General features: G+C 76.0%; 50 protein-coding genes and 1 tRNA gene (2 of these 51 only partly in view). 27 read left to right on the forward strand and 24 right to left on the reverse strand.

Translation table 11 applies throughout. From position 1 onward, the window contains the following. The 4 genes in view from eda to manD are tightly spaced (each overlapping or abutting the next) and all read right to left on the reverse strand, a layout consistent with a single transcriptional unit that may run on beyond the window. Nucleotides 1-298 carry the 5' portion of a bifunctional 4-hydroxy-2-oxoglutarate aldolase/2-dehydro-3-deoxy-phosphogluconate aldolase gene (gene eda / locus Q0848_RS11385; protein WP_299037622.1) on the reverse strand. It extends 368 nt beyond the left edge of the window, so the window shows 298 of its 666 coding nt (coding positions 1-298); it begins with the start codon at nt 296-298; the stop codon falls past the left edge of the window. After that, nucleotides 285-1760, reverse strand: a complete 1476-nt coding sequence (locus tag Q0848_RS11390; protein ID WP_299037624.1) for a mannitol dehydrogenase family protein — start codon at nt 1758-1760, stop codon at nt 285-287. The genes eda and Q0848_RS11390 overlap by 14 nt, the downstream gene beginning before the upstream one ends. Continuing rightward, nucleotides 1757-2713: a PfkB family carbohydrate kinase gene (locus Q0848_RS11395; protein WP_299037626.1), complete on the reverse strand. Its 957-nt coding sequence runs from the start codon at nt 2711-2713 to the stop codon at nt 1757-1759. Before Q0848_RS11395 ends, Q0848_RS11390 begins: the two co-directional genes overlap by 4 nt. Further along, nucleotides 2710-3918, reverse strand: a complete 1209-nt coding sequence (gene manD / locus Q0848_RS11400; RefSeq protein ID WP_299037628.1) for a D-mannonate dehydratase ManD — start codon at nt 3916-3918, stop codon at nt 2710-2712. The genes Q0848_RS11395 and manD overlap by 4 nt, the downstream gene beginning before the upstream one ends. Nucleotides 3919-4107: 189 nt before the next feature. On the opposite strand from manD, the gene Q0848_RS11405 reads away from it, so the two are divergent. From Q0848_RS11405 to ggt, 5 genes are all read left to right on the forward strand, one after another. Continuing rightward, nucleotides 4108-4764, forward strand: coding sequence for a hypothetical protein (locus Q0848_RS11405; RefSeq protein WP_299037629.1), 657 nt, complete (start codon nt 4108-4110; stop codon nt 4762-4764). Between the two features lie 17 nt (nt 4765-4781). After that, nucleotides 4782-5141, forward strand: a complete 360-nt coding sequence (locus Q0848_RS11410; protein ID WP_366146567.1) for a transcriptional regulator — start codon at nt 4782-4784, stop codon at nt 5139-5141. After that, entirely contained in the window at nt 5138-6100 is a 963-nt protein-coding gene (locus Q0848_RS11415) for an ABC transporter ATP-binding protein (protein WP_299037634.1), read from the forward strand. Before Q0848_RS11410 ends, Q0848_RS11415 begins: the two co-directional genes overlap by 4 nt. Beyond that, complete coding sequence (locus Q0848_RS11420; RefSeq protein WP_299037636.1) at nt 6097-6924, forward strand: ABC transporter permease; 828 nt, start codon at nt 6097-6099, stop codon at nt 6922-6924. Before Q0848_RS11415 ends, Q0848_RS11420 begins: the two co-directional genes overlap by 4 nt. Before the next feature lie 272 nt (nt 6925-7196). Continuing rightward, nucleotides 7197-8915, forward strand: coding sequence for a gamma-glutamyltransferase (gene ggt, locus Q0848_RS11425; RefSeq protein ID WP_366146568.1), 1719 nt, complete (start codon nt 7197-7199; stop codon nt 8913-8915). A gap of 52 nt (nt 8916-8967) precedes the next feature. On the opposite strand, the gene Q0848_RS11430 is transcribed toward ggt, so the two are convergent. Beyond that, nucleotides 8968-9177: a hypothetical protein gene (locus Q0848_RS11430; RefSeq protein ID WP_299037640.1), complete on the reverse strand. Its 210-nt coding sequence runs from the start codon at nt 9175-9177 to the stop codon at nt 8968-8970. A gap of 116 nt (nt 9178-9293) precedes the next feature. On the opposite strand from Q0848_RS11430, the gene Q0848_RS11435 reads away from it, so the two are divergent. Then, the gene (locus Q0848_RS11435; RefSeq protein ID WP_299037642.1) at nt 9294-9926 is read left to right on the forward strand and encodes a Pr6Pr family membrane protein; all 633 of its coding nucleotides are present in this window, start codon (nt 9294-9296) and stop codon (nt 9924-9926) included. 29 nt (nt 9927-9955) lie between these two features. On the opposite strand, the gene Q0848_RS11440 is transcribed toward Q0848_RS11435, so the two are convergent. From Q0848_RS11440 to Q0848_RS11455, 4 genes are all read right to left on the reverse strand, one after another. Continuing rightward, the gene (locus Q0848_RS11440) at nt 9956-10726 is read right to left on the reverse strand and encodes a carbohydrate ABC transporter permease (protein WP_366146569.1); all 771 of its coding nucleotides are present in this window, start codon (nt 10724-10726) and stop codon (nt 9956-9958) included. Between the two features lie 116 nt (nt 10727-10842). Then, entirely contained in the window at nt 10843-11718 is an 876-nt protein-coding gene (locus tag Q0848_RS11445) for a carbohydrate ABC transporter permease (protein WP_299037646.1), read from the reverse strand. A 37-nt stretch (nt 11719-11755) separates the two neighbouring features. Next, complete coding sequence (locus Q0848_RS11450; RefSeq protein WP_299037648.1) at nt 11756-13141, reverse strand: ABC transporter substrate-binding protein; 1386 nt, start codon at nt 13139-13141, stop codon at nt 11756-11758. An 83-nt stretch (nt 13142-13224) separates the two neighbouring features. Continuing rightward, nucleotides 13225-14451: a PfkB family carbohydrate kinase gene (locus Q0848_RS11455; protein ID WP_299037650.1), complete on the reverse strand. Its 1227-nt coding sequence runs from the start codon at nt 14449-14451 to the stop codon at nt 13225-13227. A 129-nt stretch (nt 14452-14580) separates the two neighbouring features. On the opposite strand from Q0848_RS11455, the gene Q0848_RS11460 reads away from it, so the two are divergent. Beyond that, nucleotides 14581-15369 (forward strand): DeoR/GlpR family DNA-binding transcription regulator, encoded by a 789-nt coding sequence (locus Q0848_RS11460; RefSeq protein WP_299037652.1) that lies wholly within the window; start codon nt 14581-14583, stop codon nt 15367-15369. Next, nucleotides 15366-16766, forward strand: a complete 1401-nt coding sequence (locus Q0848_RS11465; RefSeq protein WP_299037654.1) for a 6-phospho-beta-glucosidase — start codon at nt 15366-15368, stop codon at nt 16764-16766. Before Q0848_RS11460 ends, Q0848_RS11465 begins: the two co-directional genes overlap by 4 nt. Nucleotides 16767-16849: 83 nt before the next feature. Here Q0848_RS11465 and Q0848_RS11470 read toward each other — a convergent pair whose 3' ends face one another. Then, nucleotides 16850-19696: a sugar-binding protein gene (locus tag Q0848_RS11470; protein WP_299037655.1), complete on the reverse strand. Its 2847-nt coding sequence runs from the start codon at nt 19694-19696 to the stop codon at nt 16850-16852. A 249-nt stretch (nt 19697-19945) separates the two neighbouring features. On the opposite strand from Q0848_RS11470, the gene Q0848_RS11475 reads away from it, so the two are divergent. The 3 genes from Q0848_RS11475 (at nt 19946) to mprF (ending at nt 25202) form a co-directional block, all read left to right on the forward strand. Further along, nucleotides 19946-20018, forward strand: a tRNA-Lys gene (locus tag Q0848_RS11475). A 316-nt stretch (nt 20019-20334) separates the two neighbouring features. Beyond that, complete coding sequence (locus Q0848_RS11480) at nt 20335-22245, forward strand: BCCT family transporter (protein ID WP_366146570.1); 1911 nt, start codon at nt 20335-20337, stop codon at nt 22243-22245. Nucleotides 22246-22538: 293 nt separating this feature from the next. Next, complete coding sequence (gene mprF, locus Q0848_RS11485; RefSeq protein ID WP_299037659.1) at nt 22539-25202, forward strand: bifunctional lysylphosphatidylglycerol flippase/synthetase MprF; 2664 nt, start codon at nt 22539-22541, stop codon at nt 25200-25202. Nucleotides 25203-25357: 155 nt separating this feature from the next. Here the strand turns inward: mprF and egtD are convergent, their stop codons facing one another. From egtD to egtA, 4 genes are read right to left on the reverse strand one after another with little or no spacing between them, the layout of a single operon-like run. After that, nucleotides 25358-26398 (reverse strand): L-histidine N(alpha)-methyltransferase, encoded by a 1041-nt coding sequence (gene egtD / locus Q0848_RS11490; RefSeq protein ID WP_299037661.1) that lies wholly within the window; start codon nt 26396-26398, stop codon nt 25358-25360. Continuing rightward, nucleotides 26395-27165 (reverse strand): ergothioneine biosynthesis protein EgtC, encoded by a 771-nt coding sequence (gene egtC, locus Q0848_RS11495; protein ID WP_299037663.1) that lies wholly within the window; start codon nt 27163-27165, stop codon nt 26395-26397. The genes egtD and egtC overlap by 4 nt, the downstream gene beginning before the upstream one ends. After that, nucleotides 27166-28626, reverse strand: a complete 1461-nt coding sequence (gene egtB / locus Q0848_RS11500) for an ergothioneine biosynthesis protein EgtB (protein ID WP_299037665.1) — start codon at nt 28624-28626, stop codon at nt 27166-27168. Next, entirely contained in the window at nt 28623-29996 is a 1374-nt protein-coding gene (egtA, locus tag Q0848_RS11505) for an ergothioneine biosynthesis glutamate--cysteine ligase EgtA (RefSeq protein ID WP_299037667.1), read from the reverse strand. Before egtA ends, egtB begins: the two co-directional genes overlap by 4 nt. 317 nt (nt 29997-30313) lie before the next feature. Between egtA and Q0848_RS11510 the strand changes: the two genes are divergently transcribed. Next, nucleotides 30314-31633: a lactate racemase domain-containing protein gene (locus Q0848_RS11510; protein ID WP_299037669.1), complete on the forward strand. Its 1320-nt coding sequence runs from the start codon at nt 30314-30316 to the stop codon at nt 31631-31633. Between the two features lie 99 nt (nt 31634-31732). Here the strand turns inward: Q0848_RS11510 and Q0848_RS11515 are convergent, their stop codons facing one another. From Q0848_RS11515 to Q0848_RS11525, 3 genes are all read right to left on the reverse strand, one after another. Continuing rightward, entirely contained in the window at nt 31733-32629 is an 897-nt protein-coding gene (locus Q0848_RS11515) for a sugar phosphate isomerase/epimerase (protein ID WP_299037671.1), read from the reverse strand. After that, the gene (locus Q0848_RS11520) at nt 32626-33732 is read right to left on the reverse strand and encodes a Gfo/Idh/MocA family protein (protein ID WP_299037673.1); all 1107 of its coding nucleotides are present in this window, start codon (nt 33730-33732) and stop codon (nt 32626-32628) included. The genes Q0848_RS11515 and Q0848_RS11520 overlap by 4 nt, the downstream gene beginning before the upstream one ends. Nucleotides 33733-33837: 105 nt before the next feature. Next, a complete protein-coding gene (locus tag Q0848_RS11525; protein WP_299037674.1) occupies nt 33838-34920 on the reverse strand; it encodes a Gfo/Idh/MocA family protein in 1083 nt (360 codons plus the stop codon). 276 nt (nt 34921-35196) lie between these two features. On the opposite strand from Q0848_RS11525, the gene Q0848_RS11530 reads away from it, so the two are divergent. After that, entirely contained in the window at nt 35197-35577 is a 381-nt protein-coding gene (locus Q0848_RS11530; protein ID WP_299037675.1) for a hypothetical protein, read from the forward strand. A gap of 131 nt (nt 35578-35708) precedes the next feature. Further along, nucleotides 35709-36428 carry a class F sortase gene (locus Q0848_RS11535; protein ID WP_299037676.1) on the forward strand — a complete coding sequence of 240 codons (720 nt, stop codon included), beginning with the start codon at nt 35709-35711 and terminating at the stop codon, nt 36426-36428. Nucleotides 36429-36560: 132 nt separating this feature from the next. On the opposite strand, the gene Q0848_RS11540 is transcribed toward Q0848_RS11535, so the two are convergent. Both Q0848_RS11540 and Q0848_RS11545 read right to left on the reverse strand, forming a co-directional pair. Next, a complete protein-coding gene (locus Q0848_RS11540; protein ID WP_299037677.1) occupies nt 36561-37550 on the reverse strand; it encodes an LLM class flavin-dependent oxidoreductase in 990 nt (329 codons plus the stop codon). 103 nt (nt 37551-37653) lie between these two features. Continuing rightward, the gene (locus Q0848_RS11545; protein WP_299037679.1) at nt 37654-38922 is read right to left on the reverse strand and encodes a threonine synthase; all 1269 of its coding nucleotides are present in this window, start codon (nt 38920-38922) and stop codon (nt 37654-37656) included. Nucleotides 38923-39039: 117 nt separating this feature from the next. On the opposite strand from Q0848_RS11545, the gene Q0848_RS11550 reads away from it, so the two are divergent. Then, entirely contained in the window at nt 39040-40284 is a 1245-nt protein-coding gene (locus tag Q0848_RS11550; RefSeq protein WP_299037681.1) for a CynX/NimT family MFS transporter, read from the forward strand. A gap of 244 nt (nt 40285-40528) precedes the next feature. Here Q0848_RS11550 and Q0848_RS11555 read toward each other — a convergent pair whose 3' ends face one another. The 4 genes from Q0848_RS11555 to Q0848_RS11570 form a co-directional block, all read right to left on the reverse strand. Continuing rightward, a complete protein-coding gene (locus Q0848_RS11555; RefSeq protein ID WP_299037682.1) occupies nt 40529-41050 on the reverse strand; it encodes a GNAT family N-acetyltransferase in 522 nt (173 codons plus the stop codon). Between the two features lie 124 nt (nt 41051-41174). Then, a complete protein-coding gene (locus tag Q0848_RS11560) occupies nt 41175-42827 on the reverse strand; it encodes a catalase (RefSeq protein ID WP_299037684.1) in 1653 nt (550 codons plus the stop codon). Between the two features lie 205 nt (nt 42828-43032). Next, a complete protein-coding gene (locus Q0848_RS11565; protein ID WP_299037686.1) occupies nt 43033-43536 on the reverse strand; it encodes an ankyrin repeat domain-containing protein in 504 nt (167 codons plus the stop codon). A gap of 143 nt (nt 43537-43679) precedes the next feature. Then, nucleotides 43680-45722 (reverse strand): PhoX family phosphatase, encoded by a 2043-nt coding sequence (locus Q0848_RS11570; protein WP_299037688.1) that lies wholly within the window; start codon nt 45720-45722, stop codon nt 43680-43682. Between the two features lie 189 nt (nt 45723-45911). On the opposite strand from Q0848_RS11570, the gene Q0848_RS11575 reads away from it, so the two are divergent. After that, complete coding sequence (locus tag Q0848_RS11575; protein ID WP_299037690.1) at nt 45912-46325, forward strand: hypothetical protein; 414 nt, start codon at nt 45912-45914, stop codon at nt 46323-46325. Nucleotides 46326-46376: 51 nt separating this feature from the next. Here Q0848_RS11575 and Q0848_RS11580 read toward each other — a convergent pair whose 3' ends face one another. Beyond that, nucleotides 46377-47372 carry an SDR family oxidoreductase gene (locus Q0848_RS11580; protein ID WP_299037691.1) on the reverse strand — a complete coding sequence of 332 codons (996 nt, stop codon included), beginning with the start codon at nt 47370-47372 and terminating at the stop codon, nt 46377-46379. Between the two features lie 194 nt (nt 47373-47566). On the opposite strand from Q0848_RS11580, the gene Q0848_RS11585 reads away from it, so the two are divergent. The 11 genes from Q0848_RS11585 to Q0848_RS11635 form a co-directional block, all read left to right on the forward strand. Continuing rightward, nucleotides 47567-48709 (forward strand): glutamate--cysteine ligase, encoded by a 1143-nt coding sequence (locus Q0848_RS11585; protein ID WP_299037693.1) that lies wholly within the window; start codon nt 47567-47569, stop codon nt 48707-48709. 325 nt (nt 48710-49034) lie between these two features. After that, a complete protein-coding gene (locus Q0848_RS11590; protein ID WP_299037695.1) occupies nt 49035-49631 on the forward strand; it encodes a hypothetical protein in 597 nt (198 codons plus the stop codon). A 216-nt stretch (nt 49632-49847) separates the two neighbouring features. Beyond that, nucleotides 49848-50624 carry a hypothetical protein gene (locus Q0848_RS11595; protein WP_299037697.1) on the forward strand — a complete coding sequence of 259 codons (777 nt, stop codon included), beginning with the start codon at nt 49848-49850 and terminating at the stop codon, nt 50622-50624. A gap of 117 nt (nt 50625-50741) precedes the next feature. Continuing rightward, on the forward strand, nt 50742-51593 hold the full coding sequence (locus Q0848_RS11600) for an ANTAR domain-containing protein (RefSeq protein WP_299037699.1): 852 nt from the start codon (nt 50742-50744) through the stop codon (nt 51591-51593). A 201-nt stretch (nt 51594-51794) separates the two neighbouring features. Continuing rightward, nucleotides 51795-52442: an ABC transporter permease gene (locus Q0848_RS11605; protein WP_299037701.1), complete on the forward strand. Its 648-nt coding sequence runs from the start codon at nt 51795-51797 to the stop codon at nt 52440-52442. Beyond that, nucleotides 52435-53691 carry an ABC transporter ATP-binding protein gene (locus Q0848_RS11610; RefSeq protein ID WP_299037703.1) on the forward strand — a complete coding sequence of 419 codons (1257 nt, stop codon included), beginning with the start codon at nt 52435-52437 and terminating at the stop codon, nt 53689-53691. The genes Q0848_RS11605 and Q0848_RS11610 overlap by 8 nt, the downstream gene beginning before the upstream one ends. A gap of 158 nt (nt 53692-53849) precedes the next feature. Continuing rightward, the gene (locus Q0848_RS11615) at nt 53850-54506 is read left to right on the forward strand and encodes an ABC transporter permease (protein ID WP_366146571.1); all 657 of its coding nucleotides are present in this window, start codon (nt 53850-53852) and stop codon (nt 54504-54506) included. Nucleotides 54507-54571: 65 nt separating this feature from the next. Next, nucleotides 54572-55657 (forward strand): glycine betaine ABC transporter substrate-binding protein, encoded by a 1086-nt coding sequence (locus tag Q0848_RS11620; protein WP_299037707.1) that lies wholly within the window; start codon nt 54572-54574, stop codon nt 55655-55657. A gap of 159 nt (nt 55658-55816) precedes the next feature. Then, on the forward strand, nt 55817-56821 hold the full coding sequence (argF, locus tag Q0848_RS11625) for an ornithine carbamoyltransferase (protein ID WP_299037758.1): 1005 nt from the start codon (nt 55817-55819) through the stop codon (nt 56819-56821). 246 nt (nt 56822-57067) lie between these two features. After that, nucleotides 57068-57355 carry an HU family DNA-binding protein gene (locus tag Q0848_RS11630; protein ID WP_366146552.1) on the forward strand — a complete coding sequence of 96 codons (288 nt, stop codon included), beginning with the start codon at nt 57068-57070 and terminating at the stop codon, nt 57353-57355. Between the two features lie 313 nt (nt 57356-57668). Beyond that, nucleotides 57669-57671, forward strand: the start of a protein-coding gene (locus Q0848_RS11635) for an N-acetyltransferase (RefSeq protein ID WP_299037710.1). The gene runs 816 nt beyond the window's last position; only the first 3 of its 819 coding nucleotides appear in the window; its start codon is at nt 57669-57671; the stop codon falls past the right edge of the window.

The raw sequence follows: 57671 nt of genomic DNA on the forward strand, positions 1-57671 counted from the left end.
CCGGGGTGCTGCCGGGGCTGACGACGAACCGGGCACCCGCCTCGACGGACCGCTCGACGTCGGCCGCGCTGACGCACGTCCCGACGCCGAGGACGACCTCGGGCACCTCCGCGGCGATGCGCCGCGCGCTCTCCAGGGCGGTGGGCGTGCGCAGCGTCAGCTCCACGACGCCGACTCCGCCGGCGTGCAGGGCGCGGGCGAGGGGCACCGCGGCCTCGGGGTCGTCGAGCACGACGACGGGGATCACGGGCGAGAGCCCCATCACCTCGGCGGCGGTGGGGCGGTCAGGCGTCGTCACGGTGCAGCTCCTCCTCGAGGCCCGCGGTCCCGGAGGAGGCGAGCAGGGCGTACCAGCGGGTCACGGCGTCGGCGAAGCCCCGCGAGGCGCCCACCTCCTCGGTGAACACCTCCCGGGACCCGAGCAGGGCGGGCACGACGTCCTCGGTCCGCCGGCTGCCGCCGAGGCGGCCGGTGAGGAGGTCCGCCAGGGGGTCGGCCAGCTCGGCGGCCGGGGTGCGCGCCACGTGCAGCATCCACGCCGCGGCGAGCAGGGCGTGCCAGCGCGGCACCGCGCCGGCGCGCAGCCGCTCCGCCGCGGGGGCGACGACGCGGGGCACCAGCTTCTGCGAGCCGTCGGAGCCGACCTGCGCGCTCGTGTGCGCGAGCGCCGGGTTGGCGAAGCGCCCCAGGACCGTGCGGCCGTACTCCGCGACGTCGAGGTCGCGGGGCACGTGCAGGGTCGGGACGACGTCCTCGGCGACGAACCGCTGCGCCACCGCCAGCAGGGTCGGCCGCGAGACCGCCTCGGCGATGGTGCGCGCCCCGTCCACCTCGCCGAGGTGGGCGAGCAGCGAGTGGGAGGCGTTGAGCACGCGCAGCTTGCACGTCTCCCACGGCTCGACGTCGTCGGTGAGGACGGCCCCGGCGAGCTCCCACGCGGGGCGCTCCCCCGCGAAGTCGTCCTGGACCACCCACTGCCGGAAGGGCTCGGCGACGACGGCCGCCTCGTCGCGCAGGCCCAGCTCCTCGGCGACGGCCGCGAGGTCCGCCTCGGTGGTGGCCGGCGTGATCCGGTCGACCATGGTGGAGGGGAACGTGGTGCGGGACAGCTGCTCCCGCAGCGGGCGCGCCCGCTGCGCGGGCAGGGCGTCGGCGAAGCCCTCGACCAGGCGCCGCAGCACCGCGCCGTTGGAGGGCAGGTTGTCGCAGGAGACGACGCTGAGCGGCCCGCCGCCCCGCTCCCCGCGCAGGGCGAGGCCCCGCGCCAGCAGGCCCACCGGGGTGGTGGGCCGCTCGGGCGCGGCGAGGTCGGCCGCGACGGCGGGGTCGCCCGCGGCCAGGCCGCCGGTGGCGGGGTCGACCCGGTAGCCCTTCTCCGTGATCGTCAGGGTCACGACGGCCGTCTCCGGGGCGGCGATGTGGGCGGCCACCTCGTGCGGCTGGGTGGGCGCGGTCAGCACCTCGCGCACCGCGCTGACGAGCCGCAGCGGCGCCGCGCCCTCCCCGCGCTCGCTGACCGTGTAGAGGCAGTCCTGCGGCGCCAGCTGCCGGGCCACGGCGTCGCTGCGCAGCGTGGCCGCGCTGAGGCCCCAGCGCGTCTCGCCCGTGGCCCGCATCGCCTCCTGCGTGTAGACGGCGGTGTGCGCGCGGGCGAAGGCCCCGATCCCGAGGTGGACGACGCCGGTGCGCAGGCTCTCCGGCGACGGCGCCGGCTCGGGGTGGCCGGCGCTCGCGAGGGCGCTGCGCGACAGGCGGGTCACCGGCCGGCCCGGCGGGCGGCGAGGTGGGCGCGCACCTGCTCGGCGGAGGGCACGAGGCCCGTCCCGCCGCGCCCGCCGACGACGAGCGAGGCCGCGGCCACGCCCTGCAGGACGGCGTCGGGCAGGTCCGCCCCCAGGGCCAGGTGCGCGGCCGTCGTCCCGACGAAGGAGTCCCCCGCTCCGGTCTGGTCCACCACGTGCGGCGCCGGCACGGCGTCCACCCAGGTGCCGCCGTCGGGCAGCCCGTCGGCCTCGACGTGGACGCCGCGGGCGCCGCACGTCACGGCGACGCCGCGGGCGCCCCGGCCGCGCAGGTCGCGCGCGGCCTCCTGCGGCGTCGACGCGCCGAGCAGGCGGGTCTCGGCCGGGTACGAGGGCGTCACCAGCGCGCAGCGCGGCGCCAGCGCGAGCAGGTCGGCCAGCGCCTCCTCCGACGAGCGCAGGCGAGGCCGGTGGTTGGGGTCGTACACGAAGCGCGAGGCCGCCTCGGCGGCCGCCATGACGGCCGCCCGCGCCGACGCGGAGATCGCACAGGTGATGCCGCCGGCGAGGACCGCGCCCGCCGCGGCGAGCACGCCCGCGTCCAGGTGCTCCGGGCCCAGCGTCGAGCCGACGCTGCCCCGGCGGACGTAGGTGAACTCGCGCTCGCCGTCCGGGTCGGCGTGGGTGAGGTAGAGGCCCTGCTGGCCCTCGCCGGTCACGAGCAGGTCGGTGCTGACGCCGAGCTCGGCCACCCGCGCCCGCACGGCCCGCCCGGCCTCGTCGTCCGCGACGACGCTGACCAGGCCGGTGCGCGCACCGGCGGCCGCGGCGGCCGCGGCGGCGTTGAGCGCGTCGCCCGAGATGCCGAGGCGGGCGGGCACGCCGTCGCCCAGCGGGGCGTCCGTCGAGACCTCCAGCAGCACCTCGCCGAGGACGACCACGTCGAAGGGGCGGCGCGCGTCGGCGCTCACCAGTCGTGCACCGCGCCGTCGAGGCGGCGGTTGACCGGCAGGTAGCGCCGGTCGTAGGGGAAGCGGGCCGCCGCCTCCTCGTCGAGCTCCACGCCCAGGCCGGGCGCGTCGCCGGGGTGCATGTAGCCGTCGTCGAAGGTGTAGCTCCAGCGGAACACCTCGCCGGCGGGGTCGAGGTGCCCCATGTTCTCCTGCACGCCGAAGTTGGAGGTCGCCAGGTCCAGGTGCAGCGCCGCGGCGTGGGCGACCGGCGAGAGGTCGCCGGCGCCGTGGGCGCCCGAGCGGACGCCGTAGAGCTCGGCGAGGGCGTAGATCTTGCGCAGGTGCGAGATGCCGCCGGTGTGGGCCACCGAGCAGCGCACGTAGTCGATGAGGCGCTCGGTGATGAGCGTCTCCACGTCCCAGATCGAGCTGAGCACCTCGCCGACGGCGATCGGCGTCGTCGTGTGCTGGCGGATGAGCCGGTACGCCTCCTGGCTCTCGGCCGGCGTCGGGTCCTCGATCCAGAAGGGGCGGTACGGCTCGAGCGACTTGCCGAGCCGCGCCGCCTCGACGGGCGTCAGCCGGTGGTGCACGTCGTGCAGGAGGTGCACGCCGTAGCCGAACTCCTCGCGCACGGCGCGGAAGACCTCGGGCACGTGGTCCAGGTAGAGGGTCGTCTCCCACGAGTCCTGCTGCGGCAGCGAGCCCTTCGCGGGCTCGTAGACGCCCGCGCCGCCGGACATGCCGTAGGTCTTGGCCAGACCCGGCACGGCCGACTGGATGCGGACCGCCTTGTAGCCGCGGTCCAGGTAGCCCTGGAACCGCTCGAGCAGCTCGGGCACGTCCTGGCCGTCGGCGTGCCCGTAGACGAGGACGCCGTCCCGGGCCGCGCCGCCGAGCAGCTGGTAGACGGGCAGGCCGGCCACCTTGCCCTTGATGTCCCACAGCGCGACGTCGACCGCGGCGATCGCCGTCATCGTGACGGGGCCGCGCCGCCAGTACGCGCCCTTGTAGAGGTACTGCCAGGTGTCCTCGATGCGCGAGGCGTCCCGCCCGACGAGCAGCGGGCAGAGGTGCTCCTGCAGGTAGGCCGCGACGGCCAGCTCGCGGCCGTTGAGGGTCGCGTCCCCCACGCCGACGACGCCGTCCTCGGTCTCGACGACGAGGGTGACGTAGTTGCGCCCCGGGGAGGACACCACGACCCGGGCATCGGTGATCTTCATCGAGCACTCCTGTGCGGTCGGCTTGTATGCAAGTACGGTACCGCACCCTGGCACTCCGCGGTCAGCGCCCGCGACCACCGTGCCACCTCCCCGGCCGCGGCGGGAGGGACGCACCTCTTGCCACTGCAGACGACTCTGCGCTACAAAGCGCACACCTGCTCTGCGGTGCAGACCACTTTGGAGGCCGTGATGAACGCCAGCGCACCCCGCTCGCCCCGGGCGACGGACGACGACGCCCCGCTCGACCCCCGCGAGGCGCTCGCCGTGCTGGAGTCCGAGCGGAGCCGCACCCAGCGCCAGCTCGAGCCCGACGTGCGGCTCATCTACGGAGTCTGGGGCGCGACCTGGCTCGTCGGCTTCCTGGTGCTGTGGGCGTCGTCCACCGGGCGCGGCCCGCTCGTCCTGCCGCCTCCCGCGGCGGGCTCGACCTTCGCCGCGCTGATGGCGGTCGCCGTGGTCGTCACCGGCGTCCACAGCACGCGCCGCATGGCGGGGCTGCGCGGCACCTCGAGCACCCAGGGCGCCATGTACGGCTGGGCGTGGCTGCTCGGGTTCGGCTGCGTCGCCGCGCTCTTCACCTCCGCCGCCGGGGCGGGCGCGTCCGCGGAGGTGATGGGCGTCCTGGCGCCGGCCCTGTCCGGCCTCGTCGTCGGGCTGCTCTACCTGGCCGGGGGGGCGATGTGGCAGGACCGCGCCCAGTACGCGCTCGGCGCCTGGATCCTCGTGACGAGCGCGGCGGGGGCGATCGCCGGCTACCCCGCCAACCACCTCGTGATGGGCCTGCTCGGCGGAGGAGGCTTCCTCGTCGCCGCCGTCGTCGTCGCGGTGCGGGGGCGGTCCGCGTGAGCGCGGAGGAGGTGGCGCTGCCGGACCTGGACCCGGTCATCCACGCGCCGGCGCGCCTGCGGCTCATGGCGGGCCTCGCGGTGCTCGGCGACGACGACCGCCTCGCCTTCCCCCGCCTCCAGGAGCTGCAGGGCCTCACCGCGGGGAACCTCGGCGCCCACCTGCGCAAGCTCGAGGACGCCGGCTACGTCGCCGTCGAGAAGACCCACCGCGGGCGCACCCCGGCCACCTACGTGTCCCTCACCCGCCGCGGGCGCCGGGCGCTGGAGGACCACACCGCGGCGCTGCGCGCGCTCCTCGAGCCCGTCACCGCCCGCACCCCGTCCGGCGACGCCTCCCGCGGCGCCTCCGCCGACAGCCCTGGAGGGCTCGCATGACCGCCTCGACCGCGCCGTCCGCCGACGGCGCTCGCACCGACGTCGCGCCCCTGGCCCGGCTCGTCGGCGCCACGCGCCGGTACGGCGACGTCGTCGCGCTGGACGACGTCACCCTCGACGTCCCGCCCGGGCAGCTGCTCGGGCTCCTCGGCCCCAACGGCGCCGGGAAGTCGACGCTGCTGCAGCTGCTCTGCGGCCTGCGCCGGCCGACGTCCGGCTCCGTCGAGCTCTTCGGCCGGGCGCCGTGGGACCCCGCGGCGCGCGTGCACCTCGGCCTCACGCCGCAGGAGACCGGGCTGCCGCCGACCCTGCGGGTGGGCGAGGTCGTCGACGTCGTCGCCGGCCACTTCCCCGACCCCGTGCCGACGCCCGAGCTGCTGGAGCGGTTCGGCCTCGTCGAGCTGCGACGCCGCCAGACCGGCGGTCTCTCGGGCGGCCAGAAGCGGCGCCTGGCCGTCGCCCTGGCGTTCGTCGGCCGCCCGCGGCTCGTCCTGCTCGACGAGCCGACCACCGGGCTGGACGTCGACGCCCGGCACGACCTGTGGGACGCGGTCCGCGAGTACCACCGCGGCGGCGGGACGGTCGTCCTCACCAGCCACTACCTCGAGGAGGTGGAGGCGCTGGCCGAGCGCGTCGTCGTCGTCGACCGCGGGCGCGTCCTCGTCGACGGGACGCTGGAGGAGGTCCGCTCGGCGGTCCCCGCGCGGCGCGTGCGGCTGCGCGCGGCGTCGCTGCCCGAGCTGGGCGCCGAGCGCGTCGTGGTCGAGGGCGACCGGCACGAGATGTGGACCGCCGACGCCGACGCGCTCGTCCGCCGGCTGGTGGCCAGCGGCGCCGACTTCTCCGCCCTCGAGGTCGCCTCCCCCTCCCTCGAGGAGGCCTTCCTGGCCGTCACGGCTGCCGGTGGCGACGCCGACGGAGCCCCGCACCCGACCCGCACCCCGGAGGTGGCCCGATGAGCGCACCCGGCCCGACCAGGACCAGCAGCTCCAGCACCGGCACTGCGACCAGCACCGACCTGGGGCGCCGGGGGCCCGGCGCGCTGCGCCTGACCGCCCTGCACACCCGGTCCCAGCTGCTGGAGACGGTGCGGGTGCCCATCGCCGTCGTCGGGACGGTCGTCTTCCCGACGCTGACGATGCTGTTCTTCGTCGTGCCGCAGCCCTTCGCCGGCGACCCGGTGCAGGCGACGGGGGCGACGGCGCAGATCTCGCTGTTCGCCGTCATGAGCGTGTGCCTGTTCACCTACGGGGTCGGCGTCGCGGAGGACAGGGCGCTGCCGTGGGACTCCTACCTGCGCACGCTGCCCGTCGGGGCGGGCCCGCGGCTGGCCGGGCGCCTGCTCAACGGGCTGGCCTTCGCCCTCGTGAGCCTCGTCCCGCTCGTGCTGGTGGCCTGGCTGCTCACGGCGGCGACGCTGCCGCTGGACCGGCTGCTCCTGACGGCCGGCGCGCTCGCCGCGGCGGCCCTGCCGATGCTCGGGCTCGGCCTCTGGATCGGCTACCGGATGACGACGAAGGCCGCCCTGGCCGTCGCCCAGGTGCTGCTGCTGCCCCTGGCCTTCGGGGGCGGGCTCTTCCTGCCGCCGCAGCTGTTCCCCGCCTGGCTCGACGCCGTCTCGACCTGGCTGCCGACCCGCGCGGGGCGCGACCTCGTGGTCAGCGCCACGACCGGCGCCGACCTGCCCGCGACGACGTGGCCGGTGCTGGCCGCCTGGACCGTCCTCACGGGGGTCCTCGCCGTCCGCGCGTACCGCCGCGACGAGGGCCGCCGCTTCCGCTGAGCCGGACCCGGCGCACGGCCCCGACAGCGCCGCGCCGAGGGCCCCGCCGTCGCCCTTGTGGCGCTGCGGGCTCCCGCCTAGCGTCGGCGCTCTCACCCGGACGGGTGATGCCGAGGAGGAGCCCCGTGGACGACCGCCAGCCAGCCCCCGCCCCGCGACGTCGCCGACGCTCCGCCGCTGCCGTCGGCCTCGCCGGTGCGCTGACCGCGGGCCTGCTCGCGGGGGCGCCCGCCGCGAGCGCCGACCGGCCCGGCGGGCGGGGCGGCGACCCCGTGCCCGCCCCGGAGAGGTCGCCCGTCGCCGTGGGCACCGGGGGCGCGGTGAGCACCGTCGACCCCTACGCCACGCAGATCGGGCTGGACGTCCTCGCCGACGGCGGCACGGCGGTCGACGCCGCCATCGCCGCGGCCGCGGCGCTCGGCGTCACCGAGCCGTACTCAGCCGGCATCGGCGGCGGGGGCTTCCTGCTCCACCACGACGCCGAGACGGGTGAGACCCGCTCCTACGACAGCCGGGAGACCGCGCCGGCGACCTTCACCGAGAAGACCTTCCTCGGTGAGGACGGCGAGCCGCTGCCCTTCGGCGAGGTCGTCAGCTCCGGGCTGTCGGTCGGCGTGCCGGGCACCCCGGCCCTGTGGGAGCGGCTGGCGGCGACCGAGGGCACGCGCCCGCTCGGCGAGCTGCTGGCCCCGGCCCGCGACCTGGCCCGGCGCGGCTTCGTCGTCGACGAGACCTTCTCCGCCCAGACCGCGGCCAACGCCGAGCGGTTCCGGCGCTTCCCCGCCACCGAGCGGGTCTACCTGCCCGGGGGCGAGGTGCCGCAGCCGGGCGACGTCTTCCGCAACCCCGGGATGGCGCGCGCCTACGACGAGCTCATCCGCCGCGGGACGCAGACGCTCTACGAGGGGCCGATGGCCCGCGCCGTCGTGCGCGCCGCCCGCTACCCGCGCACGGCGCCCGGCGTCGAGGTCCTCGCCGGGCAGATCACCGCGGCGGACCTGGCCGCGTACGAGGTGCTCGAGCCCGAGCCGGTGCGCTCGGACTACCGGGGCCTGGAGGTCGTCGGGATGCCGGTGCCCTCCTCGGGCGGCATCGCCGTCGCGGAGAGCCTCAACCTCCTGGAGGCCTACGACGAGCTCACCGGGGAGCCGCTCCCCGACGTCGCCGAGGACGCCTACCTGCACCGCTTCGCCGAGGCGAGCGCCACGGCCTTCGCCGACCGCAACCGCTACGTCGGGGACGTGCCGGGCGTGCCGACGGCCGAGCTGGTCTCCCAGGGCTTCGCCGACGAGCGCGCGTGCGAGTTGTTCGACGCCGACGCGGCAGCGGCGCGACCGATCCCCTTCGGCACGCCGGACGGGCAGTACGAGGACTGCGCCTCCGCGGCCGGGACGCAGGAGCCGCCCCGCGACGACCACGGCACGACGCACCTGACCGTCGCGGACGCCAGCGGCGACGTCGTCTCGTACACGCTGACGATCGAGCAGACCGGCGGATCCGGCATCACGGTGCCCGGCTACGGGTTCCTGCTCAACAACGAGCTGACGGACTTCAGCTTCGTGCCGGTGACGGCGGGGGTGCCGGACCCGAACCTGCCCGGGCCGGGCAAGCGGCCGCGCTCGTCGATGGCGCCGACGGTCGTCCTCCAGGACGGCGTGGCGGTCGGCGGCCTCGGCTCGCCGGGCGGCGCGACGATCATCACGACGACGGCGCAGGTGCTCGTCGGCGCCGTCGACCGCGGGCTCCCGCTGGTCGACGCCGTCGCGGCGCCGCGGGTCTCCTCCCGCAACGGCGCCACCACGACGGTGGAGCCCGCCATCGCCGACGGACCGCTCGGCGCCGCCCTGCGCGAGCGCGGCCACGAGCTCTCGACGTCGGCCGAGATCGGTGCGGCCACCGCCGTACGGGTGCTGCCGGACGGGCGCTTCGAGGCCGCCGCGGAGACCTCGCGCCGCGGGGGCGGCTCAGCCGGCGTCGTCGACCCCGGCTGAGGCGAGGACGGGCCCGCGCCCGCCGGGGCGAGCACTCGCCCTCGGGGTGGGCTCAGACGCCGGCGGGCCGCTGGGCGTAGGCGACCTCGGGGTACTCGATGCCGCAGCCGGTGCAGCGGTACCAGTCCATGCCGCTGACGACGACGCGCAGGTCGGCGGGGGCGCCGCAGTGCGGCAGGTAGCAGGTGCGCTGCGGGGCGGCCGCGCGCTGCGCGGGGATGCGGGCGGCGGTGCGGACGACGTGCAGGGTGCTGGCGCTCATGGCTGGGTCCTGTCTGGGTGTGCGAGCCGGCTCCTGTGCGTCCGGCGACTCCCCGGGCTATCGGTACGTCGGGGACGGTCCTGGAACACCAGGAGTCGTCCCGTACCTTCCCGGCGGTGGACGACAGGGCGCAGCGGACGTGGTGGGGGCTGACCGGGGCGGTCGCCGGGGTGCTGGTCGTCCTGCAGGTGGGCCAGGCGCTCACCTCGGGCGAGCCGGAGGTGGGCGCCCGCCTGGTGCGGACCCTCAGCTACTTCACCATCGACACGAACGCGCTCGTGGCCGTCCTGGGCGTGCTGGTGGCCCTCCGCCCCGAGCGGAGCGGGCCCTGGTGGCGCGCACTGCGCCTGGGCGCCCCGCTGTGCATCGCGATCGTCGGCGTCGTCTACCACGTCGAGCTGCGCCGGGTGGGGCTGACGGGCCTGGACCTCGTGCTCGACGTGGGCCTGCACTACGTCGTCCCCGCGCTGGCGGTCGTCGGCTGGCTCGCCCTCACCCCCCGCGGGCTGGCCGACGCCGGCACCGTGCTGCGCGTCCTGGTCTACCCCCTCGCCTGGTGCGCGTGGACGTTCGCCCACGGCGCGGTGACCGGCTGGTACCCCTACCCCTTCCTCGACGTCACCCAGGTGGGAGCGGGCGGGGCGGCGCTGGCGGTGCTCGTCGTGGCGCTCGTGCTGGCCGTCCTGGCGGGCGCGGCCGTCGTCGTCGACCGCGCCGCGGCACGTCGCGCCGTCCGCCCGCGCGGCTGACCGGCGCGCCCGTCGAGGGGCGGCGCCCCTCACTCGCGGACGGCGCCCTCGAGCATCCCCCGGATGAAGTGGCGCTGGAGGACGAGGTAGACGACCACCACCGGCAGCGCCACGAGCACCGCGCCGGCGGCCAGCAGCGACGTGCCCTGCGTGTACTGCCCCTGGAAGAGCGCGAGGCCCAGCGGGGCGGTGCGCAGCTGGCCGGCCGGCGCCATCACGAGCGGGATGAGGAACTCGTTCCACGTCCACATGAAGACCAGCAGCACGAGCGTCGTGATGGCCGGTCGTCCGATCGGCACGAGCACCGACCACAGGAGGCGGTGGGGGCCGGCGCCGTCCAGGCGCGCGGCCTCGATGAGCGAGCGGTTGGTCGTGCGGAAGTAGGCGCGCATCCAGTACGTCCCGAAGGCGACGGACTGGGCCACCTGCGGCAGCGCGATGCCCCAGACCGTGTTCGTCAGCCCGAGGCTGCGCAGGTCGAAGAACAGGGGCACGACGACGGCCTCGGCCGGGACCATGATGCCGAGCAGGAACAGGTAGAAGAGCACCTCGCGACCGCGGAACTCCATGGTGCCGAAGGCGTACCCGCTCATGATCGACAGCAGGACCGCCGCGACCACGACGACGACGGCGACGAGCGCGGACGTCGCCATGTACTGCCCGAAGCGGCCCTGCACCCAGGCGTCGGCGAAGTTGGCCACGCGCGGCCCGTCCCCCGCCGCGGCCGACTCGGGCGACAGCGCCGCCACGAGCACGGTGACGACCGGTCCGAGCGCGAGCAGCGCGAAGACCACGAGCACGACGTAGCTGGCTGCGCGGTGGGCCGCCGAGCCGCGCGACGGCCCCCGGGCGGGGCCGGCTGCGGCGCCGCGGCCGGCTGCGGCGCCGGGGCGGGCTCCGCCGAGGACGGGCGCGCTCACCGCTGCCGGTCCGCGACGCGGTTGACGACGAGGTTGATGCCGAAGATCAGCACGGTCAGCACCACGCCCACGGCCGCGGCGGCACCCACCTCGCCCAGCTCGAAGGCGCGGCGGTACACCTCGTAGCTCGGCACCGTCGTGGAGGTCCCCGGCCCCCCGCCCGTCGTGACGTACACGAGGTCGAAGGTCTTGAGCGCGGCGATGATCGTCAGGGTGAGCGCCACGGCGATCTCCGGGCGGATGGCCGGCAGCGTGATGGCGCGCAGCTGCCGGGCCGGACCGGCGCCGTCCAGGCTCGCGGCCTCGTAGAGCTCGGGGGGCACCCGGGCCATGCCCGCCATGAGCAGCACCGTGACGAGACCCGTGGAGTACCAGGTCCCGATGACGCCGACGGCCGGCAGCGCGGTCGCGTAGTCCCCGAGCCAGGTCCGGGTCAGCCCGTCGAGCCCGACGGCGCGCAGCAGCTGGTTGAGCGTGCCGTCGGGGGCGTAGATCCGCCGCCACGCGACCGCCACGACGACCATCGCGATCACCTGCGGCAGGAAGACCACCGTGCGGAACAGCGGGAGCCCGCGCACGCGGGAGCGCACGAGCAGGGCCGCCAGCACCAGGCCGATGAGCAGCGGCAGCAGGGAGAAGAAGCCGATGAGCACCAGCGCGTGGCCGAAGGCGTCCCGCAGGCCCTCGTCGGTCAGCACCGCGGCGTAGTTGGCCAGGCCGACGGGCGTGCCGACGGTGAGGCCGTCGTAGTCGTAGAAGGAGAACTGCACCGCCCGCGCGAGCGGGTAGAGCAGGAAGGCGCCGTAGACGGCCAGCGCGGGGGCGAGGAAGAGGTAGGGCGTCAGCCGTCCTCGCGGCGAGCGCCCCCGCACGGGGGCGCTCGCCGCGGCTCCGGGCCGGGCCGCGGCCTCAGCCGCCGCTGGAGGTGAAGTCGGCATAGTCCTGCTCGAGCGCCTCGGCGGCCTGCTCCGGCGTCAGCTCACCGGCCAGGAGCCCCTGCAGCGTCTGGCCGAGGGTGTCGCCCATGGTCGGCGTCGCGTAGTCGAGGTAGGGCAGCAGTGCGCCCTCGGAGCTGACGTCGTCGAAGGCCGTGTAGACGTCGGACAGCAGCCCGCTCTCGGGGGCGTAGGAGGCGGTGTCGACGACGGGCAGGTTGCCGGTGTCCGCGAGCACCTGCATCGCGTCGTCGCTGGTGAGGAAGTCGAGGTAGGCGGCCGCGACGTCGGGCTCCTCGGCGGCGCTGGTGATGGAGAAGGGGATGCCCGTGCCGCCGGTCGTGGCCAGCTGCCCGCCGTCGGCCGGGGGCGGGGCGAAGAAGCCCGCGTCCTCCCCCATGGCCTCCTGCAGGTCCGGGGCGAGCCAGGAGCCGGCGATCAGGAAGACGCCCTGCCCGTCGGCCAGCTGCTGCCAGGCGGCGTCGTAGTCGGTGCCGTTGACGCCCTCGTTGAACCAGCCCTGCTCCTGCCACGTCTGCAGCTGGGTGAGCGCCTCGAGGTTCTCGGGGGTGGTCCAGCTGGCGCCCTCGTTGCCGAGACCCAGCGCCTGGACCTCCTCGGGGGCGACGTGCGCGCCCTGGACGGCGCCGAGGACGTGCCCCGCGGGCCACCCCTCGATGTTGCCCAGGAGCAGCGGCGTGCGGCCGGCGTCGGCCGCCGCCTGCAGCGCGGCCTCGAAGTCGGCCCACGTCTGCGGCACCTCCAGGCCCAGCTCGTCGAGGGCGCTGCGGCTGTAGTAGACGCCGACGACCTCGCCGACCTGCGGCAGGCCGTACAGGGAGCCCTCGCCGAACACCCGGCCGTCGCCGGAGTACGTGGAGTACTGCAGGACGCTCTCGGGGTAGCGGTCCCGCCAGCCGTACGCGTCGGCGTAGGCGTCCAGCGGCACGAGCTGGCCGGACTCGACGAACTGGCCCATGGTCGCCCGCGCGTTGTTGGTCTGGACGACGTCGGGGGCGTCGTCGCCGGTCAGCGCGAGGCGCAGCGTCGTCGACAGGTCGTCGAAGGACTGCGAGACCCGCTCGATCGTGACGTTGGGGTTCGCCTCCTCGAAGGCGGCGTTGAGCTGGGTGATCTGCTCGTCCTGCCCGCCGCGGACCTCCTGGTCCCAGACGGTGAGCGTGACGTCGCCGACGTCGGAGACGTCCGTCGACACCGGGCCGCTCGGAGCGGGCTCCCCGGAGCCGTCGTCGGAGCCGGCCCCCGGCGCGCACGCCGTCAGCACGAGCGCGGTGGCCGCGGCCAGCCCGACCGCTCGCGACGCCGCCCGGGGGGCGGCCCATCTCGCTCGGGGTGCCATCGGGTCCTCCAGGGGGTCGGGGAGCCCGGGCGCGTCAGCGCGCCCGGCGGACGTCGTGCGGGGGTGCGACGACGGAGCCTGCCTCACAGGTCCGACGCCAGGGCGAAGGTGGCCTCGGCGCGCCGGACGGCGTCGACGGGGTCCGGGGGCAGCAGCTCGGCGAGGAACCCGTAGCGCCGGGCCAGCTCCTGCGCGGCCGGCGCACCCGTGGCCGCGCGGGCCGACGTCGCGGCCCACCAGTCGGCGATGTCGCCCCAGCCCGGCGCGGCGAGGGAGCCGCCGAACTGCTGGACCGCGAGGGACGCCGAGAGGGCCGCGAAGGCGAGGCGCTGCTCGAGCGGCCACCCGGCGAGCGTCCCCAGCACGACCGAGGCGCCGAAGACGTCCCCGGCGCCCGTGGGGTCGACCGCCTCGACGGGCACGCCCGGCACCCGAGCGCTCTCCCCCGTCGTCGCGTCGACGGCGAGCGCACCGTCGGCGCCGCACGTCACGACGGCGAGCGGCACCCGGTCCGCGAGCGCGGCGAGCGCCCGCTCGGGCGAGGAGGTGCGCGTGTAGGCCATCGCCTCGACCTCGTTGGGCAGGAAGGCGTGGCAGCTCTCGAGGCGCTCGAGGACGGCCGGGTCCCAGACCCCGCTGGGGTCCCAGCCGACGTCGGCGAAGACCGCCGCGCCCTGGTCGCGGGCCACGAGCCACCACGGGGCGTCGGCGGCGCCGTCCGGCGACGTCGCGGCGCAGGGCTCCTCGCCGTGCGGCAGCGCGAGCTCGGTGATGACGGCCCGGGACCGCGGCGGGACGCCCACCAGCTCGGCCTGCGGCACGGGCAGCGGGTGCCCGTGGGTGACCATGCTGCGGTCGCCGTGGTGGGCCATGGACACCGTGACCGCCGAGTGCCAGCCGGGGAAGACCCGCGAGCGCGAGAGGTCGACGCCCTCCTGCTCGCAGAGCACCTGCCAGCAGAAGCGCCCGTAGACGTCGTCGCCGAAGCCGGCGGACAGCCCCGTGCGCAGCCCCAGCCGGCTCGTGGCCACCGCCAGGTTGGCGATGCCGCCCGGCAGCGACCCCATGCCCGTCGTCCAGACCTCCGTGCCGGGGCTCGGGGCGGCGTCCAGCCCGGTGAAGACCATGTCGAAGAAGAGCTGGCCCGACAGGAAGACGTCCAGCGGCGGCGGGCGGGTCGGGTCCTCGAGGCGACGGGCTCCCGCGAGCGGGTCCCAGCGGCGCCCGGCCGGGCGGCGCGGCGAGGTCGGCCCCGGGTGCGGGGTGCCGCCCCGGGGGTCGGGGTGCTCCACGCCTGCGCCCGTGACCATGCCGCGCCCCCTCACCCGCTCGTCGTCCACCTGGGCGAGGACGCTAGTGCCGGCGGCACGCTCGGACAAGGGCGATCGTGCGCACTGGTGCGCGCTCGTGCGCGGGATCCGTGCGCTAGCGTTCCGCGCATGCTCAGCGCGACGCGCCAGACGGAGATCCTCCGCCGGCTGCGACGCACCGGCGAGGTGTCGGTGCAGGCCCTCGCCGCGGACCTGTCCGTCAGCGCCTCGACCATCCGGCGCGACCTGAACGCCCTCGACGCCGACGGGCGCCTGCGCCGGGTGAGGGGCGGGGGCGGCAGCGTCGAGCCGGACGAGAAGCCGTTCCGCGACGTCGCCCGCCAGGCGCCGGACGCCAAGGACGCCGTCGCGGCCCGCGCGGCGGAGCTGGTGCAGGACGGGGACGTCGTCGTCGTCGACATCGGGACGACCACCGAGCGCCTCGCCCACCACCTCGCCGGGCGCCGCCTCACGGTCATCACCGCCAGCCTGGCCGTCGTCGACGTGCTGCGCGAGGACCCCGACGTCGAGCTCGTCGTCCTCGGGGGCGTCCTGCGCCGCTCCTACTGGTCCATGGTCGGCACCCTGACCGAGCAGGCGCTGGGCCAGCTGCAGGCGCACGTCTGCTTCCTCGGCACGAGCGGCGTGCGCGCCGACGGCGTCGTGCTCGACTCGACCGGCATCGAGGTGCCGGTCAAGCGGGCCGTCGTCGCCGCCTCGCAGCGGGTCGTCCTGCTCGCCGACGGCAGCAAGTTCCCCGGCACGGGCCTGCTGCCCGTCTGCGGTCCCGACGCCGTCGACGTGCTGGTCACCGACGACGGCGCCGACGACGCCACGCTGGCCGTCTTCGAGGCCGCCGGCACCGAGGTGCTGCGAGCCTCGGCCGCCCCCACCGCCGCAGGAGGACCGTCCGCATGAAGCTCGTGCTCGTCGGCGGGGGCGGCTTCCGCGTCCCCCAGGTGGTCGAGGCGGTCGGCGCCGCGGACGCCGCGGTGCGCGTGGACGAGGTCCACCTCCACGACGTCTCCCCCGCCCGCCTCGCCGTGGTCCGCTCCGTGCTGGAGCAGCTGGCGCAGCGACTCCCGCACCCGCCCCGGATCAGCGCCGGCACCGACCTCGACGAGGCGCTGCGCGGCGCCGACTTCGTCTTCTCCGCCATGCGCATCGGCGGCACGGCCGGGCGCGTCCTCGACGAGCGCGTGGCCCTCGACCTCGGCGTCCTCGGCCAGGAGACCGTGGGCCCGGGCGGCCTGGCCTACGCGCTGCGGACGCTGCCGCACGCGCGCCACCTCGCCGAGCGCGTGCGCGCGGTCGCGCCCGACGCCTGGGTCATCAGCTTCACGAACCCGGCGGGGATCGTCACCGAGGCGATGCGGGCGGTGCTCGGCGAGCGCGTCGTCGGGATCTGCGACACGCCGATCGGGCTGGTGCGCCGCGCCGCGCGCGCCGTCGGCGCCACCAGCGAGGGCGTCACCTTCGACTACGCGGGGCTCAACCACCTCGGGTGGCTGCGCTCGCTGCAGGTGGACGGCCGCGAGCGGCTGCCCGACCTGCTCGCCGACGACGAGGCCCTGGACGGCATCGAGGAGGCGCGGACCCTGGGGGTCGACTGGGTGCGGACCGTCGGGGCGCTGCCCAACGAGTACCTCTACTACTACTCCTACCCGCGCGAGGCCACCGAGCGCCTGCGCGCCGCCGCGCAGACCCGCGGGCAGTTCCTCGACGCGCAGCAGGGCGACTTCTACGCCCGCGCCGCCGCCCATCCCGAGCGGGCGCTGGAGACCTGGGAGTCGGTGCACCGGGCGCGCGAGGCCAGCTACATGGCCGAGTCGCGTCCCGAGCCGACCTCGGTCTCCGCGGCCGGGGCCCCCGTGGGCGGCGGCTCCGCCGCCGAGGGCGCCGGAGCCGGGGACCGGCGCGCCGAGGACCTCGAGGGCGGTGGCTACCAGCGGGTGGCCCTGGACCTCATGGCGGCGCTCGTGACCGGCCGGACGGCGACGATGATCCTCGACGTCGCGAACGACGGCGTCCTGCCCTGCCTGCCCGACGAGGCCGTCGTCGAGGTCCCGTGCACGGTGGACGCCGAGGGCGTGCACCCGCACGCCGTGGCCCCTCTCACCGGAGACATGCTCGGGCTGGTGCAGCAGGTGAAGGCCTCCGAGCAGCTGCTGCTCGAGGCGTCCGCCACGCGCTCGCGGGAGCTGGCCTGGCGCGCCTTCGCGGCGCACCCGCTCGTCGACTCGGTCGCCGTCGCGCGGCTCCTGCTCGACGGCTACCGCGAGGCCCTGCCCGAGGTCGGCCGCGCGCTGGACTGACGACGCCCGCCCCGCCCACCAGCGGTGGACGGGGCGAGGTCGCGCGCCGCCGGCGGGTGCGGGGGCACCGCCGGCGGCGCGGGTCAGCGGACGGGCGCCACCGAGGCCAGCGTGCCGCCGTCCGGAGCGGTCGAGGCGGCGAGCACCCGCAGGCCGCGGACGTCACCGGCGCCGTCGGGCAGCGGGATCCACCACCGCGTCGGTCCCGACCGCTCGAGGTCGACCACCCGGCCGGCGACGACCTCCTGCGCCACGTCGTCCCAGACCCACAGGTGCATCTGCGCCGGCCCGGTCGCCCGCACGGTCGCCACCACCGCGTCGCGCCGCTGCACGGCGTCCCGCAGCCAGGCGCGCTGGCCGGCCGGCGCCGCCGGGCCGCCGGCGAGCGGCACGTCGTCGAGCACCGCTTGGGCGATGCTGGGCGGGGACTCGACGCTGGCCAGCGCCGTCTGCGGGATGACGGGCGCCGAGGGCTCGCTCGAGCGGTCGGCCGGCGGGGCGTACCCGTCGAGGCGGACGACGCCCCAGCGGTAGGGGTCGCCCTGGACGCCCTGCCAGGTGGACCAGCCGAGGCGCGTCTGACCCGTCTGGTCCTGGGTGTCGGAGTCGTAGACGAAGAGGTCGACCGCCATCGCGTCGGGGTCGACCGCCGCGGGCAGCAGCTCCAGCGGGATGGTCGCCTCGAGCGTGTAGCCGGCCGAGCCGGTCGAGGGGTCGTCCAGCTCGACGGCCACCTCCATGCCCGGCGCCGTCTCCGCGCCGGGGCCCTGGCGGTTGTCCGCGTCGCGCGAGAAGCACGGGCCGCCCTCCGTCGTCTCGGGCAGCACCGCCGCCTTGAAGGTCGTCGAGGTGTTCTCCGCGTCCCCGCGGGGGTCGATCGCGATCTCGACGGAGTCGGTGCGCCAGTGGCGCTTGCAGTCGGCGGCGTCCAGCACGGAGCCGCGGACGTCGTCCTCGACGCGCACGAGCACCGACAGGGCGTCGTCGTGCCAGGACAGGTGCGCCGTGGCCGAGCAGTCCGCGGCGGACTCGCACGCCTGCCCCTCCCAGACGCGCGAGAGGTCCAGCTCCTCGCCCGGGTGCTCGTGGTCGTGCCCGACGCCGTCGACGACCGGCGCCGCGTCGGTCTGCGGCGCCACGGTCGTGGGCACGAGCTCCAGCGCCGGCGAGCTGGTGCTGCTCACGCCCCCCGCGGTGGTCGTCAGGGTCACGGCGTAGTCGCCGCCCTCGCCGCCCTCGTTCGACGTCGGCAGCGCGGCGTCGGAGTTCTCCACGACGAAGGGGACGACGACGCTCTCGCCGGGAGCCAGTGCCGTGAAGGGCTTCTCGAGGGCGTCGGCGCTGAAGCCGGGGGGCAGCCCCAGGGCCGTCGTGCCGTCCTGCGGCTGGGCGCTGTCGTTGGTGACGACGACGTCGACCTGCTGGGTGCCGCCGGACGGCATCGTCGTCACCCGGCGGACGGTGCCCTGCAGCTCGGGGAAGCCGGTCCGGCGCGCCCAGTCCTCGTGCTCGGCGACGCGCTCGAGCGGTGCCAGCTGCCCGCGCACGGGCGCGGCGGCCTCGACGACCTGCGACGCCCACCCGCTCCCGACCTCGCTCGACAGGCTCGCCTCGAGCCGGACGCGCTGGCCGGGCGTCGCGCCGGCGGGCGCCGTCACGACCAGGGTCGCGGCCGCCTGCTCACCGGCGTCCACCACGCCCAGGTCGCCGTCCCCGGTGACCTGCCACCCGTCCGGCGCCGCGAGCGAGACCGACGCGGCGCCGAGCGCCTCCTCGCCGGCGCCCACGCGGACGACCACCTCGGTCGGCTCACCGGGCACCACGCGCAGCCCGGGCGCCTCGACCTCGAGCGTCGTGCCGAGCGGCGCGGCGCCGGGACCGCGGACGAGCGCCCCCTGCAGCGCGGCGTCCGGCTGCGCGGCCGCCTCGGTGCCCGGCTCGGCCGACGGCACGCGCGCGTCGACCTGCGTGAAGTAGTCGCACCCGAGCGCGTCGGGGTCCGCCGGCACGTCCGGGAAGGCGGCCCAGCCCTGGGAGACGTACTGGCGCTGCGCGTCGCGCTCCACCTGGCCCCAGGTGCGGCCACCGGGCGCCCGCGCGCCGCTCCACACCCCGTAGACGGTCTGGGTGGGGTCGGTGAGCTCGACCTCCGACGGGCAGGACGGCCCCGTGGCGCGGGTCCCGGCGACGGTGTTGAGGAGCACCCGATCGGGGCTGAACGGCTCCAGCCCCTCCTCGGTGACCTGCTCGGGGAAGGCGTCCGGGTCCCCCGCCAGGTCGTAGGCCTCCAGCGCGAGGCGCGCGGCCTCCTGGTGGTTGCCGTGGTTGCCCGGCGACGGCGCCGGGTTCATCGTCATCACGACCTCGGGACGGGTGGTGCGCACGACCCGCACGACCTTCTCCAGGACGTCGTCGTGACCCCAGATCTCCTGCGTCAGCGGTGCGCTCACGGTGTAGTAGAAGTCGACGTCGTCGAGGTTGTAGACGTTCTCGACGCCCGCCATCCCCACCGCCGAGCGCTCCTCCACCTCGCGCAGCAGGCCCAGCGCGGGCCCCTCCTCCGGCCCGACGGCGTTGCCGCCGCCCTCGCCGCGCGTCACGGTGATCACGCCGGAGCGCACGTCGTGGTCCTGGCGCCACTTCCCCAGGCTCGACAGGGCGCTGGCCTCGTCGTCGGGGTGGGCCCCCACGAAGAGCACGTCGAGGTCGACGGGCTCCCCCGCGGAGGTCGTCGCCGGCGGCGGCGTCCCGCGACCGGCGCGAGGGACCTCCGTCGCGCCCGCCGGTCCGGTCCCTGCGAGGAGCCCGGCGCCGAGCACCAGGGCGCCGGCGCCCGCCACGGGCGCCGAGCGCCACCTCCGGACCGTGCTCCCGGCCCGGGAGGCCGAGGTCCTCCTCTGCGCCATGACGGGCTCCTTCGCGGTCGACATGTCGGGTGCCGACCATCCTGTCCCCGCATGACCGGTCCTGACAAGGACTGGATGAAGCTGACGCAGCTGTGCGCGTTCGTGCGCGCACCGCAGTGCTGACCCCGGCTGCTCGTCCGCCCGCCCCGCCGCCCGGTGGACCGGTGCGGGCGCCGGTGGCTGCACGAGGACGCCCTCTACGCCGTCCTCGTGCAGCCACCTCACGCGCGACGACCCGCGTAGCGTGTGCCTGCGCGCGGTGACGCCGTGCCGGGGCCTCTAGCTCAACTGGCAGAGCAGCGGACTTTTAATCCGCGGGTTGTGGGTTCGAGCCCCACGGGGCTCACACGACTGCGGGCGCTCCTCACGGCGACGACGTCCGGCCGTCCACCGGAGGACCACCGATCGGGGTGCGCACGTGCGCCGACGGCAGGTGCCTTCCCACCGTGCCGCCACGGGCCGACGCCCCGGCGGCACCCGGGCCTGCCGTGACGCCTGGACCGCGCGGCGGCCGATGGCTAGTGTCCGCCCCCGTTGTCGTGCGACGAGAGGCTCCCCGAATGTCCACTGACGCGCAAGAGGATCGACCGGACGAGGCCACCAGAGCAGGTGGCTCCGCCCTCCGCCGGTCCGTGCGGCGGACCGAGGACGCCCTGTCGAGCCTGGACTACCGGGTCCCGAAGTACCCGCACGACACCCACCCGGCCCTCGTCCCCGGGATCAGCATCGACGAGCAGCGCCGCCGCTACTCCGTCTCGAGGTTCGTGCTCGCCCTCGCGGGCACCCTGACCGTCGCCTTCGTGGTCTGGGGCGTCGCCTCGCCCGACACGGTGGCCACCGCCGCCCAGGCGGCCTACGACTGGGCGACGACGAGCCTCGGCTGGATGTTCAACCTCGTCGCGGTCGTCGTCCTCGTGGCGCTCCTCGGCATCGCGCTGTCCCCGTACGGGAAGATCCCTCTGGGCAAGGAGGGCGAGAAGCCGGAGTTCGGGACGTTCTCGTGGACCGCGATGCTGTTCGCGGCAGGCCTCGGCGTCGCCGTCCTCTTCTGGGGCCCGGCGGAGCCGCTCACGTACTTCATCACGCCGCCGCCGCTGACCAACGAGGCCGAGACCGTCGACGCGCTGCACTACGCCTTCGCGCAGACCTACTTCCACTGGGGCTTCCACGCGTGGGCCATCTACGCCGTGATCGGTGGCGCCGTGGGCTACGCCGCCTACCGCCGCGGGCGCCCGCTCCTCGTGTCGTCCGTCTTCCGGACGCTCTTCGGCGCTCGGGCCACCGACGGCGTCGCCGGCAAGCTCGTCGACATCTTCGCGATCGTCGCCACGCTCTTCGGCACCGCCGCGGCGCTCGGCATCGCCGCGCTGCAGATCGGCGCCGGTGTCAGCATCGTGTCGGGCGGCGGACCGGCCACGAACACGGTCCTCGTCGCCATCATCGCCGTCCTGACCGCCTGCTTCGTCGTCTCGGCGGTCTCGGGCGTCGCACGGGGGATCCGGCACCTGTCCAACGCCAACATCCTGCTGACGCTGGGCATGCTGCTGGTCGTGGTCGTCCTCGGACCCACCCTGTTCCTGCTCAACCTCGTCCCGTCGGCGATCATGGAGTACCTCGGGTCCCTCTTCGACCTGATGGGCCGCTCGCTGTCCTGGGGGGCGGAGACCCAGACCTTCCAGTCGACGTGGACCGTCTACTACTGGGCCTGGTGGATCTCCTGGGCGCCCTTCGTCGGGATCTTCATCGCTCGCATCTCCCGCGGTCGCACCATCCGGCAGTTCCTCCTGGGCACCATCTTCATCCCCTCCGCGCTGATCTTCGTCGCCTACGGGGTCATGGGCGGCACGGCGATCTCCATGTACCGGGAGGGCGCGCCCGGCTTCTCCGACGACATGGCAGCCCCGCAGGTGCTCTTCGCCATGATCGACAACCTGCCGCTCGTGGCGGGCTGGCTCCCCTACGTCGCGATGGCGATCCTGGCCGTCTTCTTCATCACCGCGGCCGACTCCGCCTCGATCGTCATGGGCATGCTCAGCACCAGGGGCTCGCAGAGCCCGCCGCGCCCCCTGGTCGTCTTCTGGGGGCTCGTGATGGCCGGGATCGCCGTGGTCATGCTGACGCTCGGCGAGGGCCTGGCGCTGCAGGGCCTGCAGCAGCTCGTCATCGTCACGGCCGTGCCGTTCGCGCTCGTGCTGCTCCTGGCCGTCGTCGCCTGGTTCCGGGAGCTGCGCACCGACCCGATCGCCCTGCGCCAGCACTACACCCGCTCGGCGCTGGAGAACGCCGTGACCGACGGCATCGAGCGCTACGGGGACGACTTCGCGGTCCAGGTCGGCAGGACCGAGCGCGACCGGGGAGCGGGTGCGGACGTCGACTCCCACAGCGCGCAGTACACCGAGTGGTACCAGCGGCGCGACGAGGACGGCGAGCCCGTGGGGTACGACTTCGCGACCGGCGAGTGGGCCGACGGCTACCACGACGGCAGCGGAGAGCCACTGCGCCCCTCGCCGGACGGCGCCCCGGCCGAGACGTCCGGCGAGGCTGCGCCGCCGCCCGCGGCGCCTCGGCCATGACCTCGTCGACCCCGGAGCAGCGACCCGGCGCCGTCAGAGCTGGGGCCGCATGACGGGTGCGCGCCGGCGCTGAGGCCGTGGACGTCGTCCACCGACCCGGAGCAGGTCGCCGACACCACCCGCGTCGCCGCCTGCACCCGGCCCCTGCCCGAGGACGCCGTGGCGGAGGCGCGTGGACGAGGAGCCCCAGATCCGGACCCGGGCCGTCCTCAGGTCCGTGACCGGGCCGTCGCGCCGCCTCGCGCAGCCGCGGCGAGGTCAAGGGGGCCCCTTCGCCTGCCGACTGCTCGAGCATGCGCTCCACCACCACCGATCGCCCGGCCGCGCCCGTGCGCCGTCTGCTCGGCCCCCTGCTCGTGCTGGGGATGCTCACCGCCGCGCTGACGCTGCTCCACCGCACCTTCCGCAGCTACGACTGGTCCGAGCTCGGAGGCGACCTGCTGGCGCTCGGCCCGGGCGTCGCGCTCGCCGCCGTCCTCGCGACGGCGGTCTCGTACGTGGCGATGACCGGGTACGACGCGCTGGCGCTGCGCTACGTGGGGCACCCGCTGCCCTACCGCCGCTACGGCCTCGCCTCGTTCGTGGCCACGGCGTTCGGCAACAGCCTCGGCGCCTCCGCGGTGGTGGGGGCGGCGCTGCGGGCCCGCGTCTACTCCAGCTGGCGCGTCCCCCGGTCCGCCATCACCCGGATCATCGGGTTCAACCTGGTCACCCTCGCGCTGGGCGCCGCGGTCCTGGCCGGCGCCGGCGTGCTGCACGACCCGGCGGCGGCCGGGCGGGCCCTGCACCTGCCGGGCGGGGCGGTCCTGGTCCTCGGGTCGCTGCTGCTGGCGTCGGTGCTGGGCTACCTCGTCTGGGCGCGCACCGGGCGGTCGGTCGGCCGCGGCCGCTGGCGCCTCGAGCGGCCGTCCCCCCGCCTGGCGCTCGCCCAGGTCGTGCTGTCGAGCGTCGAGTGGCTCACCATGGCCGCGGCCCTCTACGTCCTGCTGCCCGCCGACGGCAGGCTCCCGTTCCTGCCGTTCGCCGCCGCCTTCGCGATCGCGACCGTCGCCGGGCTGCTGAGCAACGTCCCCGGCGGCCTCGGCGTCTTCGAGACGGCCCTCGTGGTGATGGTCGGGGCGACGACGTCGCCCGCGGGGCTCGCGGTGGCGCTGGTCGCCTACCGGCTCGTCTACTTCGTGCTGCCGCTGCTCCTGGCGGCCGTGCTCCTCGTCCGCCACGAGGTCCGCGGGGACGCGGCGGTGCCCCTCGCCCCGGCGGCCGCCGCGACGCCCTCGGCGCCGGTGCCAGCGACCTCGTCGCCCAGGATCCCGTCGCAGAGGGGCGCCGCGCGGGAGCTCCCCGCGCAGGGGACGGCAGTGCAGGAGACCGCGGCGCAGGAGACCCTCGTGCCGGTGACCGCCGTGCGCCTGCCCACCGTGCTGACGCCGTCCGTGCTCGCGCTCGTCGTCGCCGGCGCCGGGGTCTTCATGGTGGTGCGGGGAGACCTGCCGGGTCCCCGGGGGCTGGACGTCTCGGCGGTGACCACCAGCCTCGCCGGCCTGGCCGCGCTGCTCCTGGCCCGGGGCCTGCACCGGCGCCTGCGGGTGGCCTGGGCCGCCGCGCTCGCGCTCCTGGCGGGGGTCACGGCGGTGGCCGCCGCCCACGGGGACCTCGTGCTGGCCGCCGTCACCACGGGGCTCGCCCTGCTGCTGGTGCCCGCGCGGACGGTCTTCCACCGCGGCTCGCGCTCCCCCCGGCCGCGGGACCTGGTGTGGCTGGCCACCGCGACCGCGCTGGTCGGGGCGGCCGTGTGGTGGCTGGAGCTCAGCAGCACCGGCGGCGCCGGCGACGCCCCCCTGCTGGCGGCGTCGGTCTCCGGCGACACCCCGGTCGCGGACCGGCTCGCGATGGTGGCGGGCACCGTCGGGGTGCTCGTCGGCGGGCGATGGGTCCTGCGGCGCAGGACCCCCGACCAGCGGGCGTCCGACGACGCCGAGCTGGCCCGGGTGGAGGACCTCGTCACCCGCTCCGGGCGCTGCCTCGCGCACCTGGCCTTCACCGGTGACAAGCGGTTCCACTTCGCGCCCTGCGGGGCCGCCTTCCTCATGTACCAGGTCGAGGGCCGCAGCTGGGTGGTCATGGGCGACCCGGTCGGGGACCCGACCGCCTTCCCCGGCCTGCTCCGGAGCTTCGTCGAGGAGGTCGACCGCCACGGAGGTCGCCCCGTCCTCTACAACGTCCTCGAGGACCACGCCGAGCTGTACCGCGAGTGCGGGCTGGCGCTGACCAAGCTGGGCGAGGAGGCCGTCGTCCCGCTCGCGGACTTCACCCTCTCCGGCAAGGCGCGGACGAACCTGCGCACCTGCCGCAACAAGTCCTCACGCCTCGGGATGACGGTCGAGCTCGTGGCCGCGGCCGACGTGGGCCCGCTGGTGCCCGAGCTGCGGGAGGTGTCGGACGCCTGGCTCGCGGAACGCAACGGCAAGGAGAAGCGGTTCTCCCTCGGCGCGTTCGACGAGGAGTACGTCCGCCGGACGCCGCTCGTGGTCGTCCGCCAGGAGGGGCGGGTCATCGCCTTCGCGACCCTGTGGGTCGGCGGGGACGGCGAGGAGGTGCAGGTCGACCTGATGCGCCGGCTGCCCGACGGGCCGAGCACCGTGATGACCTACCTGTTCGTCGAGTGCATCCTCTGGGCCAAGGAGAACGGCTTCTCGACGTTCAACCTGGGCATGGCGCCGCTGTCGGGGCTGCGGAGCGGCGCCGGCGCCCCCGTCTGGGAGCGGCTCGGCCACCTGGTCTGGACCCACGGCGAGCAGCTCTACAACTTCAAGGGCCTGCGCGGCTTCAAGCAGGGCTTCGGCCCCCGGTGGCGCACCTGCTACGTCGCCGCCCCCCGGGGCCTGGCCCTGCCCCACGCCATGGTGGACGTCGCCACGCTGGTCGGCGGCGGCGTCCGCGGTCTGGTCCGGAGCTGACCCCGGGGCCGGGACCTCGGGGACCGACCTGCTCCGCCTCGTCACGTGCGGCGGCGTCCTCGACCGGACGACCGGGCACGACCAGACGGCACGGAGGTCCACGGCCACCTCGTGGCGGGTGGGCGCCGGCTCCCGGCGCCGACGGCCCGTGCGGGTCACCCGGCCGCGCGGGCGGGACCGACCGGCGTCGACAGGCTCAGCGCGACGTCGCCGTCCGGGTCGGTCCACCACCGCCGGACCGCGAGCCCCGCCGCCTCGAGCTCCGCCGTCAGGCTCTCGCGGCGGAACTTGCCCGACACCTCGGTCCAGAGCTCCTCGCCCTCGGCGAAGTCCACGACGAGGTCCAGGGCCGGGACGGCGACGCGCAGGTCCCGACGGGCCCGCAGGTGCATCTCGACGCGCTCGTGCGCGGGCACCCAGCGCGCGACGTGGTCGAAGTCCTCCTCGTCCAGCTCGGCGCCGAGCTCGCGGCGCAGCACGCGCAGCACGTTGCGGTTGAAGTCCGCTGTCACACCGGCCTCGTCGTCGTAGGCCGCGACGAGGCGCCCGACGTCCTTCACCAGGTCGGTGCCCAGCAGGAAGGCGTCGTCCGGCCCGAGGTTCGCCGCGACGTCGGCCAGGAAGCGGGCGCGCGGCCCCTCCTCGAGGTTGCCGATGGTCGAGCCCAGGAAGACGACGAGGCGGCGCCCGCCCGTGCGCGGGAGGGCGCGGACGTGCCTCTCGAAGTCCCCCACGACGGCGTGGACGCCGACGCCCGGGTACCGCGCCGCCAGCTGCCTGCCCGCGGCCGCCAGCGTCACCGCGTCGACGTCGAAGGGCACGACGGAGCGCAGCGTGCCGGCCCGCGCCAGGGCGTCCAGCAGCAGCAGCGTCTTCTCGCTCGTGCCGCTGCCGAGCTCCACGAGGGCGTGCGCGCCGGTCACCTCCGCGACCTCGTCGGCCACCAGCTCCAGCAGCGCCCGCTCGCGGCGCGTCGGGTAGTACTCGGGCAGCCGCGTGATCTCGTCGAAGAGGCGGCTGCCGCGCTCGTCGTAGAGGTACTTGGACGGCAGCCGCTTCGGCGTCGACTGCAGGCCGGCGCGCGCGTCGTCGCGCAGGGCCGCGGCGAGGTCCTCGGCGGTCAGGTGGCTCTCCAGCACGACCTCGCCGGGGCGCGGGGCCCGCTCGTCGACGTCCTCGGTCGCAGAGCTGGTCACGAGACCTCCTGCGGCAGCGGCGAGGCGGCGGCGCGGGTCGGGGTGGTGCCGCGGTCGGCCAGGGGCACCAGCCGGGCGCCGGCGGCGGTGGCGACGACGAGGGTGCGGTCGGGCACGTCACGCCAGCGCGGGTCGTCGTCCCACGGCTCGCTGGCGAGCGCCACGCCGTCGGCGGTCTCCAGGACCGACAGGACGTCGCCCCAGGCGGTGGCCACCAGTCGCTCGCCGTCCCCGGCGAGGACGTTGAGGCGGGCGGTCGGGTCAGCCGCGCCGACGGCGGCCACGCGCTCCCCGACCAGCCGGGGCGCGTCCGGCGCGCCCTCCAGCCCCTGGAGCAGGTGCGCGGCGAGGACCGCGCTGTCGCAGACCGACTCGGCCCGCGGCCAGGCCTCCACCGGGAGCACCGACCGGTCGACACGGCCGTTGTGGGAGAGGAGCCAGCGGCCCGCGGCGAAGGGCGCGACGGCGGTCTCGTCAGCGGGCATCCCCTCCGTCGCCGAGCGCACCGCGGCGAGCACGCACGTGGAGGAGACGTGCGGGGCCGCCGAGGCGAAGGACGCGTCCTGCCACAGCGGCCGGGTCGAGCGCCACCGGGCGGGCTCGGGCCGGGCCGGGCTCCACCAGCCCGCGCCCCACCCGTCGGCGTTGACGGTGCCGTGGGCCTGGCGCTGCGGGGCCCAGCTCTGGCGCGCGAGCCCGCAGGGCCCGTCCAGGACCACCTGCGCCAGGCTGCGCGGCGCACCCACCCAGGCGACGTGCCGGCACACTCAGGCGTCCCAGGCCAGGCGCAGGCCCGCGAAGACCTGCCGGCGCACGGGGTGGTCCCAGTTCCGGAACGACGGGCGCACCGCGGCGGCGTCCGTGGCCCACGACCCGCCGCGCAGCACGCGGTAGTCGCCGCCGAAGAACGGCGCCGAGTAGCCGTCGTAGAGCATCGTGCGGAACCCGGGCCAGGGCTCGAAGCCCGACGACGTCCACTCCCAGACGTCGCCGACCATCTGCTCCGCGCCGCACGCCGAGGCCGACGCCGGCAGCGCCCCGGCCTCGGCGGGGCGCAGCGAGCGACCGCCCAGGGTCGCGCGCTCGGGGGTCGGCGGCTCCTCCCCCCACGGCCAGCGGCGGCGCCCGGCGGTCGCGGGGTCGTGCGCGCAGGCCTTCTCCCACTCCACCTCGGTGGGCAGGCGCGCCCCCGCCCACCGGGCGAACGCCTGCGCCTCGTGGAAGTCGACGTGCTGCACCGGCTCCCGCTCCGGCACCTCCTCCACGACGCCGAAGCGGCGGCGCGTGAAGCCGCCCGCGCCGTCCGGCGCCCAGCCCAGGGGCGCCTGCAGGCCCGCCTCGCACCGGTGGCGCCACCCCCGGTCGGTCCACCACCGCGGGTCGTCGTAGCCCCCGTCGGCGACGAAGCGGGCCCACTGGCCGCAGGTCACCGGCAGCCGCCCCAGGCGGAAGGCCGCGACGTCGACCCGGTGCTGCGGGAGCTCGTTGTCGAGGGCGAAGGGCTCGGCCAGCGGGTCCGCGCCGAGGGCGAAGGAGCCGCCCGGCACCAGCACGGAGTCCGCGCGGGGGTCGGCGCCGGCGTCGGGCACCGCCCCCGGGCGGGCCCGCGGCACGGGCTCGGCGACGAGCAGCGCCTCCCCGGCGCGCAGGCCGTGCGTCGCGAGCATCGTCTCGTCGTGCTGGTGCTCGTGCTGGGCCGTCATCGAGGCGGCGAAGACGGCGGCGTCGGCGGGCCCTCCGCTGCCGAGGCCGCGGTGCGCGCCGTCCCGCGCGTCGTGCGTGGCGCCGGTGTCCGGCACGGCGCGCGCGAGCGCGTCGAGGACGCGGCCGCGGACCTCGGCGAGCGAGCGCCGGGAGGCCGCGGCGTCGAGCAGCGGCAGGCTCGTGCGCGTCGCGCGGGGGTGCTCCGCGGCGTCGTAGAGCGAGGCGACCTCGGGCGCGAAGACGCGCGGCCGCACGGCGCCGCACGCCGCCCGCCCCAGCCCGGCGGCGTCCCCGAGCAGCCAGTGCTCCTCCTGCTGCCCCACGTGGGCGAGGTCCCACACCAGGGGGCTCATGAGCGCCGAGTGCTGCACCACCAGCTCGTCCTCGGGGACGTCGGTCAGGCGCAGCGTCTGGGCGCGGGCGCGCTCCAGGGCGGCCAGCGCCCCCTGGAGGTCCGGGCCGGGGCGCTCGAGCGCCCCGGCGGTCCCGGTCGTGGTCGTGGTCGTGGTCGTGGTCGTGCTCATCTCAGCTCCTCCGCGAGGAGGCAGGCGGCGTGGCCGTCCCTCCGCGCGCGCTCGGTGACGAGGTCGGCGGGGGTGCGTCCGGCGTCCACGAGCGCGGCCCAGCGCTCGACGTCGGGTCGCAGGGCGTCCGGGACGGCGGGCAGCGCGGCGGCGACGACGCCCGCGGCGGCGCGGCGCAGCCGCCGGTCGGACAGGCCGTCGCGCGCCGCCTCGCCCACGAGGTCGGCGACGGGCTCGGCGGCGTGCGCGGCGCCGTCCGCCGCGGCGGGGTCGTCGAGGGCCGCGACGACGAGCGCGGCGAGCCCCGGCCACAGGTCGGCCGGGACGGCGTCGAGCAGCCGCAGCTCGAGGAAGCCGCGCAGCCGCACGGGGGGCCACAGGGTGCTCAGGTGCAGCTCGAGGTCGTCGGCCGTGGGGCGCCGGCCCGCCAGCGGCCGGGCGCCGGTGACCCACTCGGCCATCGTCGCGGCCTCGAGCGCCGGCGCGACGGCGTCGCCCGCACCGCGCACGAGCATGACGGGGGCCTCCAGCGCGAAGCCGGCCCACGCCTGCGCGGGGTCCGCGGAGCCCGCCGCGAGGCCGCCGGACGCCGGCCCGGCGCAGCGGCCCGGGTCCAGGCGGCACCACATCGCGGCGCGGGAGGAGCGCAGCCCCGTCGGCCCGCCGGCGACGTACGGGCTGCACGCCCCGAGGGCGACCAGGACGGCGCGCAGGCGAGCCAGGGAGGCGAGCCGCTCGGCCCAGCCCGCGGCCGGCCCGGCCTCGACGTTGACCTGCAGCGACGCCGTCGAGCACATCATCAGCGCGCCGTCGGCCCCGTGGCCGGCGCGGCGGAAGTAGGCCTCCATGGCCGCGTAGCGCGCCCCGGGGTTGACGCGCTCCGGCGGCCGGCTGGGGTCGGCTCCGACGGACAGCAGCACCAGGCCCTCCCCCGCGAGCGCGGCGTCGAGCACGGCCGCGTCCTCGCGCAGCGCGGCGACGGCGCCCGCCACGTGGGCGGCCGGCGGGCTGGACAGCTCGACCTGCCCGCCCGGCTCGAGCGTGACGGCGCTGCCGGAGGGCGTGCGCACGCCCCGCAGCGCGCCCCGCAGGCGGTCCCAGGGCACCCGCCGCTGCGGCGCCGCGACGTCGACGACGTGGCGCTCGAGCTCCAGGCCGACGGCGCCGACCGGGCCGGCGCGCAGGGCGCCCGCCGCGACGAGCTCGCGCGCGGCCTCGAGCGCCAGCGGCTCGGCGGGGTCAGCGACCGGCGGGAGCGGGGGGCGGGTGGGGCGCGGTGCGGCGGCGGCCTCGTCGGCGGAGCCAGCGGGCTGGGCCCCAGCAGCGGCGCCCGCCGCGACGGCGCCCGCCGCCTCGGTGGTGGTCGTCATGGGTCGAGCCCCTTCCAGGTCCGGACGGGCTCCTCGAGAGGAGCCCCGGGTCGGCGTGGGGCCAGTGGTGATGACCTCACCGCCACTCTCATCCCGCCGACGCCGATGGTCAAGAGGACGGCCGCGAGCCCCGCCGGCCGAGGACGTGCACCTGCCCGGGGCGGACGCGCTCGACGACGTCGCGGGCGCCCGCGCGGTGCCGGCCGGCCCGGGCCGCCGTCGGCGCAGCCCCGCTCACGCGCCAGGACGCCCCTGCCGGTGCTGCGGCGACCCGCAGCCCCCTTGCCACGGGCGCGCTCGATCGGGACGCTGCGCGGATGCGCGTCGACGACAGCCCTCGCACCGTCGCCCCGCCGGTCGAGGACCCCCTGGCCGAGCTGGCGCGGGGCGCCGCCCTCACCGGCGGCGCCGAGACCCTGCTCGACCAGGACGCCGTCACGTCGTTCGTCGCCGAGCAGCTGGGCGCCCTCGACCTCGCCGGCCGGTCGGTCTGCCTCGTCATCCCCGACGCCACGCGCAGCTGCCCGCTGCCCCAGCTCCTGGACGCCGTCCACGGCGCCCTCGCGGGACGGGCCGACCGCATCACCGCGCTCGTCGCCCTCGGCACGCACGCGGCGATGAGCGAGGAGCAGCTGGCCCGCCACTGCGGCTACCCGGTGGGCGACGTCGACGCCCGCTTCCCGGGCCTGACGGTGCTCAACCACGCCTGGCGGGACCCGAGCACCTTCGTCACCCTCGGCGCCATCTCCGCGGAACGGGTCGAGGAGCTCTCGCAGGGCCGCCTGGCAGTGGGGGTCGACGTGCGCATCAACCGCGCCGTCGTCGAGCACGACGTGGCCCTCGTCGTCGGACCGGTCCTGCCCCACGAGGTCGTGGGCTTCTCCGGCGGCAACAAGTACTTCTTCCCCGGCGTCTCCGGCCCCGAGGTCATCGACCTCTCGCACTGGCTCGGCGCGCTCATCACCAGCGCCGCGATCATCGGCACCCGCGAGGTCACGCCCGTGCGCGCCGTCATCGACGAGGCCGCCGCGCTCATCCCCACCCAGACCCTCGCGCTGTGCGCCGTCACCCAGCACGGCGGGGCCGGCCTGCACGCCCTCGCCCTCGGCGAGCCCCGGGCCGCCTGGGCGGCCGCGGCCGGCGTCGCCGCCCAGACCCACGTGCGCTACCTCGACGCACCCGTGCAGCGCGTCCTGTCGCTCATCCCCCGCAAGTACGCCGACGTGTGGACCGCCGCCAAGGGCTTCTACAAGCTCGAGCCCGTCGTCGCCGACGGCGGTGAGGTGATCCTCTACGCCCCCCACATCACCGAGATCGCCGCGATGCACCCCGAGATCAACACCATCGGCTACCACTGCCGCGACTACTTCACCGGCCAGTGGGACCAGTTCAAGGACGTTCCCTGGGGGGTGCTCGCCCACTCCACGCACCTGCGCGGCGCGGGCACCTGGGACCCCGAGCACGGAGAGCGCCCGCGCGTGCGGGTGACGCTCGCGACGTCGATCCCCGAGGACGTCGTCCGCGCGGCGAACCTCGGCCACCTCGACCCCGCCGAGGTGGACGTCGCCGCCTACGAGGCCGACCCCGGCACGCTCGTCGTCCCCGACGCCGGCGAGGTGCTGCACCGCCTCCGCTGAGCCCCTCCGCCCCAGGACCCCGGGCGAGTCGCTCGCACGACCGGTCGTCGGCCGCGCGACGCGCCGGGCCGCCGGCCGACCGGCTGCCGGGGACTCGCCTCAGCTGGCCGGATCAGCCACCGGGAGGGCCTGCTGGGCCCAGGCGAAGGACATCTGGTGCGACAGGAAGGGGGTCTCGACGCTGGGGACGTCGACCTCGATCATGAAGTCGCCGTCGTAGTCGTCCGGCACGGCCGCCATCACGCCCGCGAGGTCCACGACGCCGTGGCCGGGCTCGGCCCACAGCCGCTTGGTCGCGGTGATCTCCTGGTAGGTCATCCCCCTCGCCGCGTCGCGGTCGAGGAAGTCGGGGAACACGTCCTTGAGGTGGATGCCGCCCAGCCGGTCGGCGTAGCGGCGGACCATGGCGACGGGGTCGACCCCGGCCCAGTGCAGGTGCCCGGTGTCCGGTCCGAAGCCGATGACGTCCGGGCCGAGGGTGTCGAGCAGTCGCACGACCTCCCCCTCGGTCTCGAACACCCCGCCGACGTGGGAGTGGTGGAGCGGCCGCAGACCGCCGGCCTGGAGCACCTCGCAGACGGCGCCGACGGCGTCGACCGCGCGAGCGAGCCGGTCCTCGTCGAAGCCCGCCCCCACCGCCGGCTCGGCCATCCGCGCCGGGAGGGCGACGGAGGAGACCATGGTGCGGTCGAGCCCCAGCGCGGCCTGGTCGTCGGCGAACCGCTTGGCGCGCTCGAGCTCGACGTCCATGTCGACGGTCTCGTCGAAGGCCGAGCTGAACAGGCTCAGCGACGGCGCCAGCTGGTGCTCGCTGATCCAGCGCTCGTAGTCGTGCGGCGTCATCCCCTCGGGGATGTCCGCCTTGACCGCCCGGAACCCGATCTCGCGGAAGTCCCGGAAGGCCTGCTCGAGCACCTCCGGGGACTTGTCGGCGACCCCGTCCCGCAACCAGTACGGGATGGGGTTGGCCGCCAGGCGCGGCGAGCGCCCGCTCACGACGCCCCCGACCCGACGCCGAGGCGCACCGGGCGGCCGGTGCGCGCCGACTCGTAGACGCCGAGGATCACGCTCACCGAGCGCCGGTTGTCCTGGAGGGTCACCCGCAGCTCCTCGTCGCCGTCGAGCGCCGCGAGGACGTTCTCGTACTGGTGGCGGTGGGCGTCCGACATCGCGCCCGGGTCCGAGCCCGCCGTGGGCCCGGACGGACCCTGCTCGGCGTAGCGGGACACCTGGTTGGTGCTGTCGTCGCCGTTCGCGCCGTAGGCCCTGTCCTCGCCCGGCTCCTCGGACGAGCTCTCGTGGATGTACACGAGCCGGTCGTCGTCGATGACCGCGGACCCGCGGTCCCCGTGCACCTGGAGCCGTGCGCTCATGCCCGGGAAGGCGGCGGTCGACCCGTGCAGGACCCCGAGCGCCCCGCTCGCGAAGCGGACCACGCCGACGGCGACGTCCTCGACCTCGATGCCCTCGTGCGCGAGCAGGCCGGTGTAGGCGAAGACCTCGACCGGTTCGCCGAGGGCCGCGACCAGGAGGTCGACGGTGTGGACGCCCTGGTTCATCAGGGCTCCACCGCCGTCCAGCTCCCAGGTGCCCCGCCACTGCCCGGAGTCGTAGTAGGACTGGCCCCGCCACCAGTCGATGGAGGCGATGCCCGAGGTGAGGCGCCCCAGCCGGCCCCCGGCGATGGCGTCGGCGACGATCTCGGTGGACCGGTCGAAGCGGTGCTGGGAGATGACCGTGACCAGCGTCCCGGCCCGCTGCTGAGCCGCGATGATTTCGTCGATCCTCTCGAGGGTGACCTCGGCGGGCTTCTCGATGACCACGTGCTTGCCGGCGTCCAGCGCAGCGACGGCGACCTCGCCGTGGGCGCCCGTCGGGGTGCACACGGCGACGACGTCCACGTCGGTCGCGGCGAGCACCTCGGCCACGTCGCGGAACGGGGCGCCGCCGCGGAGGTCCGTCAGCTCCCGGGCCCTCTCGACGTCGTGGTCGGCGACGGCGACGAGCTCGAGCCGGTCCAGCTCGGAGACGAGCTTGCCGTGCTGCTTCCCGATGACCCCAGCCCCGATGATGGCGATGCGGTACGTCCTGCCGTTCATGTGCGGTGGGTCTCCTCGTCGTGTCGCCCCCCGGTGCACGTCACCTGGGGGCCCGGGACAGGTCACCGGTGCTCGAGCCCGGCGACGTGAGCGCGTCGGCCGCCTTCAGCCTCGGGGGACGAGGTCGACGGCCTGCGTCTGCGCGCGCACCGACAGCTCGGCGGCCTTGAACGCGTGCTCCTGGGTCATCGCGGTCTCCGTCCGCTCCAGGCAGTCGCGGACGAGCTGGCCGAAGAACGGGTAGCCGACCCGGCCCCGCGCCTCGATGTGCGTCTCCTCGTCCCCGTTGGCGAGGTAGAGGTGCCCGGGGCCGTCCTGGGTGCCGATGTTCAGGTACTTGCGCTGCTCGATGAAGCCCTCGGTCCCGAGGATGAACGTCCGGCCGTCGCCCCAGGTCTGCAGGCCGTCCGGGGTGAACCAGTCGCACCGGAAGTACCCCGTGGCCCCCGAGTCCGTCACGAGCATCGCCTCGCCGAAGTCGTCCAGGTCCGGGTGCTCGGGGTGCGCGTGGTTGGCGACGTGGCTGCGGACCACGGTGGCGTCGCTCGCGCCGGTGTAGTGCAGGATCTGCTCGATCTGGTGGGACCCGATGTCGCAGAGGATGCCGCCGTACCGCGCCTTGTCGAAGAACCAGTCGGGGCGGGTGGGGGCCGACAGCCGGTGCGGCCCCGTCCCGATGACCTGCAGCACCCGACCGATGGCGCCGGCCTCGATCAGCTGACCGGCGAGGACGGCGGTCTCCACGTGCAGGCGCTCGGAGTAGTAGACGGCGTACTTGCGCCCGGTGCGCTCGACCGCGTCCCTGGCCAGGTCGAGCTGCTCCAGGGTCGTCAGCGGCGCCTTGTCGGTGAAGTAGTCCTTCCCCGCCTCCATGGCCCTCACGCCGAGGGCGCACCGCTCGGACGGGACCGCCGCCCCCGCCACGAGGCGCACCTCGGCGTCGTCGAGGACCTCCTGCTCGCTGCGGGCGACCCGCACCTGCGGGAACCGCTCGACGAAGCGCTCCACCTTGGCCGGGTCGGGGTCGTGCACCCACCCGATCGTGGCTCCCGCACCGATCAGGCCCTCGCACATGCCGTAGACGTGCCCGTGGTCCAGGCCGACCGCTGCGACGACGAACTCCCCCGGCTCGACGACCGGCGCGGGCATGGGCTCGGGGGCGTAGGAGCTCCCCTCGCTCGCACTCATGGCACTCCTCTCGTGGGGGTGGCTGAGCCGCCCCGAGGCACCTGAGCGCACGCCCCGCCTGACGGTGCGCCGAGGCTAGCGCGGGGGGCACCGCCAGCAGGGGCCTGCGCACCGCACCTCCTGCAGGACCTCGGACCGCCTCCGGACCCAACCGCGGGCCCCGCGCCCCCGAACCACGTGTGCGGCCACCGCCCCAGGGCGGGCCGCAGACCTCGAGGAGGACGCCGGGACGAGCAGGACCGGCTCGGCACCAGCAGATCCCGGGAGGGACCCCGCATGCACGCCCACGTCGCCGTCGCGGTCCCGCTGACCACAGGGAGCGGCCCCAGCCCCGGCCGCGGCCCCGCCGTGGAGCGCTCCCCCGTCGGCGAGAGCGCGTCCCGGCGCACCGTCGAGGTCGCGCACGCCGACGCGGCCGGCCGTGCCGCGGTGGTGCAGCACGGCGCGGACCTGGATGGCTCGGGCGCCCACGGCGGTGACACCATGGCGGCTCCCGACCCGTCGCTCCCCCAGGAGGCCACCGTGCTCGCCGCCTGCGGCACCCCGACCGCCGCCTCGGTCGTGCCCGACGGCCCCGACCAGGGCGCGGGGCCGGGTGGCGCCGTCCGCGCGGGCGCTCCCGCCGGGCGTCGCCCCGCGATCGCGGCGGAGGGCTGACGGCCGTGGCTCGCACGGCAGCACGACACCGGAAGCACGGAGGCCGCGTCGCCACGGCGGCCTCGATCGCCTGCGTCGCCGTCGGTCTCGGGCTCGTCGGATCGGCGCTGGCCGACGACGGGGAGGCCCCCGTGGAGCCTCCGCGCACGGCCGCGGACGTGGCCGCCGCGCCGTTCTCCCCGGGCGGCGACGACGCGACCTCCGTGCCCGCCCCCACGACCGCCGAGCCGACCCCGGCGCAGACCACCCAGGAGCCGCGCGACCCGGACCGGGCGACCAAGGGCGACGTCATGCCCACGACCGCCCTCGCGCCGGAGGGCGACATCCCCGGGCTGGTCCGCATCCCGCCCCCGCCCCCCGCGCCCGAGCCGGAGGTCGAGGTGGCCGAGGTCGTCGCCGAGCCGGTCCGGCTGCGCGTGCCCGCCGTCGGCATCGACACCGACCTGCTGCACCTGGGGCTGAACGAGGACGGGACCCTCGCCGTCCCGCCGAGGACCGGTCCGGACAACCTCAAGGCGTCCTGGTACGACGGCTCGCCGCGGGCGGGCCAGGTGGGCCCGACCGTCATCGCCGGGCACATCGACTCCCGCGAGGGCCCCTCGGTCTTCTACCGGCTCGGCGAGCTGGAGCCGGGCGACGAGGTCCACGTCGACCGGGCCGACGGCACGACGGCGACCTTCGTCGTCGACACGGCCGAGCGCTACCCCAAGGACGACTTCCCCACCCAGCGCGTGTACGGCAGCACCGACGACCCGCAGGTGCGCCTGATCACCTGCGGCGGCGTGTTCGACCGCACGACCGGGCACTACCGGGACAACACGGTGGTCTACGGCCACCTCGTGGAGGACTGAGCGGCCCCGCGACGCCGACGGCCCGTGCGGTCTCCCGTCAGGGACCGCACGGGCCGTCTCGCTGCGTCCGACCGACGGTCCGGGGACCGCTCGCTGCGGAGGCGGGTCGTGGACCCGCGCTGCGCGGGGTCCCTACGCGGCGACGAGGGACACGGCCTGCGCCGTGAGCTCGACCGAGCGCACGCGCGCCGCGGTGGTGGGCCCGGCGTGGGCGGTGATGAGCTCGTCGGCGTTCGCGTGCGCCGCGAAGGCGGCGAGCTGCTCGCGGACGTCCTCCGGGGTGCCCGCGGCCGTGTGCGTCATCATCGCGTCCACCTGGGCACCCGCCCCGGCGTCGAGGAGCACGTCCGCCTCGGCGTCGGTCATCGTGCGGCCGCGGCCGAACAGCAGGACGGCGCGGGAGCGGCGCACGACCGCCCGGTGCTCCTCGGCCTCCTCGCGGGAGTCGGCCGCGAGGACGTTGATCCCGGCGATGACGTGCGGGGCGTCCAGCTGCTCCGACGGCTGGAAGTCGCGGCGGTAGGTCGCCACGGCGGCCGTGAGCGCCTGCGGGGCGAAGTGCGAGGCGAAGGCGTAGGGCAGCCCGAGCGCCGCCGCGAGCTGGGCGCCGAACAGCGACGACCCGAGGATGTACAGCGGCACGTCGGTGCCCGCGCCGGGCGAGGCCTGCACGCCCGGCACGAGCGAGCGCCCGGCGAGGTAGCCCTGCAGCTCCTGGACGTCGCGGGGGAAGGAGTCGGCGGCCGACGGGTCGCGCCGCAGGGCGTACATCGTGTTCTGGTCCGAGCCGGGCGCGCGCCCCAGGCCGAGGTCGATGCGCCCGGGGTGGATGGACGCCAGCGTGCCGAACTGCTCCGCGATCGTCAGCGGGGCGTGGTTGGGCAGCATGACGCCGCCCGCGCCGAGCCGGATGGTGCTCGTCTGCGCCGCGACGTGCGCGATGAGCACCGACGTCGCCGACGAGGCGATGGCCGGCATGTTGTGGTGCTCGGCGTACCAGACCCTGCGGTAGCCGTTGGCCTCCGCGGCCCGGGCCAGGGCGACGCTGCCGGCGATGCTCTCGCCGACGCTGTGCCCGGCGTCGACGGGGGCGAGGTCCAGGACGGACAGGGGGACGGACATGCGGGTCACCTCGGTGCTCGGAGCGGCTCCCGGCGTCAGGTGGTGACGTCGGGCACCGGCTCCAACGAGCACCGGGCCCGCCGTAGTCCCGCGCCGGCGGACGTCAGGGGGTGCGCACGTCCAGCCGGCCGTCCTTCGCCACCACGGGCACCTCCCCGCCGACGTCGACGGAGACGGCGTCGGGGTAGATGATCCCCGCGCCGGTGTTGAGGACCACCACCTCCTCGTCGGCGCCGATCCACCCCGACCCGCGCAGCCGGCGGACGGCGGAGACGACGGCGGCGCCCTCGGGGCACAGGAACAGCCCCTCCCGGGCGCCCACGACGCGCAGCTCCTCGAGCAGCTCGGCGTCGTCGACCGCCAGGGCCGTGCCCCCGGTCTCCCGGACGGCCTGCAGCACGAGGAAGTCGCCCAGCGCCTTGGGCACCGTGATGCCGAAGGCGACCGTCGAGGCGCCCACCCACGGCTCGGATACGTCGGCGCCGGCCTCGAAGGCCCGCACGATCGGCGCGCAGCCGGTCGACTGGACGGCCACGAGACGCGGCATCGGCCCGCTGATCCAGCCCAGCTCGAGCAGCTCGTGCAGCGCCTTCCAGATGCCGATGAGCCCGACCCCGCCGCCGGTCGGGTAGGCGATGACGTCGGGCATCCGCCAGCCCAGCTGCTCGGCGATCTCGAAGCCCATCGTCTTCTTGCCCTCGATGCGGTAGGGCTCCTTGAGCGTCGCGACGTCGGTCCAGCGCTCCGGGTCGTCGGCGACGGCCGCGGCGACCAGCTTGCCGGCGTCGCTGATGAGCCCGTCGACGAGGTGGAGCTGCGCCCCGGCCGCCACGCACTCGGCCCGCGTGATCGTCGGGGCGCCCACCGGCATCGCCACGAGCAGCGGGATGCCCGCCCGCGCGGCGTAGGCGGCCCACGCCGCGCCGGCGTTGCCGTTGGTCGGCATCGCCAGACCGCGCACGCCCAGCTCGGCGGCCCGGGAGACCCCGACCGCAGCGCCGCGCGCCTTGAACGACCCCGTCGGCAGCAGCCCCTCGTCCTTGACGAGCAGACGGCCGACGTCGAGGTCCTCGGCCAGGCGCGGCAGGTCGAGCAGCGGCGTCATGCCCTCCCCCAGGGTGACGACGCCCGCGGGCGACTGCACCGGCAGCACCTCGTGGTAGCGCCACAGGTCGGGCGCCCGACGGGCGACGTCGTCCGGCGTCACGACCACCGCCCCGAGGTCGTACCGCGCCAGCAGCGGGGAGCCGTCCCGCGGGCACAGCCCCTGGTGCACCGACGCGTCGAGGCGGTCCCCGCAGCGCGGGCACTCCAGGTGGGACAGCGTGCTCCAGGGGGGTCCGCCGGCAGTCGTCGCCACGTCGTCGCTCACGCGCCCATCCTCACCCCCGTCCGCCTCGCCGGCCCGCGCCGGGGCGGCGGAGCAGCGCGAGGGCGGAACCGGTGGCCGGCGGTCGGGGGCCCGCCGGCGGACCGGCAGGATGGCGAGGTGACAGGACGTGCGCCGGCCGGGGACCTCGCTGCGCGCACCGGTCGGGCCGCACCGCCGACGGCGCTCGTCATCGCCGCCGTCCTCGTCGTCGCGCTGAGCCTGCGCGGGCCGATCGTCGCCGTCGCGCCGGTGCTGGGCCGTCTCACCGAGGACCTCGGGCTCGGGCCCTCGACGGCCGGCCTGCTCACGACCATCCCCGTCGTCTGCTTCGCCCTCGCCGCACCGCTCGCCTCGGCGCTCATCGCGCGGGTCGGCCCCGGCGCCGCCGTGTGGTGGTGCCTCGCCGGAGTGGCGGCCGGCACCGCGCTGCGCTCGTCGGGCGGCACCGAGGTCGTCCTGGCCGGCACCGCCGTCATCGGCACGGCGATCACGGTCGGCAACATCGTCGTCCCCGTCATCATCCGGCGGTCGGTGCCGCCCTCGCGCACGGGGGCGGCGACAGGCGCCTACACCGCCGCGCTGAACGTGGGCTCGATGCTCACCTCCCTCGGCACCGAGCCCCTCGCCCAGCTGCTCGGCTGGCGCGCCGCGACGGCGTCGTGGGCGGTGCTGGCCCTCGCCGGCGCCGTCCTGTGGGGCCTCGCGACGCTGCGCCGGCGCCCGCTGGCCGCAGAGGCCCCGCGCGAGCGGGGGGCCGAGGACGCGCCCGCGCCGACCGCCCCGGCGCACCGGCCCGCGTGGGCGCCGGCCGTCCTCACGGTCGGCTTCGGCGCCCAGGCGTTCGCCTACTACGGCCTCACCGCGTGGATGCCGACCCTCCTCGCCGACCGGCTGGGCCAGAGCCCGGCCGAGGCGGGCGCGGCGTCGTCGGTCTTCCAGGTGATGGCGGTCGTCGGGGCGCTGGGCGTGCCCGTGCTCCTCGCGCGCTCCTCCCCCGAGCGGGTGCTCGGGCCCGTGGGCGCCTGCTGGCTCGCCCTGCCCGTGGGCCTCCTGCTCGCGCCGGAGCTGTGGCTCGTGTGGACGGCCCTCGGCGGCGCGGCCCAGGGCGGGGTCTTCACCCTGGTCTTCGTGCTCGTCGTGCGGCTGTCCTCCGACGACCGGCAGGCGCGGCGCACCTCGGCGCTCGTGCAGGGCGGCGGCTACGCGCTCGCCGCGCTCGGGCCCTCGGTCGTCGGCGTCGTGCACGACGCGACGGGCGGCTGGGACGCCCCGCTCGTCGTCGTCGCGGGCGCGCTCCTCGTGCTCGTGCTCGCCACCGGGAGCGTGGCGCTGACGGTGGGCCGCGGCGCCGCCCGGGCCTGAGCGCACTCCGTCGGCACATCGCCGCCGGGAGGCGCCGTCCCCGGCACCCTGTCGGCAGGACGCCGCGGGGACAGGCTCCGCTACGCACCCTGTCGGCAGATCGCCGTCTGGAAGGGCTGCTGAGCGCACTGTGTCGGCAGATCGCCGTCAGGGGGGCCGCGCTCCACACCTTGTCGGCAGAACGCCGTCAGGGGGCCGCGCTCCGGCACCTCGTCGGCAGATCGCCGGCGGAAGGGCCTCGGGGTCAGGCCGGCGGGACGGCCTTGGTGAAGCAGACGCTGACGTCCAGGACGTCGTACGGCGCGAAGACGGGGACCCGGTCCCAGCCCTCGCGCTCGTAGAGCGCGATCGCCTCGGGCTGCAGGTCGCCGGTGTGCAGGTGCAGGCGCCCGACGCCGAGACGTCGCGCGCTCACCTCCACCTGGCGCAGGGCCTGCGCCGCGAGGCCGCGGCGTCGCCCCGCCGGGGCGACGTAGACCTTCTTCACCTCGGCGAGGCGGTCGGGCCCCTCCCCCAGCCACCGCAGGGTGGCGGTGGCCACGGGCTCCTCGCCCAGCAGCGCCACCCACGTCGTCAGCCAGGCCGTGCCCGGCGGCATCACGAGCGCGGAGAACAGGTCCTCGACGTGGGCGTAGCGCACCGACATCTCGGCGTCCATGGCCACGCGCAGGGCCGCCGGCGCCGGGTCGTCCCAGCCCCGCTCGACCCACCGCACCGGCAGCGCCGCCGGCGGAAGCGGCTCGCCCGGAGGCGTCAGCGTCGTCACGGCCCCGAGCATGCCGCAGGCCGCGCCGGGGACCGGCGCGGCCTGCGGTCGTGCTCACGTGCGGTGCTGCTCAGGTGACGGGGTGCTCACCGGGGGTGGTGCTGCGGGCCCGGCCCGCGGGCGCTCAGCGCTGCACGCGCTCGTTCGCCACGCAGTGCGTCATGGCGAGGCCCTCGACGTCGCGGGGGCCGTTCTTGCCGAGGTTGCGGGCCCGCTCGAGCTCGTCCTCGGTCAGCGTCTGCGTGGCCAGCGGCTCGAGCCCGCGGACGTCGTCCGCCGAGATGCCGATGCCCTCGCCGACCCGGCCGCCCAGCTCGTCGTCGCACATGAGCAGGTGCCACACCATGCGCTCGGCGATGGGCCGGTCGCAGGTGCCGAGCGCGCCGGTCAGGTTGGCGACGAGCTCGTCCTTCTCCCACTGCTCGGACAGCTGGTAGCGCTGACCGGCCTGCAGGTAGTCGTTCGTGCGCTCGATCCGCTTGCGCGTGAGGCGCCCGGTGATCTCGGGGCCCTGCACGTCGTGCGTGGGGTAGGTGCCCTCGCGCAGGCCGCCGATGATGGACGGCTCGTAGTTGACCGTCGGGTTGACGCCCTCGGGGCGGTCCACGACGTAGGTCATGGCGCCGTCGCGCTGGTTGGTGGCCACGCGGGCGCCCTTGGGCGAGTTGACCGGCAGCTGCAGGTAGTTCGGGCCCACCCGGTAGCGCTGGGTGTCGCTGTAGGAGAACGTCCGCCCGACGAGCATCTTGTCGTCGGAGAAGTCGAGCCCGTCGACGAGGACGCCGGTGCCGAAGGCGATCTGCTCGCTCTCGGAGAAGAAGTCCTGCGGGACGCCGTCCAGCGTCATGGTGCCGACCTTGCCCAGCGGGAAGCGGTTCTCGTCCCAGACCTTGGTGTCGTCCAGCGGGTCGAAGTCGAGCTCCGGGTGGTCGTGGTCGTCCATCATCTGGACGTACAGGTCCCACTTTGGGAAGTCCCCGGCCTTGATCGCGTCGTAGAGGTCGCGCGTGTGCGATCCGAGGTCGGAGCCCTGGACCACGGCGGCGTCGTCAGCGGTGTAGGACTTCACGCCCTGCTGCGGGAGCCAGTGGTACTTCACCAGCTTGGTCTCGCCCTGGGCGTTGACCCACTTGTAGGTGTTGACGCCGAAGCCCTGCATCTCGCGGTAGGACGCCGGGATGCCGCGGGGCCCGAAGACCAGCGTGACCATGTGCATGGCCTCGGGGCTCTGGGAGATGAAGTCGAAGACGCGGTTGGCGACCTGGCGCTCGAAGTCGACCGGGTCCGGCTTCTGGCTGTGGATGAAGTCGGGGAACTTGATGGCGTCGCGGATGAAGAAGACGCCGAGGTTGTTGCCGACGAGGTCCCAGTTGCCGTCCTCGGTGTAGAACTTCACCGCGAAGCCGCGGGGGTCGCGGGCCACCTCGGAGGAGTCGCGGCCGCCGGCCACCGTCGAGAAGCGGATCGCCAGGTCGGTCTTCTTGCCGGCCTCGGAGAACAGCTTGGCGCGGGTGTAGGTGGCGATGGGCTCCTCGCCCCACGCCCCGGTGGCCTCGAAGTGCCCGAAGGCCGTGGTCCCGCGGGCGTGCACGACGCGCTCGGGGATCCGCTCGCGGTCGAAGTGGCTGATCTTCTCGAGGAACTGGTAGTTCTCGAGCGTCGCCGGGCCGCGCGAGCCCACCGTGCGCTGGTTCTGGTTGTCGTAGACCTGGTGGCCCTGGCGGTTGGTCAGGACGGGCTGCTCGCCCTGCGTCGTGCGGTCGCCGGTCGTCGTCATGGCTGTCCTCTCCTCGGTCCTCGCCGTCGGGCGGGTGCCGTGCTCGACGGCCGTTCCCCGCTGGGCGGCACCTGCCGCCCCGGCTCCTATTCTGGACTGGTTCCAACCTAGCCCACCGGAGAGCCCGTGGCACCCCTCCGGCCGGCGGTCCTGCGACGGGCGCCCCGGGTGGGCCCACGGGCGCCCGCCCGGCGGACCGCGCCGCTCAGGGGCGCAGGGACGGGTCCTGCAGCAGCTCGAGCATCGCGGGGAGCTCGAAGACGCGGGCGGTCTCCACCGCCGACCTCGGGCCCGCGTCGGGCTCGGCGCCCGCCGCCAGCAGCGTGCGCACGACCTGCTCGTCCTGGCGGAAGACGGCGGCGGCCAGGGCCGACTGCCCGCGGTCGTTGGTCCGCTCGACGTCGGCCCCGCGCTCGAGCAGCACCCGGACGGCGTCGTGCTGCTGGTGGTAGGCGGCGAGGACGAGCAGCGTGTCGCCCGAGGAGTTCGTGAGGTCGACCGGCACCCCCTTGTCCACCACCTCGGCGAGCTCGTCCGCGCGGCCCTCGCGGGCGGCGTCGAAGACGCCGTGCAGGAAGGCGAGCTCCTCCGCCGTCAGGTCGGGGACCGCGGTGGCGGAGCCGCCCGCCGCCTCGTCGGGTCCGGTCGGGCTCGTGCCGGGCACGGGGGGCGGTGCGCCGTCGCCGTGCTGGTGGTCTGCCTGGCTCATGCCCCGACGGTAGGACGCCCCCCCGACGTCGGCCCGTCGTCCGGGGCGCTCGCGCCGCACCCCGGCACGACAGCGGCGGCCCGGCGACGACACGTGCGTCGTCACCGGGCCGCCGCGGAGCGCCCCGACCGGCGGGGCGGGCGTCAGCGCCGCTTGATCGCCTGCGCCACGCCCGGGCGCGGCACGCGCACCTCGCCGTCGTAGGGGTAGCGCGAGACCTGGTTCTCGATGCTCGCGCCGTCGACCTCGCCCGGGTGCTGGACGCAGACCATGACGACGCCCTCGTCCACGTCGACCAGCGGACCGCACGTCTCGGCGCCGACGGGCACGGTGAGGAAGGTCTGCACCTTGCCGCGGTCCGGCCCCTCGGTGGCCACGTGGTGCAGGGCGTCGTTGAGGTCGAGCGAGCCCGGCTGCCCGTCCGTGGAGACCCACAGGCCGCCCTGGCTGTCGAAGGCGACGTTGTCGGGGCAGGCGATGGGCATGACCTCCGACGCCGGGAGCCCGGAGAAGTAGGTGCTCGGGTCCGAGGGGTCGCCGCAGACCACGGGCAGGGCCCAGGTGAAGGTCGTCGACGTCTGGTCCTGCGCCTCGGTCACCTCCACGATGTGGCCGTAGCGGTTGCGGACCCGCGGGTTGGCGGCGCCCGGCTCCTGGCGGCCGGAGTTGTTCGTGCAGGCCATGTAGACGCGGCCGGTGACCGGGTTGCGCTCGACGTCCTCGGGCCGGTCCATGGGCGTCGCGCCGACGGCGGCCGCGGCGGTCCGCGTGAAGAGCAGGACCTCCTCGAGGCTCATGCCGGGCACCATCGAGCGGCCGTCCTTGGTCAGCGGCACCCACTCGCCGGTGCCGTCGTAGTCGCTGGAGGGCTCGCCCTCGACGGAGAACCGGGCGACGTAGAGGTCGCCGTGCTCCAGCACGCTGTAGTCGCGGCCCCGGCGCGGCTGCTGCCCCACCCGGTCGCGGGAGATGAACTTGTACATGTGCTGACCGCCCTGGTCGTCGCCCATGTAGCAGACGACGCGGCCGTCGGGGGCGATCGACGCCGTGGCGCCCTCGTGGCGGAAGCGGCCCATGGACGTGAGCTTCTTGGGCGCCGAGGACGGGTCGTAGGGGTTCAGCTCGACGATCCAGCCGAAGCGGTGGACCTCGTTCGGCTCCGAGGCGGTGTCGAAGCGGGCCTCGGCGAGGTCCCAGCCGCGACCGGTGCGGCTGATGCCGTAGACGCCGTTGCGGGCGTCCAGCGCGCTCGAGCTCTTGAAGTAGCCCTGGAAGTTCTCCTCGCCGGAGAGCACCGTGCCCCACGGCGTCGTGCCGCCGGCGCAGTTGTTCAGCGTGCCGATGACCGTGGTGCCGTCCGGGTCCGCGGACGTGCGCACCAGCTCGTGGCCGCGGACCGGCCCGGTGAGCCGGAACTCCGTGGTGGAGGCGGTGATGCGGCGGTTGTAGCGGCTGGGCACGACCTTCCAGGGGCTCGTGACGCCGTCCCGGCGGACCTCGACGACGGACATGCCGTGCGCCGCCATGGAGATCCGGCGCTGCTCGAGCGTGAGGGACTCGTCGTCGACGTAGCCCGGGTACATGATGTTCTCGTTCGTGTACTCGTGGTTGACCACGAGCAGGGCGCGCTTGCCGGAGCCGTTCAGCGGCAGGACCGTCAGGTAGTCGACGTTGTAGCCGAACTGCGTCAGCTGCGCCGCCTCGCTCTGGTCGTCCAGGTCGAACTCGGGCGCACCGAGCTCCACGGGGTCGCCCCAGGCGATGATCGAGTGCCAGTCCCAGCCCTCCGGGACGACGAGGTCGTCGACGTCCGAGGGGATCGGCCCGACCGGCGCGAACCCGGCCATCAGACCCGCGGGCGCCATGGCCCCGGGGGCGGAGGCCGCGGCGGCGGCCCGCGAGCCGCGACCGGCGGCCCGGGCGTCCTGCGGGGCGAGGGCGGCGCCGGCCACGAGGGCGGCGCCCAGCCCGGCGAGGACCGAGCGGCGGGCGATCGCCTGCTGGGCGAGGGCCTCGAACGGCGGGGCCGTCGAGGCGCTGCGGTTCTCGGTCAGGCAGGCGTCGCCGCACCGGAAGTGGCAGGTCTGCGCGGAGCGCGAGCCTCGGGTGTGGCCGAGCATGGGCAGAGCCATCCGGGGCGCCGTGAGCGCGGGCGCACCCGTCCCGTGCGAGCAGTTCGTCGTCATGCGCCCAGGGTGGGAGGCCTCGTCGACCACCAGACCCGACATGAGGGACACCGCGGTGAACAACGAGTGACGAGTACCGGTGGGACGACGGCGCCGGCGCTCCTGCGACCGGCGCCCGTCGGGCGCCGGGCCGGACGCGCCCGGCCCCTCCACCGCGCCGGGTCGCGACCCCGCGGCGAGGATCAGCACGTGCCCCTCCGCCGCCCCACCCGCCGCCCGCCCGCCGCGACGTCCGGGACGAGGGCGCCCCTGGCCGCGCCGGGCTCCCCGGCGCCGGACCTGGCCCGCGCCGCGTGGGGCGCCGCCTGCCTGCTGGCCCCGGGCCCCGTCGGGCGCGCGCTGGCCGGTCACGAGCCCGATGCCCGCGCGCGCCGTGTGCTGAGGGTGCTCGGGGCCCGGCACCTCGTGCAGGCCGCGGGGACGCGGGTGCTGCCGGCGCCCCTGGCCCTCGTCGGCGGGGCGGGCGTCGACGGGCTGCACGCGGCGACGGCGCTGGCCACGGGGCTGACCCGGCCCCGGCGTCGTCGCGCGTCGCTCGCGGACGCCGTCGTGGCCGTCGGGTGGTGCGCCTGGGGCGCGGTCCGCGCCCGCCGCCTGGCCTGAGCGACCCGGGGCCCGAGCGGCCTCAGCCCGAGGGACGGCGGGCGCCGTCCCTCAGCGGCGCCGCAGCAGGGCGACCGCGCCCAGGGCGGCACCGGCGCCGGCGACGACGGCCGCCGCCCCGCGGCGCATCGACACGGCCGACCACGGGTCGGAGGCCAGGCTCTTGTCGTCGAAGGAGCCGTGGGCGCCGCGGTCGGCGTCGGCGTCCCGGGGCTCGTCGAGGTTGGCGCCGTGGCGGGCGCGCTCCCCGTCGGCGATCTGCTGGCCGCTGATGCCGGTCTTCGCGAGGTAGAGGTCGAGGAACCACGGCGCGACCCGCTCGCCCAGGACGGTGTACGCCGTCGAGACGCCGACCCACATCATCCGGCGGGGGTGCGCGGCGACGAAGGCGATGGCCCGGGCGGCCACCTCCGGCTGGAAGATCGGCGCGACCGGCTGGGGGTGCCCCGCCATCCGGTTGAGGTTCCAGTCGAACTGGGGCGTGTTCAGGCCCGGCAGCATCACCTGGCACACCTGCACGCGGCTCCCGTCCGCCTTCAGCTCGACCCGCACCGACTCGCTGAAGCCCTTCACCGCGTGCTTGGCGGCGCAGTACGCGGACTGCAGCGGGATGGCGCGGTGGGAGAGCGCCGAGCCCACGTTGACGACGACGCCGGCGTCGCGCGGGCGCATGTGCCGCAGCGCGGCGCGGGTGCCGTTGACCTGCCCGAAGTAGGTGACGTCGGTCATGCGGCGGAACTCCTGCGGGGAGGTGTCCCAGAAGCGGGCGAGGGAGCCGACGAAGGCGTTGTTCACCCAGACGCCGACCGGGCCGAGCTCGGACTCCACCCGCTCGGCCGCGGCGTCGACGGCCTCCTCGTCGGCCACGTCGCACTCGACGGCCAGGCCCCGGCGCCCGGCGGCCTCGACGTCGGCGACGGCGGCGTCGAGCCCGGCGCGACCGCGGGCGAGCACCGCGACGTCCCAGCCCTGCGCGGCGAGCTCGCGGACCACCGCGCGGCCCACGCCCGCGGTGCCCCCGGTCACGACGGCTGTCCTGCTGCTCATGAGCGCTCCTCCTGGTGGGTGTCCTGCTGGTCGGTGCCGTCGACCCGCCGGCTCCGCGGGGGCCGCGCCCGCCCGCCACGAAAGCGCACGCGCGCCCCGGCGGCGACCCGGGGCCCGGGCCGGCCCGCGGGTGGGCGCGACGGGCGGGCGGGACGGGCGCGCGCCGCGAGGACGGGGCGTGCTTCCATCGCCGGGTGCCCGTCCCCTTCACCCCCTCGCCCCGGCCGACGGTCGGCGTCGAGTGGGAGCTCGCCCTCGTCGACCGCGACTCGCGGGACCTGGTCAACGCGGCCGCCGACGTCCTCGAGGGCGTGCGCTCCGCCGGGGTGCTGGCGCCGGGCCGGGTGACGGGCGAGCTGCTGCGCAACACCGTCGAGGTGGTCAGCGGCGTCTGCGAGAACGCCGACGGGGTGGCCGAGGACCTCGCCGCCTCGCTGGAGGAGGTCCGCGCGGCGGCCGACCCGCTGGGGGTCGACCTCGCCTGCGCGGGCACGCACCCGTTCGCCGAGTGGTCGAGCGCGCAGGTCACCGACGGCGAGCGCTACGCCGAGCTCATCGAGCGCACGCAGTGGTGGGGCCGGCAGATGCTCATCTGGGGCGTCCACGTCCACGTGGGCCTCGACTCCGCCGACAAGGTCTTCCCGGTGCTCGGGGCCCTGCTGCACCGGGCGCCGCACCTGCAGGTGCTCTCGGCGTCCTCGCCGCTGTGGGCGGGCACCGACACCGGGTACGCGAGCAACCGCGCGATGATGTTCCAGCAGCTGCCGACCGCCGGGCTGCCCTTCGCCTTCGAGCGGTGGGCGGAGTACGAGGGCTTCGTCGACGACCAGACGCGCACCGGCGTCATCGACCAGCTCGGCGACATCCGCTGGGACATCCGCCCGGCGCCGCACCTGGGCACGATCGAGGTGCGCGTCTGCGACGGCATCCCGACCCTCGCGGAGGTCCGCGCCGTCACCGCGCTGGTGCACTGCCTGGTGGTCGACCTCGACCGCCGGCTCGTCGCGGGCGAGCGCCTGCCGTCGATGCCGCCGTGGCACGTGCAGGAGAACAAGTGGCGCGCCGCTCGCTACGGGCTGGACGCCGAGATCATCCTCGACGCCAGCGGGCGGGAGCGCCTCGTCACCGACGACCTGGCGGACCTGCTGCAGGACCTGCAGCCGGTCGCCCGCGACCTGGGGTGCGTCGACGCCCTCGCGGCCGTCGAGCGCATCCCGCGCACGGGCGCCAGCTACCAGCGCCAGCGCGCCGTCGCCGAGCGCACCGGGGGCGACCTCGTCGCCGTCGTGGACGCGCTCGTCGCCGAGCTGCGGGTCGGCGCACCGCTGCCGACCTGAGCCGGAGGTCGCTGCCCGGACCTCGGCGCGAGGCGAGCCGCGAGCCGCGAGGTCACGGGTTGCGGCACTTCCCGGACGGGCGGACCGCGCGCCGGGCAGCCTCGGGGACGGCCGCCGCACCGGGCGCGGCCACCGCACGCACCCAGGAGGACCTCCCCGTGAGAACCGCTGCGCGCACCACCGTCGCCCTCGCCGTCACCGCCGCCTGCCTCGCTCCCACCCTGCCCGCTGCGGCAGCGGCACCGGACGAGCTCTACGTCGTCGACCTGCGCACGGACTCGTCGGGGGCGGGGTCCCCTACGCCGGCTCCCTCGCGGCCGGGGACGTGCCGCTCTTCTGCGGCTTCGAGGGCGTCGCCCCCACCCCGCCCCGCCCGACGAGGTGGAACGCGGGCGTGTGGACCATGCCGGACGGCGAGGGCTCGTTCAGCTTCGGCCGCGCGACCGACCTCCCCCTGTGCGGTGACTTCGACGGCGACGGCGACGCCGAGCCCGCCGTCAAGCGGGGGAACCGGTACTCCCTCGCCTCCGGCGCCCTCGACGGCGGCGGTGGCGTCACCTCCTTCGTGTTCGGCCGGGGCTCCGACCAGCCGCTCGTGGGCGAGTGGGACGGAGACGGGGTCGACGAGATCGCCGTGCGCCGCGGCGGGGTGACCCACTTCGCGGAGGGCGCCGTCGACGGAGGGGGCGCCGTCGTGTCCACGGTGTTCGGGCGCGCCACCGACCAGGTGGTGGCGGTCCGGGGACTCTCCACCCAGGAGCACGACAGCCTCGCCGCGCGCCGCGGCCGGACCGTCTACGTCAGCGAGGACCGCGTCGACGGGCCCGTGACCGCCGACTACGACTTCACCCTCGGACGCCCGGGCGACCTGGCGATCACCCCCGGTGACGGCCTCGTCGGCGTCCTGCGACCGGCGCTCTGAGCAGACCGACCGCGACTCCCCCCCTCGACGCGACGGAGCGCCCTCGCAGCGCCGTCGCGTCGAGGGGGCTCGACGGGCGAGCTCGCCGCCGCAGCTCGCCCGTCCGTGATCACGATGCTGCAACGACCAGGACATCTGTCGCCCTGCTCCTCCAGGATCCGTAGTGCCGCGCGATCCCGCGGCGACCGTCGGACGACATCTCGGAGGAGAACCCCTGTGAAGACCGCCCTGCGCGCAGCTCTCGCCCTCGGCGCTGCTGCCGCCGTCCTCGCCCCCGCCCTGCCCGCCTCGGCGCTGGGCCCCGACGAGATCTACGTCCAGGGGCTCAACACCGAGGTCAGCCCTGCGCGGGTCCCGTACTCGTACTCCGTCTACACGGGCGACTTCCCCCTCTTCTGCGACATCGGCGGCACGACGGACCGCCCGGCGGTGTGGAACGGCGGGGAGTGGCTCCTCCCGGACGGCGGCTTCGCCAGGTTCGGCCGCGCGACCGACGTCCCCCTCTGCGGTGACTGGGACGGCGACGGCGACGACGAGCTGGGCGTGCAGCGCGGCAGGACGTTCTTCCTCGGCAGCGAGGCCGTCACCGGTGGCGGGTCCGTGACGTCCTTCGCCTTCGGCAGCCCGGGCGACGTCCCGCTCGTCGGCGACTGGGACGGCGACGGGGTCGACGAGGTCGCCGTCAAGCGGGGCAACCGCTACTACTTCGCGAGCGAGAACGCGCCGGGGGGTGGTCGCGTGACGTCCTCGGTCTTCGGGCGCGCCAGCGACATGCCGGTGGCGGGGAACTTCGAGGTCGAGCCGGACGCCGACTACGACGGCCTCGCCCTGCGCCGCGGGCGGACCTTCTTCGTCAGCGACGACCGGGTCGGCGGCAGCGTCAGCTCGACGTACAGCTTCGTCCTCGGCCGCCCCGGCGACCTCGCCCTCCCGCAGGCCGTCCCGGGCGGCGGCGGCCCCGACTCCCTGGCCCTGCTGCGCCCCGTGGGCTGACCCGCTCGCCGGTCCTCGCCGGGTGCCGCGACCGCCTCTGGGCGTCGCGGCGCTCGGCGGGGGCCCTTCACCGGGGGTCGGCGGGCGCTCGCCGCCGCGAGGCGACAGCATGGAGCGATGACCGACGTCGACCCCGATGCCCTCCGCGCCGGGCTCGCGCGGCTCCAGCAGCTGGCGGCCTCCGCGGAGACCCCGACCGGCACGACGACCGCGGACACCCTGGGCGAGATCCTGTCCTCGCTGCGGTCCGCGCTCCCGCTGGCGTCCGCGGGCCTGATGCTCCGCGACCCCGACGGCCGGCTCACCTGCGTCGCCTGGACGGGGAGCGCCTCCCGGACGCTGGAGGAGGCCGAGGACGAGGTCGTCTCCGGCCCCGCCACGGACGCCCAGGTGCTCGGGATCGTGCGCGCGAGCGCCGACGTCACCGTGGACCCCCGGTGGCCCACCCTCGGCCCCGCGCTGTCCGGCGAGCCGGCTGCGCCGCAGGACGAGCTGCCGGCCGGGATCGACGACCCGGCGTCGCCGACCGACGGGGGCACGCCCCCGGAGAGGGCCACGGGCGGCGGCTCGCCCCGGGCCGTGGCCACGGTGCCCGTCTCCGTGGCCGGCGGGCCCGTCGGCTGCCTCGTGGCCGTGCGGGAGGAGGCTCGGGCATGGGAGCCGTCCCAGCTCGAGGTCCTGGAGTCCTCCGCGCGCCTGGCCGCCGGCCTGCTGCAGACGGCCGCCGCCGCGGAGAGCACGGGCCGTCTGGCCGAGCAGCTGCAGCACGCCCTCGACCACCGCGTCGTCGTCGAGCGCGCCGTCGGGTACCTGATGGCGCAGCAGGACGTGGACGCCACGGCGGCCTTCGGCGCGCTGCGGCGCGCCTCGCGCTCGGCCCGGCGCCGCGTGGCCGACGTCGCCGAGGCCGTGCTGTCCCTCGGCGGCCTCGAGGCGGCGGCCGGCGCCGTCCGCGCGCCCGCCGGCTGACCCGCGCCCCGCGGGGAGCCCGCGCGGGGGCTCCCCGACAGGAGGACGCCCGGTGCGCCGTGGCGCGCCTCGGTGACGCGATCGTGACCTGACCGGGAAGCGGTGCAGGACAGACCGCGTCGGAGGCGCTCGGCGGACCCCTGCGTCCCTCACGAGCCGTTCGGGTCGCCGTCGGCTCCCCTGCGCCTACCGTCGCGACCCATGGACCTCTGGGACTTCGTGGCCGAGCGCCGCGAGCAGATCGCCTTCCAGGCCTTCCAGCACGTGAGCCTGGTCGTGCAAAGCGTCCTCCTCGCGACGGCGCTCGGGGTGGCCCTCGGGGTCGTCTGCCACCGCCGGGCCTGGGCGCGCGGGCTCGCGGCGACCGTCTCCTCGGTCGGGCTGACCCTCCCCGCGCTGGCGGTCATCGCCGTCGTCTACGGCGCCACGGGCCAGGGCGTCACCGCTGCGGTGTCGGCGGTGACCCTCTACGCGCTCCTGGTGATCTGGCGCAACGCCGTCGTGGGCCTGTCCGGCGTCGACGGCCAGCTGCTCGAGGCCGCCCGCGGCCTCGGCATGGGCGCGACCCGACGGCTGCTGCGGGTGCAGCTGCCGCTGGCGTGGCCGGTGATCCTGTCCGGCGTGCGCGTCTCCACGCAGATGGTGATGGGCATCGCCGCCATCGCCGCCTACGTCACGGGCCCCGGCCTCGGCGGCCTCATCTTCACCGGGCTCACGCGCCTCGGCGGCGCCGGCGCCCTCGAGTCCGCGCTCACGGGGACCGTGCTCGTCGTCCTCCTCGCGCTCGTCCTCGACCTTCTCCTCGTCCTGCTCGGACGGGCGACCACCTCCAGGGGGATCCGTGCCTGACTCCACCGCCTCCGCCGGACCGCTCGACGGGCACCGGCCCGACGGCGTCAGCGGCGCCGCCATCGACCTCGTGGGCGTGACGAAGTCCTACCCCGGGCAGGGCGGCGCGGCCGTGGACCGGATCAGCCTGCAGATCCCGGCCGGGGAGATCGTGATGCTCGTCGGGCCCTCCGGCTGCGGCAAGACCACGACCCTCAAGATGATCAACCGCCTCATCGAGCCGACGAGCGGCACCATCACCATCGACGGCCGCGACGTCCTCTCCCTGGACGGCGACGAGCTCCGCCGGCAGATCGGCTACGTCATCCAGGCGGGCGGCCTGTTCCCGCACATGAGCGTCGCCACGAACGTCGGCATCGTCCCCGGCATGCTCCGGTGGGAGAAGAAGCGGATCGCCGAGCGCACCGACGAGCTCCTCGAGCTCGTCGGGCTGGACCCGGCGAAGTACCGCGACCGATACCCCGGCGAGCTCTCCGGCGGGCAGCAGCAGCGCGTCGGCGTCGCCCGGGCGCTCGCGGCCGACCCGCCCGTCCTCCTCATGGACGAGCCGTTCGGGGCCGTGGACCCCATCACCCGCCAGCGGCTCCAGGACGAGCTCCTGCGGATCCAGGACGAGCTGCGCAAGACGATCGTGTGCGTCACCCACGACTTCGACGAGGCGGTCAAGCTCGGCGACCGGATCGTCGTCCTGGGCGAGGGGGCCCGCGTCGTCCAGTACGACACGCCCGCGCAGGTGCTGGCCCACCCCGCCGACCCCTTCGTGGAGGACTTCGTCGGCTCGGGCGCCGCGCTCAAGGCGCTGACCCTCACCCGGGTCGGGGAGCTCGAGGCCCTGCAGGAGACGACGACCGCGCGCGTCGGGGACGCCGTGGCCGACGTCGTGGCGCGCGCCCGGGCCGTCGGCGACGCCGCCGCGGTCGTCCTCGACGACCGCGGCCGGCCTCAGCGCTGGCCCTGGCTGCGCCAGCTGCAGGCCGAGGGCGACGTGGTCCTCGACCGCGTGGAGGACGTCCTCTCCGTCGACCGGCGGGCCACGCTCAACGCGGCCCTGGACGCCATGCTCGGGTCCCGCTACGGCGGGGTGGTCGTCACCGGGAAGAACGACGTCTACGAGGGCGTGCTCTTCCTGCAGACGGCCATCGACGCGGTCGCGACCACGCGGGGCGGCTCGGGCGACGACGGTCCGGTCCCCGTCGCCGGCAACGACGAGGACGCCGCTCGCGCGCTCGCCGGCGAGGGCGCGTCGTGAGCACGCCGGTGCAGGCCCAGGAGGGGCGGGTCCCGGGAGCGCGGACCCAGGGGGCACCCGCCGGGCGGGGGCGGGGCGGACGGCTCGGGCTGCGGCCGGGGCGGCGCCGGCTCGTCGTGCAGCCGCTCGCCGTCCTCGCCGCGCTCGGGCTCTTCGCCCTGTGGGTCGCGACCGGCGAGATCACCGGCACGGCCTCGGCGCTGCTCACGCCGGCGACGGTCGTCTCGCTGACCCTGGAGCACCTCGAGCTGACGCTCGTGGCGGCGGTGGTCGTGCTCCTCATCGGCATCCCCCTGGGGATCTTCCTCACCCGTCCCCGCACGCGCCGCCTCGCGGGCCCGGTCGTGCTGGTGGCGAACTTCGGCCAGGCGGCCCCGGCCATCGGCCTGGTCGTCCTGCTGGCGATCTGGCTGGGCGCCCAGTTCTCGACGGCCGTCGTGGCCCTCGTCGCCTACGGCGTGCTGCCCGTGCTCGCCGGCACCATCACCGGTCTGCAGGGCGTCGACCAGCGGCTCGTCGAGGCCGGCCGCGGGATGGGCATGACGACCGGGGCCGTGCTGCGCCGCGTCGAGCTGCCCCTCGCCGTGCCGGTGATGCTCTCCGGCGTCCGGACGGCGCTGGTGCTCCTCGTCGGCACGGCGACGCTGGCCGCCTTCATCAACGGCGGGGGGCTCGGCGAGCTCATCACCACCGGCATCACGCTCGACGACACCCTGCTGCTCGCGTCCGGCGCGGCGCTGGTCGCCCTGCTCGCGCTCCTCGTCGACTGGGCCGGGCGGGTCGTCGAGGAGGTCGCCCGCCCGCGCGGGCTGTGACCGCGGCACCCCCCGGGGCCGGCGCCCACGCCGGCACGTCCGCCCGCAGAGACCGGAGACCTCCCATGCGCACCTCCCCTCGCGCCCCCCACCGCGACGCCCTCCCCCGCGACGCCCTCCCCCGGGGCGAGCGCCGCACCGCCGGCCTCCGCCGGGCGAGGGCGACCGCGGTCGCCGTCGCCCTGGTCGCCGCGACGGCGTCCTGCGGCCTGCAGGGGGCCAACCAGTTCATCCCCGCCGCCGAGCCGGGCTCCATCGAGCCGGTCCCCGCGCTGGACGGCGTCGAGGTCGTCGTCTCCGGCAAGAGCTTCACCGAGCAGCTCATCCTCGCGAAGATGCTGGCGATCTCCCTCGACGTGGCGGGCGCCGACGTCGTGGACACCTCCGGCATCCCCAGCAGCGTCTCGGCGCGGAGCTCGCTCGTGCAGGGCGACAGCGACGTCCAGTTCGAGTACACGGGCACCGCCTGGCTCACCTACCTGGGCCAGACCGAGACCATCCCGGACTCCCAGGAGCAGTACGAGGCGGTGCGCGACCTCGACGCGGCGAACGGCGTGACGTGGCTGCCCCCGTCGCCGATGGAGAACGCCTACGCGTTCGCCATGGGCCCGGAGACGGCCGAGCGGCTCGGCATCACGACGACGTCGCAGATCGCCGAGGTCCCGGTGGAGGAGCGCACCTTCTGCCTGGAGCCCGAGTTCCGCAGCCGCTCGGACGGGTTCGAGCCCCTGCTCGAGGCCTACGACCTGCCGCTGGGCTCCCCCGAGGGCGTCCCGCCCGACCAGGTGGGGATCTACGACCTCGGCGTCGTCTACTCCGAGACGGCCCGCGGCACGTGCAGCTTCGGGGAGGTGTTCACGACCGACGGGCGCATCGCCTCGCTCGACCTCACGGTCCTCCAGGACGACCGCGAGTTCTTCCCCGCCTACAACGCGGCCCTCGTCTTCCACGCCGCCACCCTCGAGGCGCACCCCGAGATCGCCGACGTGCTGCAGCCGGTGAGCCAGGCGCTGAGCAACGACGTGCTCATCGAGCTCAACCGGCGCGTCGACGTCGACGGCGAGGACCCCGCCCTGGTGGCGCGCGACTGGCTGGCCTCCGAGGGCTTCGTCACGTGCGAGGGGTGCCCCACGGTCGACGACCGGTCCTGACCGCCGCCCCTGACCGACGTCGGAGCCGCCCCCGGGCGGGGGTCCGACCGCCCCGGGGCGCGACCAGGCAGGATCGGGGCCGTGGACGACGCGACGCCCGACCTCGACCGCCCGCAGGCCCCCCTCGCCGGCCCTCCCGGTGTCACCCCCGGAGGCGCCGTGGACCTGCGCGGCCGCAGCTTCCTCAAGGAGCTGGACCACACGCCGCAGGAGTGGGCCGCCCTGCTCGACCTGGCCGCCCGGCTCAAGGCCGAGCGCCGCGCGGGCACGAGCAGGCGCCGCCTGGAGGGCCGCGCGATCGCGCTGCTCTTCGAGAAGTCGAGCACGCGCACCCGCGCGGCCTTCGAGCTGGCCGCGGCGGGCCAGGGCGCCACCACGACCTACCTCGACCCGGCGGGCTCGCACCTCGGCTCCAAGGAGTCGGCGGAGGACACCGGGCGCGTGCTGGGCCGGCTCTTCGACGGCATCGAGTACCGCGGCGCCGCCCAGGCCACGGTGGAGCTCCTCGCCGAGGTCTCCGGGGTGCCCGTCTGGAACGGGCTCACCGACGAGTGGCACCCCACGCAGTCGCTGTGCGACGCGCTGACCATGACCGAGCGCTGCCCGCGCCCGCTGGCCGAGACGTCGTTCGCCTTCCTCGGGGACGGACGGGGCAACGTGGCCGCGTCCCTGCTGGCCATGGCCGCCCTCACCGGCATGGACGCGCGCGTCGTCGCCCCGCCGGAGCTGGCGCCCGCGCCCGAGGTGCTGGCGGCGGCGCGCGCCGTCGCGGACGGCACGGGAGCCCGCCTGAGCGTCACCTCCGACGTCGAGGAGGGGGTGCGCGGCGTCGACGTCGTGCACACCGACGTGTGGGTCTCCCTCGGCGAGCCGGAGAGCACCTGGGACGAGCGGGTCCCCCTGCTGCGGCCCTACCGGGTGGACGCCGGGGTGATGGCCGCCACCGGCAACCCCGACTCCCTCTTCATGCACTGCCTGCCCGCCTTCCACGACCTGGAGACCTCGGTGGGGCGCGCCGTCCACGCGCGCTACGGCCTGGAGGAGATGGAGGTCACCGACGAGGTGTTCCGGGGGCCGGCGTCCGTGGTCTGGGACCAGGCCGAGAACCGCCGCCACACCATCGAGGCCGTCCTCGTCGCCACCCTCGCCGGGCTCGACGCGTAGCGGCGCACCGGGCGTCCATCGGCCGCTCGCGTCGGGCGACGCGCCCGCTCGGGCCCCGCGTCGTCGGGCGCCCGAGGTCCCGCAGCGCGTAGGGTCGCGGCCGAGCACTCTGCGTGCACCGGTCCGACGGGCTCCCGCCCGGCGGCCGAGCAAGACCAGCACCACCCACCGACTCGGGCGCGCGGTCCGCCGGCGCCCGAGACCACCGACCCGGCCGAGCCGCCGGGCCAGACCTGGAGGTACCGCGTGTCCATGAACCGCAGCCAGCTCGTGCAGAAGATCAGCGACAAGATCGACGGCGACCTGTCGCAGAGCGACGTCGACAAGGTCATCGGCGGCTTCGCCGACGTCCTGATCGAGGCCGTCTCGCAGGGCGAGGGCGTGCAGATCCAGGGCCTGCTCACCGTGGAGACCGTCGAGCGCGCCGCCCGCCAGGGCCGCAACCCCCGCACCGGTGAGTCCATCGAGATCGCCGCGACCACCGGCGTCAGCATCAAGGCCGGCAGCAAGCTGAAGGCCGCCGCCAAGAGCTGACCCGCTCTCAGCGCACCTCGGCCCTCGCGGGCCGCTCGACGGCGCCCGTCACCGCTCGCGGTGGCGGGCGCCGTCGCGTGCGGCGGGGGCCGTCGCGCGCAGGGGGGCCGTCGGGTGCCGTGGGTCCTCGCCGCGCGCGGCGTGTCGGCCGGGCGAGGACTACCCGTCTGGCTCATCCTGGGGTGACAGACCGTCACCGACGGACACGCCACCGGCTCGAGGAGCGTCCTCCCCCGTGCTCCCCTCCCCCGCGCGCAGGACCCCGCGGCACGGCGCGCCCCGACCGAGCGCGACGACGGTCCCAGCCCTGCGCGTG

This window comes from uncultured Pseudokineococcus sp. (assembly GCF_947495735.1).
In the GTDB taxonomy this organism is placed as follows: Bacteria; Actinomycetota; Actinomycetes; order Actinomycetales; family Quadrisphaeraceae; genus Pseudokineococcus.

Bases quoted from the DNA above. Each gene is read 5' to 3' on its own strand.
- Q0848_RS11405 (WP_299037629.1), top strand. From the start codon at position 4,108: ATGAACGCCAGCGCACCCCGCTCGCCCCGGGCGACGGACGACGACGCC.
- egtB (WP_299037665.1), bottom strand. From the start codon at position 28,626: ATGAGCACGACCACGACCACGACCACGACCACGACCGGGACCGCCGGG.
- Q0848_RS11570 (WP_299037688.1), bottom strand. From the start codon at position 45,722: ATGACGACGAACTGCTCGCACGGGACGGGTGCGCCCGCGCTCACGGCG.
- Q0848_RS11520 (WP_299037673.1), bottom strand. From the start codon at position 33,732: ATGAACGGCAGGACGTACCGCATCGCCATCATCGGGGCTGGGGTCATC.
- Q0848_RS11455 (WP_299037650.1), bottom strand. From the start codon at position 14,451: ATGGTCACGGGCGCAGGCGTGGAGCACCCCGACCCCCGGGGCGGCACC.
- Q0848_RS11430 (WP_299037640.1), bottom strand. From the start codon at position 9,177: ATGAGCGCCAGCACCCTGCACGTCGTCCGCACCGCCGCCCGCATCCCC.
- egtA (WP_299037667.1), bottom strand. From the start codon at position 29,996: ATGACGACCACCACCGAGGCGGCGGGCGCCGTCGCGGCGGGCGCCGCT.
- Q0848_RS11460 (WP_299037652.1), top strand. From the start codon at position 14,581: ATGCTCAGCGCGACGCGCCAGACGGAGATCCTCCGCCGGCTGCGACGC.
- Q0848_RS11600 (WP_299037699.1), top strand. From the start codon at position 50,742: ATGACCGACGTCGACCCCGATGCCCTCCGCGCCGGGCTCGCGCGGCTC.
- Q0848_RS11525 (WP_299037674.1), bottom strand. From the start codon at position 34,920: ATGAGTGCGAGCGAGGGGAGCTCCTACGCCCCCGAGCCCATGCCCGCG.
- Q0848_RS11450 (WP_299037648.1), bottom strand. From the start codon at position 13,141: ATGGCACCCCGAGCGAGATGGGCCGCCCCCCGGGCGGCGTCGCGAGCG.
- mprF (WP_299037659.1), top strand. From the start codon at position 22,539: ATGCGCTCCACCACCACCGATCGCCCGGCCGCGCCCGTGCGCCGTCTG.
- Q0848_RS11605 (WP_299037701.1), top strand. From the start codon at position 51,795: ATGGACCTCTGGGACTTCGTGGCCGAGCGCCGCGAGCAGATCGCCTTC.
- Q0848_RS11415 (WP_299037634.1), top strand. From the start codon at position 5,138: ATGACCGCCTCGACCGCGCCGTCCGCCGACGGCGCTCGCACCGACGTC.
- Q0848_RS11565 (WP_299037686.1), bottom strand. From the start codon at position 43,536: ATGAGCCAGGCAGACCACCAGCACGGCGACGGCGCACCGCCCCCCGTG.
- Q0848_RS11580 (WP_299037691.1), bottom strand. From the start codon at position 47,372: ATGAGCAGCAGGACAGCCGTCGTGACCGGGGGCACCGCGGGCGTGGGC.
- Q0848_RS11470 (WP_299037655.1), bottom strand. From the start codon at position 19,696: ATGTCGACCGCGAAGGAGCCCGTCATGGCGCAGAGGAGGACCTCGGCC.
- Q0848_RS11560 (WP_299037684.1), bottom strand. From the start codon at position 42,827: ATGACGACGACCGGCGACCGCACGACGCAGGGCGAGCAGCCCGTCCTG.
- Q0848_RS11465 (WP_299037654.1), top strand. From the start codon at position 15,366: ATGAAGCTCGTGCTCGTCGGCGGGGGCGGCTTCCGCGTCCCCCAGGTG.
- Q0848_RS11510 (WP_299037669.1), top strand. From the start codon at position 30,314: ATGCGCGTCGACGACAGCCCTCGCACCGTCGCCCCGCCGGTCGAGGAC.
- Q0848_RS11530 (WP_299037675.1), top strand. From the start codon at position 35,197: ATGCACGCCCACGTCGCCGTCGCGGTCCCGCTGACCACAGGGAGCGGC.
- Q0848_RS11620 (WP_299037707.1), top strand. From the start codon at position 54,572: ATGCGCACCTCCCCTCGCGCCCCCCACCGCGACGCCCTCCCCCGCGAC.
- Q0848_RS11540 (WP_299037677.1), bottom strand. From the start codon at position 37,550: ATGTCCGTCCCCCTGTCCGTCCTGGACCTCGCCCCCGTCGACGCCGGG.
- Q0848_RS11420 (WP_299037636.1), top strand. From the start codon at position 6,097: ATGAGCGCACCCGGCCCGACCAGGACCAGCAGCTCCAGCACCGGCACT.
- manD (WP_299037628.1), bottom strand. From the start codon at position 3,918: ATGAAGATCACCGATGCCCGGGTCGTGGTGTCCTCCCCGGGGCGCAAC.